At 66.8% G+C, this 56,153-nt stretch carries 51 protein-coding genes (2 of these 51 only partly in view); 28 read left to right on the forward strand and 23 right to left on the reverse strand.

Going from position 1 to position 56,153, the window contains the following annotated elements:
* The 4 genes in view from NYR58_RS04480 to NYR58_RS04495 are tightly spaced (at most 11 nt apart) and all read left to right on the forward strand, a layout consistent with a single transcriptional unit that may run on beyond the window.
* A protein-coding gene (locus NYR58_RS04480) for a metal ABC transporter solute-binding protein, Zn/Mn family (protein WP_261519279.1) crosses the window boundary here: on the forward strand, positions 1–547 show its 3' portion. It extends 428 nt beyond the left edge of the window; the window shows 547 of its 975 coding nt (coding positions 429–975); its start codon lies beyond the left edge, outside the window; the stop codon is at positions 545–547.
* Between the two features lie 11 nt (positions 548–558).
* The gene (locus NYR58_RS04485; protein WP_261519280.1) at positions 559–1,374 is read left to right on the forward strand and encodes a metal ABC transporter ATP-binding protein; all 816 of its coding nucleotides are present in this window, start codon (positions 559–561) and stop codon (positions 1,372–1,374) included.
* Positions 1,375–1,377: 3 nt separating this feature from the next.
* On the forward strand, positions 1,378–2,589 hold the full coding sequence (locus tag NYR58_RS04490; protein ID WP_261519281.1) for a metal ABC transporter permease: 1,212 nt from the start codon (positions 1,378–1,380) through the stop codon (positions 2,587–2,589).
* A gap of 11 nt (positions 2,590–2,600) precedes the next feature.
* Entirely contained in the window at positions 2,601–3,527 is a 927-nt protein-coding gene (locus NYR58_RS04495) for a metal ABC transporter permease (protein WP_261519282.1), read from the forward strand.
* Between the two features lie 27 nt (positions 3,528–3,554).
* On the opposite strand, the gene NYR58_RS04500 is transcribed toward NYR58_RS04495, so the two are convergent.
* Positions 3,555–5,705 (reverse strand): heavy metal translocating P-type ATPase, encoded by a 2,151-nt coding sequence (locus tag NYR58_RS04500; protein WP_261519283.1) that lies wholly within the window; start codon positions 5,703–5,705, stop codon positions 3,555–3,557.
* Between the two features lie 68 nt (positions 5,706–5,773).
* Between NYR58_RS04500 and NYR58_RS04505 the strand changes: the two genes are divergently transcribed.
* Together NYR58_RS04505 and NYR58_RS04510 are read left to right on the forward strand one after the other, a co-directional pair.
* Positions 5,774–6,202, forward strand: a complete 429-nt coding sequence (locus NYR58_RS04505; protein ID WP_261519284.1) for a MerR family transcriptional regulator — start codon at positions 5,774–5,776, stop codon at positions 6,200–6,202.
* A gap of 547 nt (positions 6,203–6,749) precedes the next feature.
* Positions 6,750–7,652 (forward strand): LysR family transcriptional regulator, encoded by a 903-nt coding sequence (locus tag NYR58_RS04510; RefSeq protein WP_261519285.1) that lies wholly within the window; start codon positions 6,750–6,752, stop codon positions 7,650–7,652.
* A gap of 9 nt (positions 7,653–7,661) precedes the next feature.
* On the opposite strand, the gene NYR58_RS04515 is transcribed toward NYR58_RS04510, so the two are convergent.
* Both NYR58_RS04515 and NYR58_RS04520 read right to left on the reverse strand, forming a co-directional pair.
* Entirely contained in the window at positions 7,662–8,681 is a 1,020-nt protein-coding gene (locus NYR58_RS04515) for a LacI family DNA-binding transcriptional regulator (protein WP_261519444.1), read from the reverse strand.
* Positions 8,682–8,816: 135 nt separating this feature from the next.
* Positions 8,817–9,287, reverse strand: a complete 471-nt coding sequence (locus tag NYR58_RS04520; RefSeq protein ID WP_261519286.1) for a MarR family winged helix-turn-helix transcriptional regulator — start codon at positions 9,285–9,287, stop codon at positions 8,817–8,819.
* Between the two features lie 194 nt (positions 9,288–9,481).
* On the opposite strand from NYR58_RS04520, the gene NYR58_RS04525 reads away from it, so the two are divergent.
* The 3 genes from NYR58_RS04525 to NYR58_RS04535 all read left to right on the forward strand — a co-directional run bounded on the left by NYR58_RS04525 (position 9,482) and on the right by NYR58_RS04535 (position 12,329).
* Positions 9,482–10,243 (forward strand): creatininase family protein, encoded by a 762-nt coding sequence (locus tag NYR58_RS04525; RefSeq protein ID WP_261519287.1) that lies wholly within the window; start codon positions 9,482–9,484, stop codon positions 10,241–10,243.
* A 71-nt stretch (positions 10,244–10,314) separates the two neighbouring features.
* Entirely contained in the window at positions 10,315–11,355 is a 1,041-nt protein-coding gene (locus NYR58_RS04530) for a CobW family GTP-binding protein (RefSeq protein WP_261519288.1), read from the forward strand.
* Positions 11,356–11,360: 5 nt separating this feature from the next.
* The gene (locus NYR58_RS04535) at positions 11,361–12,329 is read left to right on the forward strand and encodes a WD40 repeat domain-containing protein (RefSeq protein WP_261519289.1); all 969 of its coding nucleotides are present in this window, start codon (positions 11,361–11,363) and stop codon (positions 12,327–12,329) included.
* A 23-nt stretch (positions 12,330–12,352) separates the two neighbouring features.
* Here NYR58_RS04535 and NYR58_RS04540 read toward each other — a convergent pair whose 3' ends face one another.
* From NYR58_RS04540 to NYR58_RS04550, 3 genes are read right to left on the reverse strand one after another with little or no spacing between them, the layout of a single operon-like run.
* Complete coding sequence (locus NYR58_RS04540) at positions 12,353–13,621, reverse strand: glycerate kinase type-2 family protein (protein ID WP_261519290.1); 1,269 nt, start codon at positions 13,619–13,621, stop codon at positions 12,353–12,355.
* Positions 13,622–13,634: 13 nt separating this feature from the next.
* On the reverse strand, positions 13,635–14,936 hold the full coding sequence (gene guaD / locus NYR58_RS04545) for a guanine deaminase (protein WP_261519291.1): 1,302 nt from the start codon (positions 14,934–14,936) through the stop codon (positions 13,635–13,637).
* Positions 14,933–16,159, reverse strand: coding sequence for a urate hydroxylase PuuD (locus NYR58_RS04550; RefSeq protein ID WP_261519292.1), 1,227 nt, complete (start codon positions 16,157–16,159; stop codon positions 14,933–14,935). The genes guaD and NYR58_RS04550 overlap by 4 nt, the downstream gene beginning before the upstream one ends.
* 169 nt (positions 16,160–16,328) lie before the next feature.
* Here NYR58_RS04550 and NYR58_RS04555 point away from each other — a divergent pair, with 169 nt between their 5' ends.
* Entirely contained in the window at positions 16,329–17,249 is a 921-nt protein-coding gene (locus tag NYR58_RS04555) for a LysR family transcriptional regulator (RefSeq protein ID WP_261519293.1), read from the forward strand.
* 131 nt (positions 17,250–17,380) lie between these two features.
* Here NYR58_RS04555 and xdhC read toward each other — a convergent pair whose 3' ends face one another.
* Genes xdhC through uraH form a run of 4 tightly spaced genes read right to left on the reverse strand, consistent with a single transcriptional unit; the run spans position 17,381 to position 22,437 of the window.
* Positions 17,381–18,211 (reverse strand): xanthine dehydrogenase accessory protein XdhC, encoded by an 831-nt coding sequence (xdhC, locus tag NYR58_RS04560; protein ID WP_378074558.1) that lies wholly within the window; start codon positions 18,209–18,211, stop codon positions 17,381–17,383.
* 32 nt (positions 18,212–18,243) lie between these two features.
* On the reverse strand, positions 18,244–20,595 hold the full coding sequence (gene xdhB, locus NYR58_RS04565) for a xanthine dehydrogenase molybdopterin binding subunit (protein ID WP_261519295.1): 2,352 nt from the start codon (positions 20,593–20,595) through the stop codon (positions 18,244–18,246).
* Positions 20,596–20,599: 4 nt separating this feature from the next.
* Positions 20,600–22,072, reverse strand: coding sequence for a xanthine dehydrogenase small subunit (gene xdhA, locus NYR58_RS04570; RefSeq protein ID WP_261519296.1), 1,473 nt, complete (start codon positions 22,070–22,072; stop codon positions 20,600–20,602).
* Positions 22,072–22,437 carry a hydroxyisourate hydrolase gene (uraH, locus tag NYR58_RS04575; RefSeq protein WP_261519297.1) on the reverse strand — a complete coding sequence of 122 codons (366 nt, stop codon included), beginning with the start codon at positions 22,435–22,437 and terminating at the stop codon, positions 22,072–22,074. Before uraH ends, xdhA begins: the two co-directional genes overlap by 1 nt.
* A gap of 198 nt (positions 22,438–22,635) precedes the next feature.
* Here uraH and puuE point away from each other — a divergent pair, with 198 nt between their 5' ends.
* Genes puuE through NYR58_RS04595 form a run of 4 tightly spaced genes read left to right on the forward strand, consistent with a single transcriptional unit; the run spans position 22,636 to position 25,980 of the window.
* Positions 22,636–24,048, forward strand: a complete 1,413-nt coding sequence (gene puuE / locus NYR58_RS04580; RefSeq protein ID WP_261519445.1) for an allantoinase PuuE — start codon at positions 22,636–22,638, stop codon at positions 24,046–24,048.
* Positions 24,048–24,884, forward strand: a complete 837-nt coding sequence (locus NYR58_RS04585; RefSeq protein ID WP_261519298.1) for a bifunctional allantoicase/(S)-ureidoglycine aminohydrolase — start codon at positions 24,048–24,050, stop codon at positions 24,882–24,884. The genes puuE and NYR58_RS04585 overlap by 1 nt, the downstream gene beginning before the upstream one ends.
* On the forward strand, positions 24,881–25,384 hold the full coding sequence (locus tag NYR58_RS04590) for an ureidoglycolate lyase (RefSeq protein WP_261519299.1): 504 nt from the start codon (positions 24,881–24,883) through the stop codon (positions 25,382–25,384). Before NYR58_RS04585 ends, NYR58_RS04590 begins: the two co-directional genes overlap by 4 nt.
* The gene (locus NYR58_RS04595) at positions 25,381–25,980 is read left to right on the forward strand and encodes a nucleoside deaminase (RefSeq protein ID WP_261519300.1); all 600 of its coding nucleotides are present in this window, start codon (positions 25,381–25,383) and stop codon (positions 25,978–25,980) included. The genes NYR58_RS04590 and NYR58_RS04595 overlap by 4 nt, the downstream gene beginning before the upstream one ends.
* A gap of 20 nt (positions 25,981–26,000) precedes the next feature.
* Here the strand turns inward: NYR58_RS04595 and NYR58_RS04600 are convergent, their stop codons facing one another.
* Genes NYR58_RS04600 through NYR58_RS04620 form a run of 5 tightly spaced genes read right to left on the reverse strand, consistent with a single transcriptional unit; the run spans position 26,001 to position 29,447 of the window.
* Positions 26,001–26,273 carry a type II toxin-antitoxin system YafQ family toxin gene (locus tag NYR58_RS04600; protein WP_261519301.1) on the reverse strand — a complete coding sequence of 91 codons (273 nt, stop codon included), beginning with the start codon at positions 26,271–26,273 and terminating at the stop codon, positions 26,001–26,003.
* A gap of 1 nt (position 26,274) precedes the next feature.
* The gene (locus tag NYR58_RS04605; RefSeq protein WP_378074557.1) at positions 26,275–26,532 is read right to left on the reverse strand and encodes a type II toxin-antitoxin system RelB/DinJ family antitoxin; all 258 of its coding nucleotides are present in this window, start codon (positions 26,530–26,532) and stop codon (positions 26,275–26,277) included.
* Between the two features lie 59 nt (positions 26,533–26,591).
* Positions 26,592–27,797, reverse strand: coding sequence for a 3-oxoadipyl-CoA thiolase (gene pcaF / locus NYR58_RS04610; RefSeq protein ID WP_261519303.1), 1,206 nt, complete (start codon positions 27,795–27,797; stop codon positions 26,592–26,594).
* A complete protein-coding gene (locus tag NYR58_RS04615; RefSeq protein ID WP_261519304.1) occupies positions 27,790–28,593 on the reverse strand; it encodes a CoA-transferase subunit beta in 804 nt (267 codons plus the stop codon). Before NYR58_RS04615 ends, pcaF begins: the two co-directional genes overlap by 8 nt.
* Entirely contained in the window at positions 28,590–29,447 is an 858-nt protein-coding gene (locus NYR58_RS04620) for a CoA transferase subunit A (protein ID WP_261519305.1), read from the reverse strand. Before NYR58_RS04620 ends, NYR58_RS04615 begins: the two co-directional genes overlap by 4 nt.
* Positions 29,448–29,503: 56 nt before the next feature.
* On the opposite strand from NYR58_RS04620, the gene NYR58_RS04625 reads away from it, so the two are divergent.
* Positions 29,504–30,301, forward strand: coding sequence for an IclR family transcriptional regulator domain-containing protein (locus tag NYR58_RS04625; protein ID WP_261519306.1), 798 nt, complete (start codon positions 29,504–29,506; stop codon positions 30,299–30,301).
* A gap of 14 nt (positions 30,302–30,315) precedes the next feature.
* Here the strand turns inward: NYR58_RS04625 and NYR58_RS04630 are convergent, their stop codons facing one another.
* The 3 genes from NYR58_RS04630 to xylB all read right to left on the reverse strand — a co-directional run bounded on the left by NYR58_RS04630 (position 30,316) and on the right by xylB (position 33,544).
* On the reverse strand, positions 30,316–30,546 hold the full coding sequence (locus NYR58_RS04630; RefSeq protein WP_261519307.1) for a hypothetical protein: 231 nt from the start codon (positions 30,544–30,546) through the stop codon (positions 30,316–30,318).
* A gap of 236 nt (positions 30,547–30,782) precedes the next feature.
* Complete coding sequence (xylA, locus tag NYR58_RS04635) at positions 30,783–32,093, reverse strand: xylose isomerase (protein WP_261519308.1); 1,311 nt, start codon at positions 32,091–32,093, stop codon at positions 30,783–30,785.
* Entirely contained in the window at positions 32,090–33,544 is a 1,455-nt protein-coding gene (gene xylB, locus NYR58_RS04640) for a xylulokinase (RefSeq protein ID WP_261519309.1), read from the reverse strand. The genes xylA and xylB overlap by 4 nt, the downstream gene beginning before the upstream one ends.
* A 209-nt stretch (positions 33,545–33,753) precedes the next feature.
* On the opposite strand from xylB, the gene NYR58_RS04645 reads away from it, so the two are divergent.
* Together NYR58_RS04645 and NYR58_RS04650 are read left to right on the forward strand one after the other, a co-directional pair.
* Positions 33,754–34,731: a 2-hydroxyacid dehydrogenase gene (locus NYR58_RS04645; RefSeq protein WP_261519310.1), complete on the forward strand. Its 978-nt coding sequence runs from the start codon at positions 33,754–33,756 to the stop codon at positions 34,729–34,731.
* Between the two features lie 77 nt (positions 34,732–34,808).
* Positions 34,809–35,198 carry a hypothetical protein gene (locus tag NYR58_RS04650; protein WP_261519311.1) on the forward strand — a complete coding sequence of 130 codons (390 nt, stop codon included), beginning with the start codon at positions 34,809–34,811 and terminating at the stop codon, positions 35,196–35,198.
* 4 nt (positions 35,199–35,202) lie between these two features.
* Here the strand turns inward: NYR58_RS04650 and NYR58_RS04655 are convergent, their stop codons facing one another.
* Positions 35,203–35,973: a gamma-glutamyl-gamma-aminobutyrate hydrolase family protein gene (locus tag NYR58_RS04655; protein WP_261519312.1), complete on the reverse strand. Its 771-nt coding sequence runs from the start codon at positions 35,971–35,973 to the stop codon at positions 35,203–35,205.
* A 214-nt stretch (positions 35,974–36,187) separates the two neighbouring features.
* Here NYR58_RS04655 and NYR58_RS04660 point away from each other — a divergent pair, with 214 nt between their 5' ends.
* A complete protein-coding gene (locus tag NYR58_RS04660) occupies positions 36,188–37,294 on the forward strand; it encodes a TRAP transporter substrate-binding protein (protein WP_261519313.1) in 1,107 nt (368 codons plus the stop codon).
* Positions 37,295–37,376: 82 nt separating this feature from the next.
* On the opposite strand, the gene NYR58_RS04665 is transcribed toward NYR58_RS04660, so the two are convergent.
* Together NYR58_RS04665 and NYR58_RS04670 are read right to left on the reverse strand one after the other, a co-directional pair.
* A complete protein-coding gene (locus NYR58_RS04665; RefSeq protein ID WP_261519314.1) occupies positions 37,377–39,170 on the reverse strand; it encodes a TRAP transporter large permease in 1,794 nt (597 codons plus the stop codon).
* The gene (locus tag NYR58_RS04670; RefSeq protein WP_261519315.1) at positions 39,163–39,780 is read right to left on the reverse strand and encodes a TRAP transporter small permease subunit; all 618 of its coding nucleotides are present in this window, start codon (positions 39,778–39,780) and stop codon (positions 39,163–39,165) included. The genes NYR58_RS04665 and NYR58_RS04670 overlap by 8 nt, the downstream gene beginning before the upstream one ends.
* A 538-nt stretch (positions 39,781–40,318) precedes the next feature.
* On the opposite strand from NYR58_RS04670, the gene NYR58_RS04675 reads away from it, so the two are divergent.
* The 7 genes from NYR58_RS04675 (at position 40,319) to NYR58_RS04705 (ending at position 50,772) form a co-directional block, all read left to right on the forward strand.
* Positions 40,319–43,795 (forward strand): indolepyruvate ferredoxin oxidoreductase family protein, encoded by a 3,477-nt coding sequence (locus NYR58_RS04675; RefSeq protein ID WP_261519316.1) that lies wholly within the window; start codon positions 40,319–40,321, stop codon positions 43,793–43,795.
* A 195-nt stretch (positions 43,796–43,990) separates the two neighbouring features.
* Positions 43,991–46,303 carry a putative bifunctional diguanylate cyclase/phosphodiesterase gene (locus NYR58_RS04680; protein WP_261519317.1) on the forward strand — a complete coding sequence of 771 codons (2,313 nt, stop codon included), beginning with the start codon at positions 43,991–43,993 and terminating at the stop codon, positions 46,301–46,303.
* Between the two features lie 222 nt (positions 46,304–46,525).
* The gene (locus tag NYR58_RS04685) at positions 46,526–47,221 is read left to right on the forward strand and encodes an N-acyl amino acid synthase FeeM domain-containing protein (RefSeq protein WP_261519318.1); all 696 of its coding nucleotides are present in this window, start codon (positions 46,526–46,528) and stop codon (positions 47,219–47,221) included.
* Between the two features lie 192 nt (positions 47,222–47,413).
* Positions 47,414–47,641 carry an aa3-type cytochrome c oxidase subunit IV gene (locus NYR58_RS04690; RefSeq protein ID WP_261519319.1) on the forward strand — a complete coding sequence of 76 codons (228 nt, stop codon included), beginning with the start codon at positions 47,414–47,416 and terminating at the stop codon, positions 47,639–47,641.
* A gap of 62 nt (positions 47,642–47,703) precedes the next feature.
* On the forward strand, positions 47,704–48,957 hold the full coding sequence (locus tag NYR58_RS04695) for a Re/Si-specific NAD(P)(+) transhydrogenase subunit alpha (protein WP_261519320.1): 1,254 nt from the start codon (positions 47,704–47,706) through the stop codon (positions 48,955–48,957).
* Positions 48,957–49,373 carry an NAD(P) transhydrogenase subunit alpha gene (locus NYR58_RS04700; protein WP_261519321.1) on the forward strand — a complete coding sequence of 139 codons (417 nt, stop codon included), beginning with the start codon at positions 48,957–48,959 and terminating at the stop codon, positions 49,371–49,373. The genes NYR58_RS04695 and NYR58_RS04700 overlap by 1 nt, the downstream gene beginning before the upstream one ends.
* 1 nt (position 49,374) lies before the next feature.
* Positions 49,375–50,772, forward strand: coding sequence for an NAD(P)(+) transhydrogenase (Re/Si-specific) subunit beta (locus NYR58_RS04705; protein WP_261519322.1), 1,398 nt, complete (start codon positions 49,375–49,377; stop codon positions 50,770–50,772).
* 57 nt (positions 50,773–50,829) lie between these two features.
* On the opposite strand, the gene NYR58_RS04710 is transcribed toward NYR58_RS04705, so the two are convergent.
* A complete protein-coding gene (locus NYR58_RS04710; RefSeq protein WP_261519323.1) occupies positions 50,830–51,684 on the reverse strand; it encodes a tetratricopeptide repeat protein in 855 nt (284 codons plus the stop codon).
* A 114-nt stretch (positions 51,685–51,798) separates the two neighbouring features.
* Positions 51,799–52,026, reverse strand: a complete 228-nt coding sequence (rpsU, locus tag NYR58_RS04715) for a 30S ribosomal protein S21 (protein ID WP_261519324.1) — start codon at positions 52,024–52,026, stop codon at positions 51,799–51,801.
* 266 nt (positions 52,027–52,292) lie between these two features.
* Between rpsU and NYR58_RS04720 the strand changes: the two genes are divergently transcribed.
* The 3 genes in view from NYR58_RS04720 to NYR58_RS04730 are tightly spaced (at most 9 nt apart) and all read left to right on the forward strand, a layout consistent with a single transcriptional unit that may run on beyond the window.
* Complete coding sequence (locus NYR58_RS04720) at positions 52,293–53,546, forward strand: sarcosine oxidase subunit beta (RefSeq protein ID WP_261519325.1); 1,254 nt, start codon at positions 52,293–52,295, stop codon at positions 53,544–53,546.
* A gap of 9 nt (positions 53,547–53,555) precedes the next feature.
* Positions 53,556–53,849, forward strand: a complete 294-nt coding sequence (locus tag NYR58_RS04725; protein WP_261519326.1) for a sarcosine oxidase subunit delta — start codon at positions 53,556–53,558, stop codon at positions 53,847–53,849.
* Positions 53,849–56,153, forward strand: partial view of a sarcosine oxidase subunit alpha gene (locus tag NYR58_RS04730; RefSeq protein WP_261519327.1) — the 5' portion only. It continues 692 nt past the right edge of the window; 2,305 of the gene's 2,997 nt are visible here — the first part of the coding sequence; its start codon is at positions 53,849–53,851; its stop codon lies off the right edge, out of view. Before NYR58_RS04725 ends, NYR58_RS04730 begins: the two co-directional genes overlap by 1 nt.

Genomic DNA, 56,153 nt, shown 5'->3' on the forward strand with positions numbered 1-56,153 from the left:
CGGTGTCGTGGAGAGAGTGCGCGATGCCCTGATCGAGGCAAGGCCGGAGGGCGAGCGGGCCTTCCGCGCCAATGCCGGGAAGCACCTGGAGGAAATCGCCGGTCTTTCGGCCTATGCGAAGCAGGTTCTTGCCACCGTGCCGCAGGAAAGCCGTGTGCTGGTGACGGCGCACGACGCGTTCAACTATTTCGGCCGTGCCTATGGGTACGAGGTGCTCGGCATCCAGGGCATTTCCACGGAGAGCGAGGCCGGTCTCAACCGCGTTGCCGAGCTGGTCGACCTTCTGGTGCAGCGCAGGATCGGTGCCGTCTTCGTGGAGTCTTCCGTGTCGGACCGCAACATGCGCGCCCTTGTCGAGGGTGCGGCGGCCAAGGGCCAGGAAGTGGAGATCGGCGGCCAGCTCTTCTCCGATGCGATGGGCCCCAACGGCTCCTATGAGGGCACCTATGTCGGCATGATCGACCACAATGTGACGACCATCGCCCGGGCGCTCGGCGGCCAAGCGCCGGAGCGCGGCATGCAGGGCCGCCTGGCGGCGGGAAGCTGAGGAGCGGCAGCATGAGCAACCCGGCCCTTGAACTGGCCAGCGAGGCGGGCGAACAGCTTGCCCGCCCCGTTCCCGCCGACAGCCCCCTGGCCATTCGCGGGCTCACCGTCTCCTATGGGGAGAAGCCGGCGGTCTTCTCTGTCGACGCGACGGTGCCGGCCCGGTCGATGACCGCCATCATCGGCCCCAACGGTGCCGGCAAGTCCACCCTGCTCAAGGCGGCGCTCGGCATCGTGCCTCGGCTTTCCGGTCGCGTGCTGGCGTTCGGCGTGCCGCTGGCGCAGGTCATGCACCGCATCGCCTATGTGCCGCAGCGTGCCTCGGTGGACTGGGATTTTCCCACCCGTGTCATCGACGTGGTGCTGATGGGGCTCTATCGCGAGCTCGGGCTTCTGGGCCTGGTGCGCCGCCATCATCGCGAGCGGGCGCTTGCCTGTCTGGAGCGTGTCGGCATGGCCGAGTTCGCCGGACGTCAGATCGGTGCCCTCTCCGGTGGCCAGCAGCAGCGTGTCTTCCTAGCCCGTGCATTGGCGCAGGATGCCGATCTGTATCTGCTGGATGAGCCCTTCGCCGGCGTCGATGCAGCCACGGAAAGGGCCATCATCGACGTGCTCAAGGCGCTCAAGGCGGAGAAGCGCGCCGTCGTGTGCGTGCATCACGACCTCGCCACGGTGACGGACTATTTCGACCACGTGCTGCTCATCAATGTGCGCCGAATAGCCGAGGGGCCGGTGGCCAGCACCTTCACCGCCGAAAACCTGCAGAAGACCTATGGCGGCCGTCTGGCCACCGCCCATATCGACCAGCTCAAGCTGCCGGCTGCCTGAGCCATGTTCGCCCTCTTTCTCGACGCCCTGCTTCTCCAGGCCGGCTATAATGCCGCGCTGGTGGCGCTCGGGGCGGCGCTGCTCGGCATGGCGGCGGGCGCCGGCGGCACCTTTCTCTTCCTGCGCAAGCGTGCGCTGGTGAGCGACGCCGTGGCGCATGCGACGCTGCCGGGGGTGGGAATCGCCTTCATCCTCATGGTCGCTCTCGGCGGCGACGGGCGCAATCTGCCTGGCCTGCTGCTGGGCTCCGCCGTTTCCGCCGGCCTCGGCCTTCTGGCCGTACAGTGGATTGCCGGGCGCACCCGGCTCGCCGAGGATGTGGCCATCGGCGCGGTGCTCTCCGTGTTCTTCGGCTTCGGCATCGTGCTGCTCACCATCATCCAGACCATGACGCGCGGCTACCAGGCGGGGTTGGAAAGCTTTCTTCTGGGCTCGACGGCGGGAATGCTGTTTCAGGACGCCGTGGTCATCGCGGTGGGTGGAGCGCTTGCCGCCGCCTTTGTCGTGGTGTTCCGCCGGCCGATGACGCTGGTTGCCTTCGATCCCGAGTTTTCCGCCTCCTCCGGCATCGACGTGCGGCGCATGGATCTCGCGATGATGGGGCTGGTGATGGCCGTCACCGTCATCGGGCTGAAGATCGTCGGCCTCATCCTCATTGTGGCCATGCTGATCATCCCTCCCGTCACCGCCCGCTTCTGGACGGAACGCTCGGAGCGCGTGATCCTGATCGCCGGGCTCGTCGGCGGTCTTTCCGGCTATCTGGGGGCGGCGCTGTCGGCCTCGGCGCCAAACCTGCCCACGGGCCCCATCATCGTGCTCGTCGGCTTCGCCTTCTTCCTGGTTTCGCTTCTGCTGGCGCCGGGCCGTGGCGTGCTGGCTGCCGTCATCCGCCGCCGCCAGTTCCAGTTGCGTGTGCACCGGCGCCAGGGGCTTCTGGCGCTTGCCCACGGGGAGGCGATCTTCGATCCGCTCACGCTGGCGGTGCTGCGCCGGGAGGGCCTTATCCGCCAGGACGGGGTAGCGACCGAGAAGGGCAGGGCGCATGCCGCCAAGACCTTGCGCGACGAGAGGCGCTGGGCGCTCGCCCGCCGGCTCTATCAGGACGAGGCCGTCGCCGGTCGCTATGACGGCCTGACGCCCATCGAAACGGTGCTCACGCGCGACGAGATCGCCGAGCTCGACCGGCGGCTCGGGCCGCCGGCGCCGGCCATATGAGGGAATCTCCCATGGGTGCGGAATTCGTCCAGCTCAGCCTCACGCCGCTCCTCATCGGCGTCCTTGCGGCCATTGCCTGCGCATTGCCCGGCAATTTCCTCATTCTCAGGCGCCAGGCGCTGATCGGCGATGCCATCAGCCATGTCGTGCTGCCGGGCATCGTGGTTGCCTTTCTCGTCACCGGGGTCACTGCCACGTGGCCCATGCTTCTGGGGGCGGCGGGGGCGGCGGTGGTCGCCGTCATCCTCATCGAGGCCATCAAGCGGCTGGGCCGCATCGAGCCCGGGGCGGCGATGGGCGTGGCCTTCACCTCGCTCTTTGCCGCGGGCGTGCTGCTTCTGGAGCAGAGCGATACGAGCGGCGTCCACCTCGACGTGCAGCACGCCCTCTACGGCAATCTGGAAAGCCTCATCTGGTTCCAGGCCGAGGGTTGGCATTCGCTTGCCGACCCCGTGGCGCTTGCCGCGCTTCCTCCCGAGCTGGTGCGCATGGCCGTCACCGCGGCGGCGATTGCGCTTCTCACCGCGTTCTTCTGGCGGCCGCTCAAGCTGTCCACTTTCGACGAAGGGTTCGCCGGCGCCGTCGGCATTCCCACGGCGGCCGTCAGCCTCGGTCTCGTCATTGCCGCGGCGGTGGCGGCGGTGGCGGCGTTCGACGCCGTCGGCTCCATCATCGTCATCGCCATGTTCATCTGCCCGCCGGCGGCCGCCCGTCTGATGACCAACCGGCTGGAGGTGCAGGTTCTGTGGAGCGTTGCCTTTGCCGCGCTTTCGGCCATCCTCGGCTATGTGCTGGCCGGCTACGGCCCGCTGTGGCTGGGCGCCGACAACGCCGTGAGCGCAGCCGGCATGATCGCCACCGTCTCCGGCCTCATCCTGGCGCTTGCCTGCCTGTTCGCCCCGCATCGCGCTCGCATCGGGGCGCCGAAGGGCGTTTGAGGCCGGGTGGGAAATCCTTCCGGCGGCTCAGCTCTGCCCCTTCCAGGCGAGCAGCCGCATGGCATTTGCCGTCACCAGCACCGTTGCACCGGTGTCGGCCAGAATGGCCGGCCACAGCCCGGTAATGCCGAGCACGGTGGTGGCGAAGAAGGCGAGCTTCAGCCCGATGGCGATGGCGATGTTCTGGTGGATGTTGGCCATCGTCCGCCGCGACAGGGCGATCATCGCCCACACATCGTCCAACCGTCCGTGCAGAATGGCCGCGTCCGCCGTCTCCAGCGCCACGTCGGTGCCGCCGCCCATGGCGATGCCGACGTTGGCGGCCGCAAGGGCTGGCGCATCGTTGATGCCGTCGCCCACCTTGCCCACCTTCAGGCCGCGGTCCTTCAGCGCACCGACGATGCGGCTCTTGTCCTGCGGCATCAGCTCCGCGTGCACCTCGACACCCAGCTCGCCGCCGATGGCGGCGGCCGTGCGCCGGTTGTCGCCCGTCAGCATCAGCGTGCGAATGCCGGCGGCGCGCAGGCGGGCGAGGGCGGCGCGCGCGTCCCTGCGCGGCTCGTCGCGCATGGCGATGGCGCCCGCCGCCCTGCCGTCCACGAGCAGCACGGAGACGGTTTTCCCCGCCTCGTTCAGCGCCGCGATCCTGCGGCCGTGCTCGCCGCCCAGCGCCTGCCGCTCGCCGGCTGCGCGCGCGGAGCCGAAGAACACCGTCCTGCCCTCCACCGTGCCGGCGACACCCCGCCCGCCCTCGGCGGCGGCATCGGTGGCCTGCGGGATGGAAATCCCCTCGCTTGCCGCCCGTTCCAGCACCGCAAGCGCCAGCGGGTGACTGGCATTCTGTTCAAGCGCCGCAGCCAGGCGCAGCACCTCCTGCGGTTCCGCTGCAAAGCCCAGCACATCGGTGACGCGCGGCCGGCCCTCCGTCAGCGTGCCCGTCTTGTCGAAGGCGATGGCCTGAAGCCGGCCGACCTCCTCCAGCACCGCGCCGCCCTTCATCAGCAGCCCGCGCCGCGCACCGGCCGAAAGGGCCGCGGCGATGGCCGCCGGCGTCGAGATCACCAGCGCGCAAGGGCAGCCGATGATGAGGATCGCCAGCCCCTTGTAGACCCATTCGAGCCATGCCGCGCCCGTCGCCAGCGGCGGCACGACGGCCACCAGAAGCGCCAGAAGCACGACAGCCGGCGTGTAGTGACGGGAGAAGCGGTCGATGAAGCGTTCCGTCGGCGCCTTCTTCTCCTGCGCCTCTTCCACCAGCCGGATGATGCGGGCAATGGTGTTGTCCTCGGCGGCGGCTTCCACGCGCAGGCGCAGAACGCCCTCGCCATTGATCGTGCCGGCGAACACCGTGTCGCCCGCGGTCTTGTCGGCTGGCAGGCTTTCGCCCGTCACCGGCGCCTCGTCCACGGCGCTCGAGCCGGAAACAACCGTGCCGTCGGCGGCAATGCGGTCGCCGGGGCGCACCACGATCACGTCGCCGATGGCCAGCCGCTCGGCCGGCACTTCCTGCACGCTTCCATCCTCCCGTTCCAGCCGGGCCGTCTTCGGCATGATGTCGCCCAGGGCGCGGATGCTGGCGCGCGCCCGGCCTGCAGCCACACCTTCGAGCAGCTCGCCGACGAGGAACAGCAGGATGACGACCGCCGCCTCCTCCGCAGCACCGATGATGACGGCGCCGGCGGCCGCGATGCTCATCAGCGTTTCGATGGTGAACGGCGCGCCGGCGCGAGCCGCGGCAAGCGCGCGCCGGGCAATCGGCACCAGACCGACCAGCATGGCAAGCGAGTAAAACCAGCCATCGCCGGCGGGGAAGATGCGCGCCGCCAGAAAGGCGGCCGCCAGCGCAAGTGCGCACAGCGCGGTCAACCGCGCGCGCGGCTCCTGCCACCATGGGAGCCGGGTCTCCGTTTCGAGGGTGCGTCTCGCGGCCTTCCGCCCTGCCCCGCTTTCGCACTCCATCGGCAGCAGGCGGTAGCCGAGCCGCTCCACCTGGTCTTCAAGCGCTGGACGCACGGCCGGCGCATCGGCATGTTCGACCGTCATCGTGCCGCTGGCGGCGGAGACGATCACCTCGCGCACGCCGTCGATGCGGCGCACGGCCGTGTCGATCTTGCGCGCGCATCCGGCGCAGTCCATGCCCTCCACCCGATAGCGGCTGGTGCTCGAAACGTTCTTCATCCTGCGCATCCTTGATCGCTCATGCGCCGAGACCTACTTCCTGTAGCGGCTATAGGAGCAAGGGAAAAATGACCGTCGAGGCCATCTCAATCGGCGAGGCCGCCCGTCGCAGCGGCGTCAAGGTGCCCACCATCCGATTCTACGAGCGAATCGGTCTTTTGCCCGCCCCGCCGCGCAGCCAGGGCAATCGGCGCCAGTTCGACGAGAAGGATCTTCACCGCCTGAGCTTCATCCGCCACGCGCGCGAGCTGGGTTTCGGAATGGAGGACATCCGCGAGCTTCTCGCCCTGACGGAAGAGCCGCAACGCTCCTGTCACGAGGCCGACAGCATCGCCGTGCGCCATCTGCGCGAAATCGAGGGCCGCATCGCCAAGCTTCAGGCGCTGAGCGGGGAACTGAGGCGCATGGTGCAGGAATGCGGCCATGGCAAGGTGTGCGAGTGCCGGGTCATCCAGGTGCTCGCCGACCACGGAGAATGTCGCAGCGAGGTGCATTGAGGCGGCGGGAATTGTGCGCCTGCTGTCACACGGAATACGTGTACCGATTGTATCGGTAGCTGTTCCTCATCATGCCGTTTATGGGCCGGGACATGGCTCCACGAACCGCTTGAGAAAAGAAATCCTGAATATCTACAATAAGTTGAGCGTATTGTTAGGTGTCTGGAAAATAGTACCGCAAGCGGTGCACGTTTAGATTGTAATTGTACAACCGTTGCGCTAGTTTGCTTCGTATTCGTTGTGCCCGCAAGGGGGGTGTCCCGAATGTAAGCCAGCGCCGGGTCATGGAAGGTCGTTCCATCGGGCAGCATCGTCGCAGCGATGGGGTCCACCGGCGCGCCCCGAATGGGCGGCACGGCGAGAGGCACCGACAGCCGGATTGCACACCTTCGGGCGTTCCTTGTCCGGGGGAGGGCACCCTGCGTGCCGTGCGCAAGGCACAGGAAGGAGGGAAAGGCGTGGAACAGGACATCGACACAGCGAGCAGATGGACGACGGGCGAGACGATCGCAAATCCCTTCAATCGAACCGCAGCCGGGAGGGCGCGATGAACGGACACAGGCAGGACGGGCTGTCCTTTGCGACGCTCAGGGCCGCCGAGGCGGTGATCGACACGAAGAGCCTGACGGGAGCGGCCCTGAAGCTGGGCATCAGCCAGCCTGCCATCAGCATGCATCTGGGGCGCCTCGAACGGGCCATCGGCACCTCGCTCATCAAGCGGGTGGGCAACCGGATCATCGTCAAGGAGGAGATTTCGCGGCTCATCCGCCAGATGCTGGAGCTGGAACGTCGGCTGAAGACGGTCGGCTACGAGCGCAGCCTGTCCCGGCTGAAGCTCGGCGTGTGCACCTATTGCGCGCCCCTCCTGGCGGAGCGTGGAAGGGTGCTCGGCAGGATGCGGGATGCGCTGACATTGCGGGTTGCCGATTCGCGGCGGCTTGAGGAAATGTATGAGGAAGGCGAGGTCGATGCCGTTTTCCGCGCTCTCTATCCGCTTGAGGTGGCGCCGGAGCTGACGGCCGAGCTTTCCTTCGAATGGGTGGGCACTGCGCATCTCGCGGATTTTGCCGGCGGAAGGCAGGGTCTGCCGCTCGTCCTTCCCGCGCCGCACTCGCCGCTTGGCGCGCTGGCGCGCGACTGGCTGCGGGAGCATGAGATCGTCTACGATGTCATCGGCGAGGTCGACGATATCATGACGGCCGTCGGCATGGTGGCGGGCGGTCTGGCCGTCTCTCCCCTGCCGCCCTATCTGCGGGACAGCCCGCCGGTCGATCTGGATGGCTGTGTGGGGCTGCTGCCTGGCCGGCTGCAGGCGCGCTACGGCATGTTCTTCGACGAGCGGCGTTTCAGCCTGCGCACGGCGCTCGACATTTTCGAGCTCGTGCGGGAGGCGCTGGGAGAGGTGCCGCCGCCCATTGTCGTGGCGCGACAGCGCGTGGCGAATCGATAGGGCGGGTGCCTACCGCTCCACCGGCCGCGTGGTCGACTGGCGCACGTGCAGTTCCGGCTTGATGAGCTCCTGACAGGGGTTCACCTCGGCGCCGTTCAGCCGGTCGAGCAGCACCCGGGCGGCGCGCCGGCCCACTTCGCGCTGGCCGTTCCACACGGTGGTCAGCGCCGGCGTGGCGATGGCGGCTTCCTCCAGGTCGTCATAGCCCGTCACGGAGATGTCGACACCGGGCGCCAGCCCGGCGCGGGCAATGCCGTTCATCAGGCCGATGGCGACCAGGTCGTTCCAGCACACCGCCGCCGTGGGCTTGTCCTTCAGCGCCAGGAAAGCGCCGGTCACCTCGAAGCCCGCCTGCTTGGTGCGCGGGCCGGGGAAACGCCATTCCGGCTTGACCTCCAACCCCGCCTTCTGCATGGCCTCCACATAGCCGCGATAGCGCTCGCGGCCGGTGGATGTGTGGTCGGTGCCGCCGATCATGGCAATGCGCGTGTGGCCGAGCGAGATCAGGTGGTTTGTGGCAAGCCCGATGCCATAGGCATCATCGCCGCGGAAGGTGGGCACCCGCGCGCCGTCCACGGAGCGGGCGATCAGCACCGCCGGCAGGCCATTCTCCTCGGCCAGCATGATGTCCTCCGGCGGCGTGCCGATGGCCGGCGACATGATGACGCCGTCTGCGCCGAGCTGCAGCAGCGTGTCGATGAAGGTGCGCTGCTTTTCGAGCTGGTCGTAGTGGTTCGACAGGAGGAAGGTCTGGCGCGAGCGGTCGAGCTCGCTCTCGATGGAGCGCAGGATCTCCGCGAAGAACGGGTTCATGATGTCGTGCACGACCACGCCGACGATGCCCGAGCGCGAGGTTCTCAGGCTCGCTGCGCGCCGGTTGTAGATATAGCCGATGGCGCGCGCGTGTTCCTTGATGCGCTGGCGCGTCGCGTCGGCTACCAGCGGACTGTCTCTCAGCGCCAGCGACACGGTGGCCGTCGAAACGCCCAGAGCCTCGGCAATGGTCGAGAGCTTGATCTTCTGCGCCAGCGTTTTCCTCCCGGCCCTCGGGAGAGCTTTCCCCGTCACGGCCCCTTAAACTGTTTAAGGGCCGCTTATCCCAACGCGGGCACACAGGTCAAAGCTTTTTTGCCGGCGGGGCTGAAGGGGTTGCCGCAGGCCCTCTCAGGCTCCTTCCTCCATCTCCTCGTCTTCCAGCGGCCGGCCGTTTTTCGACAGGTTGGCCTCGACACGGGCGAGCAGCCTGGAGAGTGCCTTCTGCTCCTTCTTGTCGAGGCTCTTGAGAGCCTGTTTCTCGGTCTTGCGCACCGACCGTTCGATGGCACGGATTGCCTGTTCGCCGGTTTCGGTCAGATAGACGTGGGCGCGCCTGGCGTCCTCTTCGGAGGCGCGCTTTTCCAGAAAGCCCTGGGCGGCCAGCCTGTTGATGGTCTTGGTGATGGTCGGCGGGCGCACGCCCAGCTTCTCCGCAAGCTGGCTCGGCGTCTGGCCGTTTTCCCGGCTCAGCGCCAGCATGATCTTGTCCTGTCCGGCGTAAAGGCCCTGATCGAGAAGCCGCTCGGCCAGCGCCGTGCGCGAAAGGCGCGCCGCCGCCTGCAGCCTGCCGATGATCGAACCTTTCGATGATTTCGCCATATTGCTCTTTCCTACACCCCAAAAAAGCCGGCGGTGTTCTCCTCCCGCCGGCCCCCTTTACCCTCGCATAAAAGATAGTCCGGCAAACGACCTTGGCAACAGGGGCCTGTCTTGTGGCGCCCGTGGCGGCACGCTAGGCTTGCCTGCATTGCCGGGTCGTTTCCGGGCTAATGCCAAACCGGCGTATCATTCTTATGACAGGGAGATGCGCTCTGCCCGAAGGTGAGAGAATCGCCGTCCTGCCGCTGGGCGCGACCGAGCAGCACGGACCCCATCTGCCGCCGCAGACCGACTGGATCATCGCCGAGGCGGTGGCCGCGCGGGCCAAGGCGCGCGCCGCGCTTCTGCCGCTCGACGTGCTGCCGGTGGAGAAGGTGGGCTATTCCATCGAGCATGGAGACGATCCGCGCACGCGCTCCCTCAGCTTCGACGAGGCGGTCAGGCGATGGGTGGGCATCGGCGCGCGCCTCGCAACGGCAGGAACGCGCAAACTCGTCATGCTCAATGCCCATGGGGGCAATTCGCCGCTGATGACCGTTGTCGCCACCGAGCTTCGCGTGCGCCATGCCATGCTGGCCGTGGCGACGAGCTGGACACGCTTCGGCTTTCCGCCCGATCTGGTGAGCGAGGAGGAGCGGGCGCTGGGCATCCATGGCGGCTTTGTCGAGACCTCCGTGATGCTGGCGCTCAGGCCCGATCTGGTCGCCATGGACAAGGCGCGCAGCTTTCCCTCCGCGCAGGCCCGCTTCCGGCGGGAGTTCACCCATCTGCGTGCCTATGGTCCGCATGCCTTCGGCTGGATGATGCGGGACCTCTCGCCGCATGGCGCAGTCGGTGACGCGGCGGCGGCCAGCGCGGCGGCGGGTGAGCGCCTGCTCGACCACGCAGTCGAGGGCCTGGTGCATCTGCTGGAGGATGTGAACCGTTTCGACCTGGTGCTTTTCGATGCTCGATAGAGGCGTGCAAGGCGGCCGCGAAGCGCCTATATGGGACTGGAACCAACAGGACGCTTGAAACGGGAACACCCATGTCTGAACAGCAGAGCCAAATCCCCGTCACGGTTCTCACCGGCTATCTGGGCTCCGGCAAGACCACGCTGCTGAACCGGATCCTCTCCGAGGATCACGGCAAGCGCTACGCGGTCATCGTCAACGAGTTCGGCGAGATCGGCATCGACAACGATCTCATCGTGGAATCCGACGAGGAAATCTACGAGATGAACAACGGCTGCGTGTGCTGTACCGTGCGCGGCGATCTGGTGCGGGTGGTGGAGGGGCTGACGCGCCGGCCCGGCCGCTTCGATGCCATCATTGTCGAAACCACGGGATTGGCCGACCCCGCCCCGGTGGCGCAGACCTTCTTCATGGACGAGGATGTGCGCGCCAAGACACGGCTCGACGCCGTCGTGGCGCTGGTCGATGCCAAGCACCTGCCGCTCAGGCTGAAGGATTCCAACGAGGCGCAGGACCAGATCGCCTTTGCGGATGTGGTGGTTCTCAACAAGACCGATCTGGTCACGCCGCAGGAGCTGGCGGAGGTGGAAGCCACGATCCGCGCCATCAACCCGTCGGCGCGCATCCACAGGACGGAGCGCGCCAGGGTGGCGCTGTCGGAGGTGCTCGACCGCGGCGCCTTCGATCTGCAGCGGGCGCTCGACAACGACCCGCACTTCCTCGACCACGATCACCCGGACCATGTCTGCGGGCCGGATTGCGATCACGATCATGAGCACGACCATCATCATCACCATCACGCCCCTTCGGCCATCCATGATATCGGCGTGACCTCCGTCTCGCTGCGCGGGGGCGAGATGGACCCCAGGAAATTCTTTCCCTGGATCGAGAAGATCACGCAGATGGACGGACCCAACATCCTGCGGCTCAAGGGAATCATCGCTTTCCGCGACGATCCCGACCGCTACGTTGTCCAGGGAGTGCACATGATCGTGGAGGGCGACCATCAGCGCCCGTGGAAGGAGGGCGAGAAGCGCGAAAGCCGGCTTGTGTTCATCGGCCGTGAGCTGGATGCGGAGCGCCTGCGTCGCACCTTCGAGGCCTGCCAGGCCTGACGCCCATGCCGACCGTGGCCCCGCTGGATCTGGATGCCCATTGCCTGGCCTGTGCCTGGCTCGACGACATTCCCCATTTCGCGCTGGCCGACGGCATGGTCCACCGGCTCGATCATGGCCACAAATGGGTGAAGGCGCATGACGGGCTCCTGTGCGCCGCGGCCGATGGCGCTCGCCTGGTGACGGGCGGCGAGGACGGCAGGGTGATGGCGGTGACGTCCGACGGCCATGCCCGGTGTCTGGCCGAGCTCGGCCGCAAATGGATCGGCAGCGTCGCGACCGGGCCACAGGGCGCGGTGGCTTTCGCGAGCGGCCGCCTCGCGCATGTGCGCCTTGCCGACGGGAACACGCGCACATTCCAGCATCCCCGCTCGGTGGAAGGGCTTGCCTTCGCGCCGAAGGGCATGCGGCTGGCCGTGGCGCGATACAACGGCGCGACGCTGCATTTTGCCGCAGCCGAGGGCAGGCCGACGGAGCTCGAATGGGCCGGCGCCCACACTGGTGTCACCTTCTCGCCCGATGGCCGCTTCCTCGTCACCACCATGCAGGAAAACGCGCTGCACGGCTGGAAACTCGCCGACGGCAAGCACATGCGCATGGCCGGCTATCCGGCCAAGGTGAAGAGCTTTTCCTGGAGTGCGAAGGGCCGGTGGCTCGCCACGTCCGGCGCGCCGGCAGCCATCGTCTGGCCGTTCCACGCCAAGGATGGGCCGATGGGCAAGACGCCGCTGGAACTCGGCACGCGCGGCGACACCATGGTCACGCAGGTGTGCTGCCATCCCACCGAGGAGATTGCGGCCATCGGCTATGGCGACGGCATGATCCTTGCAGCACGCTTCGCCGATGGGAAGGAGGTGCTGTTGCGCCGCGCCGGCAAGGGCGCTGTCACCGCCATGCGCTGGGACGGCGAGGGCCGCAGGCTGGCCTTCGGCTGCGAGACGGGCGAGTGCGGCGTGGTGGACATTTCCGCCTGAGCTCGCCCGGCCGGCCCCGGCGGTCAGCGAACGAGAACCGCCCGCAGGTCGTTGACATTCGTTCCCGTCGGTCCGGGTGCGAAGAGGTCGCCCAGAGCGTCGAAGGCGCCCCAGGCGTCGTGGCGGGCAAGCAGCGCCTTGGCATCGTGGCCGGCGGCGCGCAGCCGGGCAACGGTGGTGTGGTCGGCAAAGGCGCCGGCATTGTCCTGCGAGCCGTCGATGCCGTCCGTGTCGGCGGCGAAGGCGGCAATGCCCTCCACACCCGCGATGGCGATGGCAAGCGAGAGCAGAAACTCCGTGTTGCGTCCGCCGCGTCCGCCCTTGCCCGTCAGCGTCACCGTCGTCTCGCCGCCGGAGAGCATCACCACGGGCTTGGCAAAGGGCCGGTCGCGCCACGCCACCTCGCGGGCGATCGCAGCGTGCACCTTGCCCACCTCGCGCGCTTCGCCCTCGATGGCGTCGGACAGGATGACCGGCGTGACGCCGTGCGCCTGGGCAGTGGCTGCTGCGGCCTCCAGCGAGCGGGCCGCGGAGGCGACGATGTGCACGCCGTTGCGCGCAAAACGCGGATCGTCGGGTTTCGGCGCCTCTGCCTGCGGCGCATGAAGATGGCGCAGCGCCGCCGCGGGCAGCTCTAGGCGATAGGCTTCCACCACCGCCAGCGCATCCTGCCGGCATGCCGCGTCGGGCACCGTGGGACCGGAGGAGACGAGGGCGGGATCGTCCCCCGGAATGTCGGAAACGATCAGAGAGACCACGCGCGCCGGGTGCGCGCGCGCCGCCAGCCTTCCGCCCTTGATCGTGGAAAGGTGCTTGCGCACCGTGTTCATGGCGGAGATCGGAGCGCCGGAGGCAAGCAGCGCCTGGTTGACCGCAATCTCGTCTTCGAGCGTCATGCCGGCCGGCGGAGCCGGAAGAAGCGCCGAGCCGCCGCCGCAGATGAGCGCGATCACGAGATCGTCTTCCGTCAGTCCCTCCACGAGTTCGAGAAGCCGCCGCGCGCCGTGCAGCCCCGCGGCATCGGGCACCGGGTGGGCGGCCTCGATCACCTCGATCCGCCTCGTCGGCGCGCCATAGCCATAGCGCGTGACCACGGCGCCCTCCAGCGGGCCGTCCCAGGCGGCCTCCAGGGCCTGCGCCATCTGGGCCGCCCCCTTGCCGGCGCCGACCACCACCGTGCGGCCCTTCGGTCGGGCGGGCAGGAAGGCGGGAATCACCTCTCGGGGATCGGCGGCGGCCACGGCGGCGCGAAAAAGATCCTCGAAAAGGTGTCTCGTCTCTGTCGCGTCCACCGTCGTTCCTCGCTCACAAACCCCGTTTCATCGGCTGGCCGGCCACGTAGGTCTCCACTACGGCACGGTCGTCGCCAAGGGTTTGCAGCACAAAGAGCTCTTCGGCAAGGGTATTTGCCCTTTCCATGCGCAGGCGCATCGCCGGGGTCGCCCGCGCGTCGAGCACCACGAGATCGGCGTCGCTGCCGGGTTCAAGCGTGCCGATGCGTTCGAGCGACAGCGCCTCGGCGTTGCCGCGCGTGATCTGCCAGAAGGCGGCGAGCGGGTTCAGCTTCTCGCCGTTAAGGGCAATCACCTTGTAGCCCTCGTCCATGGTGCGCAGCATCGAGTAGTTGGTTCCCCCGCCAATGTCGGTGGCCGTGGCGATGCGCAGGGGTTTGTTCCGCCGGCGGTAGCGCTGATAGTCGAAAAGGCCGGAGCCCAGAAACAGGTTGGAGGTCGGGCAGAAGACGGCCACCGAGCCGGAGTCCGACAGCGCGTCGGCCTCGCGATCGGACAGGTGAATGCAGTGGCCGAACAGGCTCTTGGGCCCCGTCAGGCCGTAGCGCTCATAGATGGCGGTGTAGTCGGCGCAGTCGGGAAAGAGCTCCTTCGCAAGGGCGATTTCCGCACGGTTTTCGGAAAGATGCGTCTGCACATGCAGGTCCGGGTGCTCGCTGGCCAGCGCCTGCGCCATTTCCATCTGTTGCGGCGTGGAGGTGATGGCGAAGCGCGGCGTGATGGCATAGTGCAGCCGGCCACGGCCCCGCCAGCGGGCGATCAGCGCCTTGGCGTCGTCATAGCTTTGCTGCGCGGTGTCGGTGAGCCCCCGCGGTGCGTTGCGGTCCATCATCACCTTGCCGGCGATCATGCACATCTTCCGCCGCTCGGCTTCCGCAAAGAACGCATCGACCGATTGCGGATGCACCGTGCAGTAGACGGCGGCCGTGGTGGTGCCATGGCGCACCATCTCGTCGAGAAAGGCGCCGGCGATGCGCGCGGCATGGGCAGGATCGGCGAAACGCATCTCCTCCGGGAAGGTGTAGGTGTTGAGCCAGTCGAGCAGCTCGGTGCCGAAGCTTGCGATTACCTGCATCTGCGGAAAATGGGCATGCGCGTCCACGAAACCCGGCATCAGCAGGTGCGGGCGGTGGTCCACCGTGTGCGCGTCCTTGGCCGCCGCCGCGAGGGATGTGTGGGGGCCGGCGGCGGCAATGACGCCGTTTTCCACCAGCACCGCGCCATCCTCCTCATAGGCATGGGCGGTGTGGTCGTCGGGGCCTTGCGGCTCCCGGTGAAAGGTGAGCAGTCGGCCGCGGATCAGAGTTCTGCTCATGGGTTTCCTCGCTGTGCCTGCCTGAACCAGGCGACGAGCAGGCGGCGCTCCTCCTGTGTCATGCCGGAGACATTGCCCGGCGGCATGGCATGGCTCATGCCCGCCTGTAGATAGATTTCGCGGGCATGGGCGGCAATCTCCGCGTCGGTGTCGAGGCGTACGTTCTTCGGCGGCGCATGGATGCCCTCATAGCCGGGTTCGGCGGCATGACACATGGCGCAGCGCCCCATCACCGTGTCGCGCACGGCCGGAAAATGCGCAGAGGCGATGAACCGTTCCGCCGCGGCCGAGACGGCGGGTTGACCCGTCAGCACCGCCGGCGCCGTGGACAGCCACATGATGATGACGAAGAGAACCGCCGAAAGTCCCCAGGTCCAGTGCGGTTGGCCCCTTCGCGCGTGCACGGTGTTGAAATAATGGCGGATGAGGACGCCGATGATGAAGATGAGCGCCGCGATCACCCAGTTGAACCGCGTGCCGAAGGCCAGCGGATAGTGATTCGACAGCATCAGGAAGATCACCGGCAGCGTCAGGTAATTGTTGTGCAGCGAGCGCTGCTTCGCCTGCGCGCCGAGCCTCGGGTCCGGTGTGCGGCCCGCCTTCAGATCCGCCACCACGATCTTCTGGTTGGGAATGATGACCAGGAAGACATTGGCCGTCATGATGGTGGCGGTGAACGCACCCAGGTGCAGAAAGGCGGCTCGCCCGGTGAAAAGCTGCGTGTAGCCCCAGCTCATCGCCACCAGAACGGCATAGAGGACCAGCATCAGGGCCGTGTCGTTCTTCCCCAGCGGCGACTTGCACAGCGCGTCATAGACCAGCCAGCCGAGGCCGATGGAGGCAAGCGAGATCAGAATGGCAACGGGCGCCGAGACGTCGAGCACGTTGCGGTCGATGAGATAGAGATCCGCGCCCGCATAGTAGACGATGGCGAGAAGCGCGAAGCCCGACAGCCATGTGGAATAGGACTCCCACTTGAACCAGGTCAGGTGCTCGGGCAGCGCCGCCGGCGCCACGAGATATTTCTGGATGTGGTAGAAGCCGCCGCCGTGCACCTGCCATTCCTCGCCATGCACGCCGTCGGGCAGGCCCGGCCGCCTGACCAGGCCGAGGTCAAGGGCGATGAAGTAGAAGGACGAGCCGATCCAGGCGATGGCCGTCACCACATGCAGCCAGCGCACGGCAAAGGAAAGCCAGTCCCACATCACGGCGAAATCGCTCATTTCCGTTCCCCGGTTCGGCCGAAGGCCGTCTTTGTTCCCAATGGCCGCCGGCGACGGCCGGACGCCCGGCCATGGTATTACGGCCTGCGCCACAAACCGAAGGGGCGCTTGCCACGATGACTTTCAAAATTTTCTGGAAAATCGCGCCCCGTTGGGCTTGAAAGTTCCCATGGCCTATCTCGACAATATCTCGGTCTTCGTGCGGGTGGTGGAGCTTGGCAGCCTTTCGGCGGCGGGGCGCGACATGCGCATTTCGGCTGCCGTGGCCTCCAATCGCGTCAAGGAGCTGGAAAAACATCTCGGCGTGCGGCTTCTGAACCGCACGACGCGGCAGCTCACGCCCACCGAGCATGGCCGCGCCTTCTATGAAGGCGCGAAGAAGGTGCTGGAGGCGGTGGAGGAGGCAGAGGCCTCTGTCGCGGCCCTTTCCGGCCAGCCGCGCGGCACGATCCGCGTCACCGCGCCTCTCGGCATCGGCAAGCGGCTCATTGCCAGCGGCATTCCCGCCTTCCGTGAGCTCTATCCGCATATCCAGGTGCGGCTCAGGCTTTCCGATCACGAGGTCGATCTCATGCGCGAAGGCATCGACGTCGCCTTCAAGCTGGGGCTTCTGGAGGATTCCAGCCTGCGCATGCGCGGCATCATGGATTGCGAGCGGGTGCTGGCGGCCGCGCCCGGCTATCTGGAACGGCGCGGCGAGCCCACAAGGCCCGAACAGCTCGTCGAAGACGGGCATGATTGCCTGATGCTGCGCTTCCCCGGCGTGCGCGAATATTTCTGGACGCTTCAGACGCCCGAGGGGCCGCGAAAGTTCGAGGTCCGCGGTCCCTTTGACACCGACGACGGCGACGTCATCACCGGCTGGGCGCTGGCCGGCCACGGCATCATCAACAAGCCGCGCTTCGAGATCGAGCCCTTCCTGCGCGACGGCCGGCTCAAGGTCATCCTGCCGGACACGCCACCGGTGCCGGTAAAGCTCGCCGCCGTCTACCCGCACAAGAAATTCCAGGATCTGAAGGTCCGCCTGCTCCTCGACTTCATGGCCGCCCGCTGCCAGCACCTCATCGGCGAGATACTGGCGGGCAGGTGACGATCAGGGCGCCTTCGTGCGCGCCGGGCCGTGCGGCGCCTGCCGCATTTCCAACAGGTGCCGGTATCCCGCAAAGCCCTCGGTTCCCTGTTTATCCGATCCTTTCTCGTCTGCCGGGGCAAATGCCGGCATCAGGTGCCGCTTTTGCCCAGATGGCGCATCACCTGCGCTGCCGTCATCACCGCGATGACGGCGGGGCGCTTGTCGCGCAGTTCTTCCCCGCCGATGGGGATGATGAGGCGGGCGAGGTGGCGCTCGTCGCCGCCATGCCGCATGTACCAGCGTCTGAAGGTCTCCTTCTTCGTCTTCGAGCCGATCATGCCGACATAGGCCGCGTCCTCGCGCGCCAGCGCTTCGGCGGCAACCAGAAAATCAAGCGCGTGATCGTGGGTCAGCACCACGAAGGCGGCGCGCGGCGGCGCGGCGCGAACCACTTCCTCGGGCACCGCCGTCAGGTGCGGCTCCACCCCCTCCGGCACCTGCGCCAGCGCCTCGGCGCGGGTCTCCACGATGGCGGTGCGAACGGGCAGCATCGCCAGAACGCCCGCGAGCGCGCGGCCCACATGCCCCCCGCCGAACAGATAGACATGCGGGCGCGCGGCGTCCACCCGTGCGGCGCGCCTCAGCAGCGCATCGCGTTCCTCGCGGCCGGTCATGCGGATGTCGAGCGCCACGTGGCCACCGCAGCATTGGCCGATCTCCGGGCCGAGGGGGATGTCCAGCGTGCCGGTTGCGATGTTCTGCGCGATCAGTTCGCGCGCCTTGGCGATGGCCAGAAATTCGAGCTGTCCGCCGCCGATGGTCCCTAAGATAGCCTCGGGCGAGACCAGCATCCAGGCGCCTTTCTCGCGGGGGGTGGAACCCTTCGCCTCGCGCACCTCGACCAGCGCCGCTACGGGGCTGGCGTCGAGGAAGGCGGCCAGGCTTCCGGCAAGCGGGGTGGTCGCGGCGGGTGCCATCATGCCTCAAAGATAGTCGCGTCGTGCGGAACGTTCTATGCCTTTCCTGCCGCTTCCCGCTTCAGCCGTTCCACCGCCATCAGCACGCGCTCCGGCGTCGCCGGCGCGTCGAGGCGCGGGCAGATGGTGTGGCCGGCGACGCTCGCCACCGCATCCGACAGAGCGTGCAGCACCGAAATGGCCAGCATGAAGGGCGGCTCGCCCACCGCCTTGGAGCGGTGGATCGTCGGCTCGGCATTCTCTGCCCAGTCGGCCAGCGTCACGTTGAAGACCTTCGGTCGGTCGGAGGCGAGCGGGATCTTGTAGGTGGACGGGGCGTGCGTCATCAGCCGGCCCTTCTCGTCCCACACCAGTTCCTCCGTGGTCAGCCAGCCCATTCCCTGGACGAAACCGCCCTCGATCTGGCCGAGGTCGATGGCCGGGTTCAGGGACCGGCCCGTCTCGTGCACGATGTCCACCCTCTCCACCACATATTCGCCCGTCAGCGTGTCGATGGAGACCTCCGTGCACGCCGCGCCATAGGCAAAATAGTAGAAGGGTCGCCCGCGGCCCGCCTCGCGGTCCCAATGGATTTTCGGCGTCTTGTAGAAGCCCGCTGCCGAAAGCTGCACGCGCGCCATGTAAGCCTCGCGGACAAGCTCGGGAAACGGGATCTCCTGATTGCCGACGCGCACGCGGCCGGGCAGAAATGCGATCTGCTCCCTGGGCACGCCGTGGCGTTCGGCGGCGAAGTCGATCAGCCGGTTCTTGATCTGGCGGGCGGCGTCCTGTGCGGCCATGCCGTTGAGGTCCGAGCCGGAGGAGGCGGCGGTTGCCGAGGTGTTGGGCACCTTGCCGGTGGTCGTCGCGGTGATCTTCACCTGATCGAGGTCGATCTGGAATTCCTCGGCCACCACCTGGGCGACCTTTATATAGAGCCCCTGGCCCATCTCGGTGCCGCCATGGTTGAGATGCACCGAGCCGTCCGTATAGACATGCACCAGCGCGCCGGCCTGGTTGAAATGGGTGGCGGTGAAGGAGATGCCAAACTTCACCGGGGTCAGGGCAATGCCGCGCTTGACGATGGCGCTCTTCTCGTTGAACGCGGCGATCGCCTGCCGGCGGGCGGCATAGCCGGCGCTCTCCTCGGCCTGTGCGACGATGCGGGCAAGCAGATTGTCCTCCACCTCCTGGTGGTAGGGTGTGACGTTGCGCCCCGCGCCGCCATAGAAGTTGCGCTTGCGGATTTCCAGAGGGTCCTTGCCCAGCGCAAAGGCCACCTCGTCGATGATGCGCTCCGCGCCCAACATGCCTTGCGGTCCGCCGAAACCGCGGAAGGCGGTGTTGGAGACCGTGTTGGTATAGAGCGGCTGGGAGACCGCGCGGACAGCCGGATAATAGTAGGCGTTGTCGCAATGAAACAGCGCGCGATCCGTCACGGGGCCCGAAAGATCGGCCGAAAAGCCGCAGCGCGCCGCGTAGGTGAGATCGACGCCGAGAATGTTGCCCTCATCGTCGAAGCCCACCTCGTAGTCGATGAGGAAATCATGGCGCTTGCCGGTGGCGGTCATGTCGTCATCGCGGTCCGGGCGCAGCTTCACCGGCCTGCCGGTGCGTCTGGCGGCAATCGCCGCCACCACGGCGAAGAGATTCGCCTGCGTCTCCTTGCCGCCAAAGCCGCCGCCCATGCGCCGCACCTCGATGGTGACGGCATTTGCGGGCACGCCCAGCGCATGGGCCACCATGTGCTGCACCTCGCTCGGATGCTGCGTGGAGGAGTGGACGGTCACGTCCCCATCCTCGCCCGGCACGGCAAGTGCGATCTGGCCTTCCAGGTAGAAATGGTCCTGCCCGCCGGCGCGCATGCTGCCTTTCAGGCGATGCGGCGCCGCCGCAATCGCGCGTGTCGCATCGCCGCGCGAAAGCTGCAGCGGCCTGGCGACGAGGCGCGCAGCCCCGGCCCTGGCCTCGGCGATGTCGATGATGGCAGGTTCTTCGGCGTATTCGATCTTCGCCAGCCGGCAGGCGCGCCGCGCTGCCTCGCGTGTCTGTGCGACCACGGCGAAGAGAGGCTGGCCGAAAAACTCCACCCGCTTCTCGGGAAATATGGGCTCGTCGTGGAGGCCGGCGGGGCTGATGTCGTTGACGCCCGGCACGTCCTTCGCAGTCAGAACGGCCACCACTCCGGGGGCTTCCTCCACCTGCTTCAGGTCCATGGCGCGCATGGTGCCGCACGCCACCGTCGAAAGACCCAGATAGGCGTGCAGCGTGCCGGCGGGCTCGGCCATGTCGTCGATATAGATGGCCTCGCCCGTCACGTGCTTGTGGGCCGAGTCGTGGCGGTGGGCGGCGCCTGCGCCGCCTGCGATCCTCGATCTTGCGATGTCGCGTGCTTCGTGTGTCGTCATCGGTTCAGGCTGCCTCGTGGCGCGTCACCTGCAGCGGGCCGCCGCCGCTCGTCTCCAGGAAGAAGCGCTTCAGCAGATTTTTCGCGGCCAGCATCCGGTATTCGGCGGAGGCGCGCATGTCGCTGATCGGGGTGAAGTCGCGTTCATAGGCCGAAAGCGCCTCCTCCACTGTCGCCGGCGTCCATGGCTTGCCGACGAGCGCCTCTTCCACGGCGCGGGCCCGCTTCGGGGTGGCTGCCATGCCGCCATAGGCAATGCGCGCCATGGCAACGGTGCCGTCGTCGGCTATGCGCAGGTGAAAGGCGCCCAGCACGGCGGTGATGTCCTCGTCGCGCCGCTTGGAGACCTTCCAGGCGGCGAAGCGGGCATCGGCGGAGGGCAGGGGCACATGCACCGCCTCGACGAACTCGCCGGGCCGTCGGTCCTGCTTGCCGTAGTCGATGAAGAAATCCTCCAGCGGGATGGTGCGCCGGGTCTCGCCGTGGCGCAGGGTCAGGCGCGCGCCGAGGGCGATCAGGGGTGGCGGCGTGTCGCCGATGGGGGAACCGTTGGCGATGTTGCCGCCAATGGTGCCCTGGTTGCGCACCTGCTCGCCGCCGATGCGCTCGAACAGCGGCCCGAGGGCAGGGATGCGGGCTGCAAGATGCGGCATGGCCTGGGTGTAGCTGACGCCCGCGCCGATGGTCAGAACGCCGTCCTCCTCCCTCACGGTGCGAAGCTGCGAAAGCCCGCCGATGAAGACGACGGGCGCGATGTCGCGCATGAACTTGGTCACCCACAGGCCCACATCCGTGGCGCCGGCGACGAGGGTGGCGTGGGGCTCGGCCCCCAACACCTCTGCCAGATCGTCCACGTTGGCTGGAATGACGAGGCGCGCACGCCCTTCGCCGATCTCCACGCGCGCCCCGTCGCGCATCGCCGTCAATTCGGCGGTCACGGCCTCGCGCTCGGCGGCCAGCGGATCGTCGCGCAGATCGCCATAGGCGGAAATGGCGCGGGCGGCGCGCACGATCGACTCATACCCCGTGCAGCGGCACAGGTTGCCCTGCAACGCCTTCTCGATCTCGGTCGTGGAGGGATGGGGCGTGCGCATGGCAAGCGCGTAGAGCGACATCACGAAACCCGGCGTGCAGAAGCCGCACTGCGAGCCGTGATGGTCCACCAGCGCCTGCTGCACAGGATGAAGGGTGCCGTCCGCCCGTTTCAGGTGCTCCACCGTCACGACGTGGCAGCCGTCGAGGGAGGCGAGAAAACGGATGCACGCATTGACGCCTTCATAGACAAGCCCCGTCTCGTCAAGGCGGCCCACCAGCACCGTGCAGGCCCCGCAGTCGCCCTCGGCGCAGCCCTCCTTGGTGCCCGTCAGCCGGCATTCGAGGCGCAGGAAGTCGAGCAGCGTGCACTCGGGCTGGACGTTGGCGAGCGCGATGCGGCGCCCGTTCAGGAGGAAGCGGATTTCCCTGCGCACCCGCGCCATCAGCTCCCCCGATAGGTCGAGTAGCCGTAGGGCGAGACGAGAAGGGGCACATGATAATGCGCCCGCTCCGAAACGCCGAAGCGGATCGGCACCCGGTCGAGAAACGCCCGCGCGGGCAGCTTTTCACCCCTGGCGCGCAGATAGTTGCCCACCTCGAAGATCATTTCATATTCGCCGGGCTCGAACGTCTTGCCTTCCAGAAGAGGGGCATCGCAGCGTCCGTTGGCGTTGGTCTTCACGGTCTTGAGGAGGGTGCGGCTGTCGCCTTCCAGCCGGTAGAGGGCGATCTCCATGCCTGCCGCGGGGCGCCCGGCGGCGGTGTCGAGCACGTGGGTGGTCAGGCGACCCGTGCCTTGCTCGCTCATTCTTTCTCCCTCTGGTTTTTCTTCTTGGTGCGGCCGATTGTGCGGCAATTCACGCGCTTGCATAAGGGGGGTGCGCGCGAAAGAGCCCAAAAAGACTTTCAAATTTTTCAGGGGAATGCGCCCGTCCCCCTTCGACTGTATCCTTGGGACGCCGATGATCCGAGAGGAACGCCGAAAGTGAGGCGCTATTTCAGAGACATGCGCGGCTATGGCGCCAATCCGCCGGACCCCAAATGGCCGGGCGGGGCGCGCGTGTGCGTGCAGTTCGTCGTCAATTACGAGGAGGGCGGCGAGAACTGCATTCTCCACGGCGACGCTGCGTCCGAGGCGTTCCTGTCGGAGATCGTGGGAGCCGCTCCCTGGCCGGGCATGCGCCACTGGAACATGGAGTCGATCTACGAATACGGTGCGCGCGCCGGTTTCTGGCGGCTTCACCGCATCTTTACAGGGGCCGGGGTGCCGGTCACCGTGTTCGGCGTTGCAAGTGCGCTGGCCCGCGGCCCCGAGCAGGTGGCGGCGATGAAGGAGGCGGGCTGGGAGATCGCCAGTCACGGGCTGAAATGGATCGACTATCGCGCCCATTCCGAGGAAGAGGAGCGGCGTGACCTGAAGGAGGCGATCCGCCTCCACGCGGAAGTGGTGGGCGAGCGCCCGCGCGGGCTCTATGTCGGGCGCACGTCGGTCAACTCCGTGAAGCTGGCGGCCCAGGAGGGCGGCTTCGAGTGGATTTCCGATACCTATGACGACGATCTGCCCTACTGGCTCGACCATGACGGTCAGGGCGGCGCCATCGCCCCGCAACTTGTCATCCCCTATACGCTGGACGCCAACGACATGCGCTTTGCCACCGCGCAGGGCTTCAATGCGGGCGACCAGTTCTTCACCTATCTGAAGGATGCCTTCGACACGCTTTACGCGGAAGGCGAGGCCGGGCGGCCGGCCATGATGAGCGTCGGCCTGCATTGCCGGCTTGTCGGCCGTCCGGGGCGGGCCGCAGCGCTGAGGCGTTTCATCGACCATGTGCAGGCGCACGAGAAGGTGTGGCTGGCACGCCGCATGGACATCGCCCGTCACTGGATGGAACATCACCCCTACCGGGCGCCGGGCTTGCGGCCCAGCCGCATGGGCGAGGTGGAGTTCGTCGAGCGCTTCGGCGGCGTCTTCGAGCACTCGCCCTGGATTGCCGAGCGTGCCTTCCGGCTCGAACTCGGCCCCGCGCACGACAGCGCGGCCGGCCTGCACAATGCGCTGGCGCGCATCTTCCGCGCCGCCGGCGAGGAGGAGCGCCTGCGTGTTCTCAAGGCCCATCCGGATCTCGCCGGCAAGCTCGCGGCGGCAAGGCGGCTGACCCCGGAGTCGGCGCGGGAACAAGCGTCTGCGGGGCTTGATGCGCTGACGGACGAGGAGCGGGCGCGCTTCAGCGATCTCAACACGCGCTACATGCAGAAGTTCGGTTTTCCCTTCATCATCGCCGTGAAGGACCACACGAAGGAGCAGATTCTGCGCGCTTTCGAGACCCGCATCGAAAACGGCAGAGAACAGGAATTCGCCACCGCCTGCCGGCAGGTGGAGCGCATCGCCTATCTGCGGCTCAAGGAGATGCTGCCCTGATGAGCACCAATGCACCCTATTATGCACCGAAGGGAGGACTGCCGGGGCAGGATGCGCTGATCACCGGCCGCGCCGTCTTTACCGAGGCCTATGCCGTGATCCCGAAGGGGGTGATGCGCGATATCGTGACGAGCCGTCTTCCCTTCTGGCAGGACACGCGGGCGTGGATTCTCGCCCGCCCCCTTTCCGGTTTCGCGGAGACCTTCTCGCAGTACATCATGGAGGTGGCTCCGGGCGGCGGCAGCGACCGTCCGGAACCGGACCCGGAGGCGCAGGGCGTCCTCTTCGTGGTCGAGGGAGCGTTGACGGTGCATCTCGACGGGCGGGCGCGCCGGCTGCTGCCCGGTGGCTACGCCTATCTGCCGCCGGCAAGCGGCTGGCGGGTGCGCAACGAAGGCACCGCGGCGGCGCGTTTCCACTGGATTCGCAAGGCCTATGAGGCCGTTGAAGGCATTCCCGCGCCCGAGGCCTTCTTCACCAACGAGCAGGACGTCGCCCCGGTGCCGATGCCGGACACCGAAGGCCGGTGGGCCACCACCCGGTTCGTGGACCCGGACGACATCCGCCACGACATGCACGTGACCATCGTCACCTTCGAGCCCGGCGCCGTCATTCCGTTTGCCGAGACGCATGTCATGGAGCACGGCCTCTATGTGCTGGAAGGCAAGGCGGTCTATCGGCTCAACCGCGACTGGGTCGAGGTCGAGGCGGGAGACTTCATGTGGCTGCGGGCGTTCTGCCCGCAGGCCTGCTATGCGGGCGGGCCCGGCCGCTTCCGCTACCTGCTCTACAAGGACGTGAACCGGCACGCACGGCTGCGGATCGGGGCGCGATGAAGACCGTCACCGCCGAGCCCCTGACGAAACACGCCTTCCGCCCCTTTGGCGATGTGATCGAGACCGAGGGGGCCGAGAGCTTGCTCATCAATGGCGGCATGTGCCGCCGCTTCAACGATCTGGCAAGGGTGGAAGCCGTGGGGGAGGGTGCGCGCGTGCTCGTCAACATCTTTCGCGCCCGGCCCTATCCCCTGCCGTTGAAACTGGCCATCGTGGAGCGTCACCCGCTGGGCAGCCAGGCGTTCGTGCCGCTTCAGCCCCGGCCCTTTCTGGCGATCGTCTGTCCGGATGAGGCCGGCCGGCCGGGCACGCCGCGGGCCTTCCTCGCGCAGCCGGGCCAGGGGGTGAACTATGCCCGCAATACATGGCACGCGGTGCTCACGCCCATCGGCGGGGAGGTGCAGGATTTCCTGGTCATCGACCGCGGCGGTGAAGGCAGCAATCTGGAAGAATTCTTCTTTGCCGATCCCTTTGAAGTCCGCCTGCCGGAGGCACCATGATCTCCCATGATGCCGCTTTCCTCCGCCGCCTGTTCGATGTCATCGAACAGGACATCGTGCCCAGGACGAAGGCCGGGGTAACCGCCGGCAACAAGCTCTTCGGTGCTGCCATTCTCAGGAAGGATGACCTTTCCCTGGTGCTGGCGGAGACCAACAACGAACGCGAAAACCCGCTCTGGCACGGGGAGATGCACGCGCTCAAACGCTTCTACGAACTGCCGAGACGGGAAAGACCGGCCACAAGGGACTGCCTCTTCCTTTCCACCCACGAGCCTTGTTCGCTGTGCCTGTCTGCCATTACCTGGTGCGGCTTCGATAATTTTTATTATCTTTTTAGCCATGAGGACTCGCGCGACGCCTTCGCCATCCCGCACGATCTGAGGATCCTCAAGGAGGTCTTCCGGCTCGACCCAGGCGGCTACAATCGTCGGAACGCGTTCTGGACCGCCCATTCCATCCGCGAGCTCGCCGGCGCCCTGCCGGGGCCTGAGCGGCGACAGGCAGAGGCGCAGATTGCGCGGCTTTCGACCCTCTATGAGGGGCTTTCGGAAATCTACCAGGCCGGCAAGGCCGAAAACGACATTCCGCTCAACTGACACACCCGCAGCGGAGCGGGCTATTCCTTGAACAGGTCGGCATGGGTGCCGGTGCGGGCAAGCTGCAACTCGTTTCCGACCACACGGTAGATCAACAGCCAGTCCCCTTCGATGTGTGCGTCGCGGAAGCCCTGCCACCTGCCTCTCAGAGGGTGATCCCGATAGGCGGCGGGCAGCGGCTTCTGCTCGATAAGCAGCCGCAGAAGGATCCGCAACTTGCCCAGATCCTTGCCCCGCTTCTCCGCCAATTTGACGTCGCGCTTGAATTGGGTGGACCGAACCGCAACCAGCACGTCAGATGCCCAGATCCTTGAACAGGTCCTCCGCGCTTTCGAACCTCTTGCCCTTGCCGGCGTCCAACTCCTTCATTGCCCTGACGGTCACGGCATTCGGCACCTTCACCGGAAAGGGCACCGCCTTGTCGCGGGCGACCCGCACAAGGGCCATGCGGATGTAGTCCGAGACGGAAAGGCCCATCTCGGCGAGGGCGGCGGCGGCCTCCCTCTTGGTTTCGGCGTCGATGCGGGCGCGCACAACGGTATCGGTGGCCATGTCCATTCTCCTTTGTGGTTCAAATGTAGCCACAAAAGGCTACAGCCGCAAGGGTGTCATCAGGCCTTTTCCAGTGCCAGCGCGATGCCCTGGCCCACGCCGATGCACATGGTGGCAAGGGCCAGCCGCGCCCCGCGCCCCGCAAGCTCCAGCGCCGCCGTGCCGGCGAGGCGCGCGCCGGACATGCCGAGCGGATGGCCGAGCGCGATGGCGCCGCCATTCGGGTTCACATGCGCGGCATCCTCGCCAAGCCCCAGCTCGCGCAGCACGGCGATCGCCTGCGAGGCGAAGGCCTCGTTGAGTTCCACCACGTCGAAGTCGGCGGGCTGCAGCTCCAGGCGGGCACACAGCTTCCTGGTGGCGGGCACCGGGCCCATGCCCATGATGCGCGGGGGTACGCCGGCCGTCGCCGCGCCCAGGATGCGGGCAATGGGGGTGAGGCCGTGCTTCCTGGCCGCCGCTTCCGAGGCCACGATGAGGGCGGCCGCGCCATCGTTCACGCCGGATGCATTTCCGGCCGTCACCGTTCCTCCCTCGCGGAACGGCGTGGGCAGCTTCGCCAGCGCCTCCACGCTGGTGCCCGGTCGCGGGTGCTCGTCCTTCTCCACGACGGCGGGCTCGCCCTTGCGCCGGGAAATCGTAACGGGCACGATCTCCCTGGCCAGGCGTCCGTTCTCCTGCGCGGCCACCGCCCTTGCCTGGCTGCGCGCCGCGAAGGCGTCCTGGTCGGCGCGGCTGATGCGGTAGTCCTCGGCCACGTTCTCGCCGGTCTCGGGCATGGAGTCCACGCCGTATTGCGCCTTCATCAGCGGGTTGACGAAGCGCCAGCCGATGGTGGTGTCGTGGATCTCGGCATTGCGCGAGAAGGCGGTTTCCGCCTTCGGCAACACGAAGGGCGCCCGGCTCATCGATTCCACGCCGCCGGCGATCATCAGCTCCGCCTCGCCGGCCTTGATGGCGCGGGCGGCCGTGGCCACCGCGTCGAGGCCGGAGCCGCACAGCCGGTTGATCGTCGTGCCCGGCACCTCGACCGGCAGGCCGGCCAGCAGAAGCGCCATGCGCGCCACGTTGCGGTTGTCTTCGCCCGCCTGGTTGGCGCAGCCATAGATCACGTCGTCCACCGCGCCCCAGTCCACACCCTTGTTGCGCGTCATCAGCGCCTTCAGGGGCAGGGCGGCGAGGTCGTCGGCACGTACGGAAGAAAGCGCCCCGCCGAAACGGCCGATCGGCGTGCGGATATAGTCGCAGATATAGGCTTCAGCCATCCTTCGATCCTCTTCTTGCGGCCGGGGCCGCACCCCTGTGTGCGGCCTCGCTGCGGGCCTTCAGCGCACGCAACGTGGCGAGTTCCGGTTCGGTGGGCGGCGGGGTCTCTTCCAGGCGGTCGGAGAAGGCCACGCGCCAGCCGCACGTCTCCTGCACCTTGTCGCGCGTGACGCCCGGATGCAACGAGACGACGGTGAACTCCCTGGTCACGGGGTCGGGCTTCCAGATCGCCAGATCGGTGATGAGCAGCGTCGGCCCTTTCGTTCCGATGCCGAGCTGCTGCCTGTGGTCGCCGCCTTCGCCATGGCCGAAGGAGGTGAAGAAGTCGATCTTCTCCACCATGCCGCGCTTCGACTGGGCCATGGTGACGTAGACCTCGTGGCAGGAGGTGGCGATCTCGGGTGCACCGCCGCCGCCGGGAAGCCTTACCTTCGGCCTGTGGTAGTCGCCGATCACCGTGGTGTTGATGTTGCCGAAGCGGTCGATCTGGGCCGCGCCCAGAAAACCCACGGTGATGCGGCCGCCCTGCAGCCAGTAGCGGAACATCTCCGGCACGGAAACGGTGGTAAGCGCCGTTTCGCACAGCTCGCCATCGCCAATGGACAGCGGCAGCACATCGGGCGCGGTGCCGATGGTACCGGATTCGTAGATCAGGGTGATGCCCGGTGCGTGGGTGAGGCGCGCGACATTGCAGGCGGCCGATGGCGCCCCGATGCCGACGAAGCAGACATCCCGGCTGGTGAGTGCCCGCGCGGCGGCGATCGTCATCATCTCGTTGGGCGTGAAATCGCTCATCGTCCCACCCGCAGCCTTTCGACGCGCCGGGCAAAGTCCTGCGGCGCGGCTCTCATCACGTTCTCCTCCATCCAGTCGCGGAAGCGGTCCCGGTCGGCGGCCACCGCGTCCCACTCCAGATAGGCGGCGTTATCGCGGGCATAGTAGCCATGGGCATAGGAAGGGTGCGCGCCGCCAGGCACCACGCAGATGGCCGTCACGGTCCAGTGTGGCAGCACGCAAAGATTGGGGTGGAGACCGGAGAAGTCCTCCACCACCTCCTCCACCGTCACCACGGCGCGGCGGGCGGCCAGCACCGCCTCCTTCTGGACGCCGACAATGCCTTCCACCAGGACATTGCCTTGCCGGTCCGCCTTCTGCGCATGGATGAAGGCGACATCGGGCCGAAGGGCGGGCACGGCGGCCAGCAGCTCGCCCGTGAAGGGGCAGGTGACGGTTCTGATGTTGGGGTTCACCGCCGCAAGCCCGGCGCCGCGGTAGCCGCGAAAGACGGCGCAGGGCAGGCCCGCCGCACCCGCCTCGTAGGCATTGGCCATCGCGGCATGCGAGTGCTCCTCGATCTCGATGGGATGCGGCCAGCCGTTCTCCACCGCGTCGCGCAGGCGCCTGAGCAGCCCGACACCCGGATTTCCGGCGTAGGAGAAGACGAGCTTGCGGGCAAGCCCCATGCCGATCATCTGGTCGTAGACGATGTCCGGTGTCATGCGCACGAGGGTCAGCTCCCGCCGGCCCTGCCGGATCGCCTCGTGCGCGGCCGCCGTGGGGATGAGATGCGTGAAGCCCTCGAAGGCGGCGACGTCCCCGTCCTTGAGGTTCTCCCGCATGGCCTCCTCTAGCGGCAGGAAGCGCGCCATCGCTCTCTCCAAAGTTCGTATTGCGAACATAAGTTTTATATGCGATACAGAAATAGATGGATGATGCAGACAAGTCAATGCGGGAAGGCGGGGCCTCCGCGCGCGATTTCGTCGGGTCGCTGGCCAAGGGGCTCGGCGTGATCGAGGTTCTTGCCGGCGCCCCGGCCGGTTTGCGGCTTACGCAGGTGGCGGAAGCCACGGGGCTGACGCGCGCCGGTGCCCGCCGGCTGCTGCTTACGCTCGTGGCAGAGGGCTATGTGCGGCAGGAGGGGCGCAATTTCCTGCTTTCGGCCAGGCTTCTGTCGCTTGTCCGCACCTGGCTCGGCGGCTCGTCGATTTGGGCCCATGCGCAGCCCGTCATGCGCGCGGTCTCGCAGGCGCTGGGGGAGTCCTGCTCGGCGGCGGTGTTGGAGGGGGAGGATGTGGTCTATGTCGCGCGCGTGGCGGGGCGGCGCATCATGTCCGTCTCGCTCGGGCCGGGGGCGCGGCTGCCGGCCTATTGCACGTCGATGGGCCGGGTGCTCCTGTCAGACCTGGATGAGGCCGAACTCGCCCGTTTTCTGGACAAGGCGGCGATCCGCGCCAACACGCCCAAGACGGTGACGGACCGGCAGGCGCTGGCGGCCCGCGTGGCCATGGTCCGGCGGCAGGGTTATGCCATCGTCGACGAGGAACTGGAGCTGGGTCTGCGGTCGATCGCCGTGCCGGTGCGCGCGCCTGGCGGGCGCATTGCCGCCGCCCTCAACGTTTCCACGCAGTCGGCGCGGTTCACCTGCGAGGAGATGCGGCAGATCGTTCTGCCGTGCCTTCTCGATGCGGCCCGGAAAATCGAGGATTTTCTCGCCCTGCAATAGGCGCGCATGCCGGCTCATGCCGCTGTCCGCGAATCCCTGGACGTCTGCTCCCCTTCAAGCTTTTCCCGCATCCTGCGGGCCAACCGCGCCTGAAGGCGGGCGTTAAGCAGCTTCTCCCAGCTCTCGTCGGCGTCGTTGGCGGCGGCTGCGTGCGGCATCCTCAGAAGCGTGTCGACGAAGGATTCGGTTTCGCTGCGCGAAAGAAGCGCGTCGATTTCCGCTTCGATTCTCTTGTCAAAAGTCATCCTGTCGCCTCCAACCGGGAGAGCTGGCGTCCTCGAATCTGCAGCCCGGAATCTGCGCGATAATCCTGTCGGGATGAAGGCGGTCCAATGAAGTTTTGACGACAGTTGTATAGAAAAATATGTCAGCCCCGGTGCCCGTGGCGGCAAAAAATACGCCCGCGCCTTCGGAAGGCGCGGGCGGAGGGCAAAATTTTCTCTCGGCCGGCGAGACGACCTGCCGAGACGCGCCCGTGTCGCTAGACGTAGCGGTTGACGACGTTCTCCAGCTTTTCCTGCTGGCCGGAGCGCGGCTGCGGGTCTATTCCCTCTCTCGCCACGCGCGCGGCGATCTCCTCCAGCGTGCGCTCGCCCCTCAGCATGGCCTGCGCCTCGGCGTCCTTCCAGCCGGCATAGCGTGCCTCCAGGGGGGCGGACAGGGCCTTGTCCTCGATCATGCGCGCTGCCGCCTTCAGCCCGCGCGCGCACACGTCCATGCCGCCCACATGCGCGGCGATCAGGTCCTCCGGGTCGAGCGACTGGCGGCGCAGCTTGGCGTCGAAATTGGTGCCGCCGGTGGTGAAGCCGCCGGCCTGCAGCACATGGTAATAGGCCAGCGCCACCTCGGGCACGTTGTTGGGGAACTGGTCGGTGTCCCAGCCCGACTGATAGTCGTTGCGGTTCATGTCGATGGAGCCGAGGATGCCCAGCGTGGCGGCCAGCGCCAGCTCGTGCTCGAAGGAGTGCCCCGCGAGGATGGCATGGCCCTGCTCGATGTTCATCTTCACCTCGCCTTCGAGCCCGTAGCGCTTGAGAAAGCCGTAGACCGTGGCGACGTCGTAGTCGTACTGGTGCTTGGTTGGCTCCTGTGGCTTCGGCTCGACGAGGATGGTGCCCTTGAAGCCGATCTTGTGCTTGTAGTCCACGACCATGCAGAGGAAGCGGCCAAGCTGATCCAGCTCGCGGCCCATGTCGGTGTTGAGCAGAGTCTCATAGCCCTCGCGGCCGCCCCAGAGCACATAGTTCTGGCCGTCCAGGCGCTTGGTGACGTCCATGCACGCCTTCACCGTTGCCGCGGCATAGGCGAACACGTCGGGGTCCGGGTTGGTGGCGGCCCCCGCCATGTAGCGGCGGTTGGAGAACAGGTTCGCCGTGCCCCACAGCAGCTTCGGTCCCCCGTCCTCCATCTTCCGGGCAATGTAGTCGGCCATCTCGTCGAGGCGGGCGACGCTTTCGGCATAGCTCGCCCCTTCGGGCCGCACGTCGTGATCATGGAAGGTGAAGAAGGGCACGCCCAGGATCTTGAACATCTCGAAGGCCACATCCGCCTTCAGCTTCGCCTTCTCCATCGTCTCGCCGAACCACGGCCGCTCGAAGGTCTGGCCGCCGAAGGGATCGTTGCCCGGCCAGACGAAATTGTGCCAGTAGCACACGGCGAAGCGCAGGTGGTCCTCCAGGCGCTTTCCCAGCACCATCTCGTCGGGGTTGTAGTGGCGGAAGGCAAGCGGGTTGTCGCTGTCCGGCCCTTCATAGGCGACGGGCTTGATGTCGCCGAAAAATCCAGTGCTCATGTCGTGGCTCCTCGTATGGCAGGGTAGAGTTCGCGATAGCGGCGGTAGGCCGCCTCATAGGCCGGGGTCAGTGTCTCCTCCGGCTCCACCGTGGCGGCGATCCTCGGCGGTGTGCAGACGGCCAGCGGATCGGCACCGCGCGCGGCCACAAGGCCCAGCCGGGCGGCGCCGAAGGCGGCGCCGAAATCGCCCTCCGCCGGCACGTCGACGGGAAGTCCCAGCGCCGTTGCGATGGCCTTCAGCCAGTAGGACGAACGCGAGCCACCGCCGATGGCGGTGACGCGGGAAAGCGTCGTGCCCGCCCGGCGCAGCGCTTCCAGGCTGTCGCGAAAGGCGAAGGCCACGCCCTCCACCACCGCCTGGGTCAGCGCGGCCCGGTCGCTCTGGTGGGCAAGCCCGGTCAGGCTGCCGCGGATGGCGGCATCGTTATGCGGTGTGCGCTCGCCGGAAAGATAGGGCAGGAAGGTCACGCCCGTCGGCGCGCGCAGCGTTTCGCCCAGCTCCCCGGTCAGCGCCGCCGGGCTGGCGCCGGTGATCCGGGACAGCCAGTTGAGCGAATCGGTGGCCGAAAGGATGACGCCCATCTGGTGCCAGGTGCCGGGAAGAGCATGGCAGAAGGTGTGCACCGCGCTCTCCGGGTTGGGCAGATAGGCGCCGTTTGCGGCAAACAGCACGCCGGACGTGCCGAGCGAGACGAAGGCCGCCCCCGGCTTCACCGTGCCTGCGCCGCAGGCGGACGCCGCGTTGTCCCCGGCGCCTCCCGCGACCACGACATCCCGGCCCATGCCCCAGCGGTCGGCCAGTTCGCCGCGCAGCGTGCCGGCCGGCTCTGTGCCTTCCACCAGGCGCGGCATGTGGTCCTCGCCAAGTTCGGTTGCCGCCAGAAGCTGCGGCGACCAGCAGCGCTTCTCCACGTCCAGCCAGGCCGTGCCCGCCGCGTCCGACATTTCCGAGACATGCTCGCCCGTCAGCCACAGGCGCAGATAGTCCTTGGGAAGGAGCACCCGTGCCGTACGCGCAAAGATGTCCGGCTCGTGCCGCCTCACCCAGGCGAGCTTGGGCGCGGTAAAGCCGGGAAAGACAATGTTGCCGGTGATCTGCCGAAAGCGCGGATCGGCGTCGAGCGCCGCGGCTTCCTCGTGGCTGCGGGTGTCGTTCCACAGAATGCAGGGCCGCAGCGACGTGTCGGCCGCGTCCAGCAGAGTCGCGCCGTGCATCTGGCCGGACAGGCCGATGCCCCTGACGGCCGCAAGTGCCTTGCCGTGCGAACGCTTGAGCGTCGCCAGCGCCTCCTGCGTGGCACGGATCCAGTCCGCCGGATCCTGCTCGGACCATCCCGCATGGGGGCGCGAAACCGTCAGCGCCCCGGTGGCCGACGCCACCACCGTCTGCGCCTCGTCGATGACGAGCGCCTTCACCCCGGAGGTGCCGAGGTCGATGCCGAGATACATGCGTTTCCTCCCCGCTGCCGCCGGCAATCTCGCCCGTTCGTGGGCGCCGGCACCGCAACGATCAATTTTTTCGAGCTCCGAAACAAATATGCACATCCGCCGCTGCAAGGCAATCGTGCAGACTGGTGGCGGGCATGGCACGGCACCTTCTTCACAAGCGCCGTGCCAGCGCCTACCGTGCAACCTGCAAAGGCAAGGAGGCAAGCCTGATGAGCGAGAAGCGCGCGCAAACCACGATCCTGGTGCCGGGAAAGCTGCCCTCCCGAGCGCTGGAGCGCATCGAGGAGCAGTTCCATCTGGTCAGGATCGACAGGGCGGATACGGCGCTTCTCACCGACGAGATGAAGCAGTCGGTGGAGGGAATCGCTGCCGCCACGGTCATCGACGCGGCGTTCATCGACGCCTTGCCCAAGCTGCGAATCATCGCCAATTTCGGCGTCGGCTACGATTCCGTCGATGCCGCCCATGCCGGCAGCAGGGGGGTGATGGTCACCAACACGCCGGACGTGCTGACCGAGGAGGTGGCGGATACGGCGCTGGGGCTGCTCATCAACACGGTGCGGGAGTTGCCGAAGGCCGAGGCGTGGTTGCGCGCCGGGCGCTGGCGCAGCGACGGCGCCTATCCGCTGACGCGCGCCACGCTGCGCGGGCGCAGCGTCGGCATCTTCGGGCTGGGGCGCATCGGCCGGGCGATTGCGCGGCGCGTGGAGGCGTTCGGCCTTCCGGTCAGCTATCACAACCGCCGCCCGGTGGAAGGCGTCGACTACGAGTATCACCCGACGCTGCTGTCGCTGGCCTCGGCCGTGGACACGCTCATCTCGGTGGCGCCTGGCGGCGCGGCGACGCACAAGGCGGTGAATGCCGAGGTGCTTGCAGCGCTCGGCCCCAACGGTGTGTTCGTCAATGTCGGGCGCGGCAGCACGGTGGACGAACCGGCCCTCATCGAGGCGTTGCGCGCCGGCACCATCCTGGCCGCCGGCCTCGACGTCTTCGCCGACGAGCCGAACGTGCCGGAAGCGCTGATTGCCTGCGAGAATGCCTGCCTGCTGCCGCATGTCGGCTCGGCCTCTTTGCACACGCGCCAGGCCATGGCCGATCTGGTGGTCGACAATCTCGTCGCCTGGTTCACCAGGGGTCGGGCGCTCACTCCCGTTGCGGAGACGGCGCATCTGGTGGCCGGCCGCTGAGGCTGCGCGCCGAAAGATTGGCTTAACCCTTGCCGGAGAGAATGGCCGGGCCCTTCAACGGCACAGGGGGAAAGCCCATGAAACCGGCCCTTGCCGCCTTCGCTGCCACGGCGCTCGCCGCGCTTGCCCTGCCGGCCTTCGACTCGCAAGAAAATGCCGAGCCGGCCCTTGCGACCGCCGGGTCGGTGCCTGCGCACTATCGCCTGGATGTCGCCGGTCGCCGGTCGGGATGCACCCTGGCACGGCGCGGGGCGGATGTCAGCGGCCGCGCAGAGGTCGCGCTCGAGGGGGACTGCCGCGGTCCCGCCCTGTCGCTCGGCACAGCGCGCTACTGGCGCGAGCAGGAGGGCACGGTTCTTCTGGAGGCGGCGGATGGCCGGATCGTGGCGGAGTTCTTCGCCGCCGACGGCGTGGCCTATGAGTCGCTGCGCCCGGCCCGGCCGCTCATGGCCCTTGTCGTCCAGTAGGCGCCTATGCGGCGGCGCTGGCGCCCGCGCGGGCGCTGCGATGGGCACGAACCGCCGCGCCGAAGGCCTCGAAGATCTGCCGCGAGGGCGCGTCGCTCGCCGCCCAGTATTCGGGATGCCACTGAACGCCGACGGCAAAGGCCGGCGCCCCCGCCACGCAGACCGCCTCAATGGTGCCGTCGGGCGCTGTCGCCTCCACCCGCAGGTTCGGGGCAAGCTGGGCGATCCCCTGGCGGTGCACCGAGTTCACGCGAATTTCTCGCTCCGCGAAGAGGCGGGCCAGGCAGCCGCCCGGCGCGATGTTCACACCGTGACGGATGGCGAAGCGCTCATCCTGGTTCTCGCTTTCCGGCGAACGGTGGTCGAGCGCGCCTTCCTGCTCCTGGATCTCGCCAGCCAGCGTGCCGCCCAGCGCCACGTTGAGCTCCTGAATGCCGCGGCAGATGGCCAGAAGCGGCACCCCCTTCTCGATCGCCCTGCGGATGAGGGGCAGCGTGGTGTCGTCGCGCCGCTCGTCATAGGGGCCGTGTTTCTCGTCCGCCTCGGCCCCGTAGCGGGAGGGGTGGACGTTCGATTTCGCCCCCGTCAGCATCACCCCGTCGACCGAGGAAAGCAGCGAATCGAGGTCGAGGCGCCCGCCGAAGCAGGGCACGAGGACGGGCAGCACGCCGGCGGCCGATATGGCCGCTTCCAGATAGGGCTCGGGCGTTGCGTGCCAGGTGTAGCGCTCGAACGTCTTTACATCCGTGGAAACGGCAACGAGGGGTTGATCCATGGCTTCCTTTCCGCCTGTCGGGCGCTCCGGCCGGCCCGGCGCGCTGCCCGACATTTAGCCCCTTGCGCGATCCTTTCCAACTGCCTGCCACGTTCTGGACTTGTCTTGCGCGGCGTGGCACTGCTACCCATCGATTCGCGGGGAACCTGCCAGCGTGCATGGCCGCGCGACATCGAACCGACCTTACGATCCATATAATGGGAGGATAAGATCCATGGACCGTCGTTCATTCATCAAGAAGGCCGGCCTTGCCGGCGTCGGCGCCGCAGGGTCCGCGGCGCTCGCCGCGCCGGCGATTGCCCAGTCGCAGCCCAAGATCACCTGGCGCTGCACCTCGTCCTTCCCCAAGTCGCTGGACACCATCTACGGCGCGGCGGAGACGATGGCGCAGTTCGTCAGCGAGGCCACGGACGGCAATTTCCAGATCCAGGTCTTCGCTGCGGGCGAGATCGTTCCGGGCCTGCAGGCGGCTGATGCCGCCTCGGCGGGAACGGTGGAGCTCTGCCACACCGCTTCCTACTATTACTGGGGCAAGGACCCCACCTATGCGCTGGGCACGGCCATCCCGTTCGGCCTCAACTACCGCCAGCAGAACGCCTGGTTCTACTATGGCGGCGGCAACGAGCTGATGAACGAGTTCTATGCCACCCAGAACCTCTACGGGCTGATCTGCGGAAACACGGGCGCCCAGATGGGCGGCTGGTTCCGCAAGGAGATCAACACCGTGGCCGACCTGAACGGCCTGAAGATGCGCATCGGCGGCATGGGCGGCAAGATCATCGAGAAGCTCGGTGTGGTGCCGCAGCAGATCGCCGGCGGCGACATCTACCCGGCGCTGGAGAAGGGCACCATCGACGCCACGGAGTGGGTGGGGCCCTATGACGACCTGAAGCTCGGCTTCAACAAGGTGGCCCAGTACTACTACTATCCCGGCTGGTGGGAAGGCGGCCCGGTGCTGAACACGCTGGTCAATCTGGAGAAGTGGGACGGCCTGCCCGAGAGCTACAAGGCGGTTCTTGACGCGGCCTGCCGGGCGGCCAATGCCGACATGATGGCGAGCTACGACTACAAGAACCCCGCCGCCCTGCGCCAGCTCGTCGCCGAGGGTGCCCAGCTCCGCCCCTTCAGCCAGGAGATCCTCGAAGCCTGCTATGCGGCGGCGATGGAGACCTACGAAGAGATCAACGCGCAGAACCCCACCTTCAAGAAGGTTTACGAGAGCCAGCAGGCTTTCAAGAAGGATGCCTATCTGTGGGCGCAGCTCACCGAATACACCTTCGACACCTTCATGATGCGCCTGCAGCGCGCCGGCAAGCTGTAAGGCGCCTGCCAGCAGCTATCGCGGGAAGAAAAGGGCCCCGGAGCGTCGCGCTCCGGGGCCTTCCTTTTGTCGCCGCTCCCTGTCAGTCGAAGCTTGGCGGCTGGCTCAGATCGTCGCCCGGCAGGGCAGGTGGTGCGGCGTCTCCGCCCTGTTCCGGTGCGCCGAGCGGCGGCAGGCCCTCCATGCCCGGCAGTTGCAGGCCACCGCCTTGCGCATCGTCGCCGGGTGTGCCGAACGGCGAGCCTTCCAGGCCCCCGCCCTCTCCGAAGCCCGGTATGGTGATCTCGATCTGACTGGGATCGACGACGCTCTCCTTCTTGTAGTGGGTAACGAGCCCGGGAAAGGCGATCACCAGCAGGATCATCAGGAACTGGATGACGATGAAGGGAAGGGCCCCGCGATAGATCTCCAGCGTGCGCACGGCGGGCAGCATGCGGCCGGACACGGTGTCTTTCCACTCCTTCATCGGCGCAACGGAGCGCAGATAGAACAGCGAGAAGCCGAAGGGCGGTGTCAGGAAGCTGGTCTGCAGGTTGATGCCCAGAATGATGCCGAACCAGATGAGGTCGATGCCCAGCGTCTCGGCGGCTGGCGCCAGAAGCGGCACCATGATGAAGGCGATCTCGAAGAAATCCAGAAAGCAGCCGAGAATGAAGACGAGGATCGTCACGGTGATCAGGAAACCCGTCTCGCCGCCCGGCAGGCTCAACAGCAGCTCCTCGATCCATACATTGCCGTTGATGCCATAGAAGGTCAGGCCGAAGACGCGCGCCCCGATGAGAATGAACATGACGAAGGCGGAGAGCTTGGTCGTCGCGTCCAGCGCCTGTTTGAGCACGCTCAGGGTGAGCCGGCGCTTGGCAAACGCCAGGATCAGCGCTCCCGTCGCGCCCATGGCGCCGCCCTCGGTCGGCGTGGCGATGCCGAGGAAGATGGTGCCCAGAACCAGGAAGATGAGGGCAAGCGGCGGGATCAGCACGATCACCACCTGCTCGGCCAGGCGCGACAGGATGCCGAGCTTGAGGTGGCGGTTGGCGAGGCTGAAGACCAGCGCGGCGATCGTTGCCGTGGTTGCCGACCAGACGACGCGCACCTCTTCGCGCATCTCCGTGAAGAGCAGGTGATAGGCAGCGAAATACAGCCCCACGGCCGCCGCCAGGACACCCACCAGAGACCACACGCCGCCGCCCAGCGTGCGGGTTTCGGGCGGCAGGGCGGGCGCCCATTGCGGGCGCACCAGCGTCACGGCGAAGACGAACAGACAGTAGACGCCGACGATGATCAGTGCCGGCAGGAGCGCGCCCACATACATGTCGCCCACCGAGCGGCCGAGCTGGTCGGCCATCACGATGAGCACCAGCGATGGCGGCACGATCTGCGCCAGCGTGCCCGAGGCGGCGATGGCGCCGGTGGCGAAGCCGCTGTTGTAGTTGTAGCGCATCATGATGGGCAGCGAGATCAGCCCCATGGCGATCACCGAGGCGGCCACGACACCCGTCGTGGCGGCCAGCAGCGCCCCCACCACCACCACCGCATAGGCGATGCCGCCGCGCACCGGACCGAAAAGCTGGCCGATCGTCTCCAGCAGGTCCTCGGCCATGCGCGAGCGTTCGAGAATGAGCCCCATGAAGGTGAAGAACGGCACGGCAAGCAGCGTGTCGTTGTACATGATGCCGTAAATGCGCTCGGGATGGGACTGGAGCAGCGGCCAGAACAGGCGGATCTCGCTGGAGATGGTGGAAAGCTCCACCCCGATGACGAAGAAGAACAGCCCGCCCGCCGCCAGCGTGAAGGCGACCGGATAGCCGATGAGCAGCATCGCCATCACGCAGGTGAACATGATGGGGGCGAGATTGTGCGCGATCAGGTCAACCACGGCCGATCCCCTCCTTGTCCTCCATCTCGATGGCGGCTTCCACCGTCGGATGCGCATAGTGCTGCGGATTGGGCTCGTCGATGAGGCCGCGGATCACCGCGTAGCGCTTGATGATCTCCGAAAGGGCCTGGGCCGTGAGAAGCACGAAGCCCGCAAGCACCATGAATTTGGCCGGCCAGATGATGAGGCCGCCGGCATTGGTGGACACCTCGCCGCTCAGGAAGGAGCGCAGGAACCAAGGCCAGGACAGATAGACCAGCAGCACGACGAAGGGCAGAAGGAAGAAGATGTGGCAGAACAGGTCGATCCAGTCGCGCACCCGCTTCGACAGCCTGCCCGAGATGATGTCGATGCGGATATGTTCGTTCTTCAGCAGCGTATAGGCCGAAGCCAGCATGAACACGGTGCCGTAGAGATACCACTGCAGCTCCAACAAGGCGTTGGAAGCGCGCGGAATCGGCAGGTAGTCCGGCAGCCCCTCGCCAAGGAAGCGCACGATGGCGTTGTAGGCCGAGACCAGCACCGCCACCAGAATGAGCCAGGAAACCTGTCTGCCTATGAATTGATTGATGCGATCGACGACGCGGGACAGCCCCAGCAGCCCTTGCATTCACTCCTCCAGCAGTTCCCCAAGGCCCTTTGCGGGCCTTTTTTGGCCGACACACTGCAATGCGCGGATTGAAATGTCGACCTCAAAAGGCGGCAGCTTGTCCACAGCCGGCGCGCAGCTAGCAGTTTCCCCGTGCGAAGGGAAGCGCGGGCGGGGAGAAATACACCGTCTTTTCACAGCCTTGCGCGACAATGTCGCATGGGAATCGCCGGTCCGGCACGTCTCGCGCGGGGCGAGGGGCGCTTCGTTTTCGCTGGAAACAATCCTGCGTAAAACGCATCGAAAGCGCTATTTTCTGTCGCTTGCGAATGGTATCCGGTTGCAGCCTTGCTCTTTCTCAGCGGACGTTGGAAATCATTTGACGCCATGACCTTCCGGGACAACACTAACGCATGACTCCGAAGAGCCTGCCAGCAATTCGGACGCAGCCGGGCCGGGACGGTCCCGAAGCGCTCACCCCTTGCGCGGCGGGGCGCGGGTGCCGCGATGGGAGGCAGATTCCCGGCCGTACAGCGCCGCGTCGGGGAGGTAGACGTTCATGACGCTTCACGAGGTTTCGCTCAGCGATAAATACGACCTCGGCAAGGAGCGCATATTCGTTTCCGGTGCCCAGGCCATCGTGCGCATGCTGATGATGCAGCGCGAGCGCGACCGGCGCGCCGGCCTTGATACGGCCGGCTTCGTCTCCGGGTATCGCGGCTCGCCGGTCGGCGGGCTCGACCTGCAGCTTTGGAAGGCGCAGGCGGAGCTGCAGAAATCCGGCATCGTCTTCCAGCCCGGCCTCAACGAGGAGCTGGCCGCCACGGCCTGCTGGGGCTCGCAGCAGGCAGAGCTTCTGGGCGAGGGCAGGTATGATGGCGTTTTCGCGCTGTGGTACGGCAAGGGGCCGGGCGTCGACCGCTCCAGCGACGTCTTCCGCCATGCCAATCTCGCCGGCTCCTCCCGCCATGGCGGCGTGCTGGCGCTGATGGGGGACGATCATGCCGCCGAGTCATCCACGGTGGCGCATGCCAGCGAGTTCGCCTTCGTCGACGTGATGATGCCCATCCTCAATCCCGCGGGCGTGCAGGAGCTCATCGACTACGGGCTCTACGGCTATGCCCTGTCGCGCTTCGCCGGCACCTGGACGGCGATCAAATGCGTCAAGGACAACATCGAATCGACGGCATCCGTCGATGCCTCGCTCGACCGGCTGTCGATCACGCTGCCCGAGATCGACCTGCCGCCCGGTGGGCTCAACATCCGCCACGAGGTCAATCAGCTCGGCCAGGAAGAGCGCCTGCACGAATACAAGCGCGCGGCCGCCTCCGCCTTCGTGCGCGAGAACGGGCTCAACCGCATCGTCTTTTCCGGCGGCCGCCGGCCGAAGCTCGGCATCATCACCGTCGGCACCAGCTATCTGGACGTGCGCCAGGCGCTCGCCGATCTCGGCATCGACGAGGCACGCGCCAACACGCTGGGCGTAAGGCTGTTCAAGGTGGCCTGTCCCTGGCCGCTCGACCTGGAGCACATCAAGGACTTCGCGCGCGGCCTCGAAATGGTGATCGTCGTCGAGGAGAAGCGCTCGCTGATCGAGGTGCAGGTGCGCGAGGACCTCTACGGCACCTCCATGCAGCCGACGGTGATCGGCAAGAAGGACGAGCGCGGCGCGCGGCTGTTTCCGGCCATGGGGGCGCTCGACCCAAACCACATTGCCATCACCATCGGCGAGCGCATCCTGAGGGTCATCGGCCCGTCGGAGGAAATCTCCGCCCGTGTCGCCCGGCTGCGGCAGTTCCAGGCCATGCTGGCCGACACGAAGGACGTGGCCGTGCGCATGCCCTATTTCTGCTCCGGCTGCCCGCACAACACCTCGACCCGGCTTCCCGAGGGCTCCATCGCCGGTGGCGGCATCGGCTGCCATTTCATGGCGCTGTGGATGGACCGGGGTACCGTGGGCTACACCGCCATGGGCGGGGAGGGCGCACAGTGGATCGGCCAGGCGCCGTTCTCCACGCGCCAGCACTTCTTCCAGAATCTCGGCGACGGCACCTACAACCACTCCGGCTCTCTGGCGCTGCGGGCCGCGCTGGCCGCCGGCGTCAACATCACCTACAAGATCCTCTACAACGATGCCGTGGCCATGACCGGCGGCCAGCCCCACGAGGGCGGGCTGACCATGCCGATGATTGCCGAGCAGGTGCGCGCCGAGGGCGTCGAGCGCATCGCCGTCGTCAGCGACGAGCCCGAGAAATACAGGGGCAGGGTGCGCTTCCCCGAGGGCACCACGGTGCACCACCGCGACGACCTCGACGCCTTGCAGCGGGAGCTGCGCGAGGTGAAGGGCGTGTCCGTTCTCATCTACGATCAGACCTGTGCAGCCGAGAAGCGGCGGCGGCGCAAGCGCGGCACCTATCCCGACCCGGACAAGCGCGTCATCATCAACGAGCTGGTCTGCGAGGGGTGCGGCGACTGCGGCGTGAAGTCCAACTGCGTGTCCGTGCAGCCGGTGGAGACGGAGTTCGGCCGCAAGCGGCGCATCGACCAGTCGAGCTGCAACAAGGATTTCTCCTGCGTCAACGGCTTCTGCCCCTCCTTCGTCACCGTGCATGGGGCGCGGCCGAAGAAGCTCAAGGGCGTTGCCCAGGCCGGCGACCCGCTGGAGGGCGTGCCCGAGCCTGCGCTCTTCCCGCTGGACGGGACGGGCTGGGCGGCCATTGTCGACGGCATCGGCGGCACGGGGGTCGTCACCATCGGCGCCATCCTCGGCATGGCGGCGCATCTGGAAGGCAAGGGTGCCGGCATCATCGACATGGCGGGCCTCGCCCAGAAGGGCGGGGCGGTCTACTCGCATCTGCGCATTGCGCGCTCGCCCGCCGAGATCAATTCCATCCATGTGCCGGCCGGCAAGGCCGACCTGGTTCTCGGCTGCGATCTCGTCGTCTCCGGCGCCCGCAAGGTCCTGTCCACCGTGCGCGAGGGGCACACGCTGTTTCTCGCCAACACGGCGGAGGTGATGCCGGGCGACTTCGCCCGCTCGGCCGATTTCTCGCTGCCCACGGAGCGGCTGAAACAGGCGATCCGCAAGGCGGCGGGGGAGGAGCGCGCGCATTTCTTCGACGCCACGCGTGCGGCCACGGTGCTGTTCGGCAATTCGATCGGCGCCAACATGTTCATGCTCGGCATGGCCTGTCAGCTCGGCGGTCTGCCGGTCTCGGCAGAGGCCATCGAGAAGGCCATCGCGCTCAACGGCCAGGCCGTTTCCATGAATGTGGCCGCCTTCCGCTGGGGCCGCCGCGCGGCCCACGATCCTGCCCATGTCGCTGGGCTGGTCGCGCGTGCCGCGCCGGCCGCCGCCGCGGCGCCCGCCCGCACGCTCGACGAAATCATCGAGCGCCGCGTGGCCTTCCTCACGGACTATCAGGATGCCGCCTATGCGGAGCGCTACCGCGCTCGCATCGCGCGCCTGCGCAAGGCAGAGGCGGCGGCGTCCCCCGGCTCGACCGCCGTGACGGAGGCGGCGGCACGCAACCTCTTCAAGCTGATGGCCGTCAAGGACGAATACGAGGTGGCGCGCCTTTACTCGGATGGCAGCTTCCAGCGCCAGCTTGCCGCCGAGTTCGAGAGTTACGACCGTCTGGAGTTCCACCTTGCCCCGCCGATCTTCGCCCGCCGCGACGCACAGGGCCACCTGAAGAAGGCGCGCTACGGGCCGTGGGTGCAGAAGGTCTTTGCTCTGCTTGCCCGTCTCAGGCGCCTGCGTGGTACGGTTTTCGATCCCTTCGCGCGAACGGCGGAGCGGCGCATGGAGCGCACGCTTCTGGCGCAATACGAGGCCGATCTCGACCGCATCGAGGCGGCGCTCGCGCCGGAGCGCCTGGAGGCGGCCGCCGCCCTTGCCAGCGTTCCCGCCCTCATTCGCGGTTTCGGCCATGTGAAGGAGGCAAGCGTCGCCCGCGCCGCCGAGGAGCGCAGCCGCCTGCTCACGCGTCTGGAAAAGACCGACCCCGATCCTCTTCTGGCCGCTGCGGAGTGAGGGCGGGCAAATCCCCGATCAATAGATTTCGCCATTGCCGGCGCTGCGCACCCGATTTATTTTCCGATGCGCCGCACAGCACTGCGCCCGCCGTGCTCATCGGCCGGTATCACTCGTATAAACACCCTGTTTTGACAAGATAATTCTTTCTTAAGGTGGGTCCTTCATAATTTTACTGCTCAGCTGGAAGTCTCCATGGTTAATCGCGCAGGCAGTGACATTCCCGAGGACGTCTATGTCCAATTCGTGAGGTCGTTGTTCGAGAGCAGGCATACGCTGCTTGTCGGGGCGATCTGTCACATGCTGGTGGCGCTGATGGCCTACCTGCACACCGACCAGCCCATCTATGGCGTGATTTCACTCCTCCTGCTTGCGGTGGGTGTTTGGCGTTTTGTCGGGCTTCAGCGACGCGTGGGCGAGCTGGACCGGCTGGACTTCGAAACTGCGCGCAGGTGGGAGTTCGACTACATCGTAAAGGGCGGAATGCAGGGGCTTCTGCTCGGCGGCTTCTGCTTCATCTCCATCTATGTCTATCCCGATTCCTTCGCGGAGCTTGGGTCGCTGGCCGTCAATCTCGCCTCCCTCGTCACCGTCGTCGGGCGCAATTACGGCTCGCAGCGCATGGTTCTGGTGTTTGCCGCCACGCTGGTCGGGCCCATCTCCGCCGGCCTGCTGCTGCGCGGTGACTTGCCGCATGTGGTCCTCGGACTGCTGATCACACCCTTTATCGTCATCATCACCGGCACCGCCGCCGAGGTGCGCAAGATCCTCTTTTCCGCGGTGCTGGACCGCAAGAGAGCGCGCCAGATCGCGAAGCGCTTCGACCGCGCGCTCAACACCATGTCGCACGGGCTGGTGATGTTCGGTCCCGAGGGGCGGGTCATCGTCAGCAACGCCCAGGCCGCCGAGATGCTGGGCTTCGGATCCTCCGAGCAGCTTCTCGGCAGAACCTTGAGGGCGCTGCTGCTGCGCGGCGTTGCGGGAAATCTGCTGAGCCACAAGGACTACCGCTACGCCGAGACGCACCTGACGAGGGCGCTGAGCGAGGGCCGTGGCAGGAAGGTTCTCCTGCGGCTCAAGGATGGCCGGCACTTCGAGTTCTCGGCGCGCGAGGGGAGGGAAGAACTCGGCGTGATCACCTTCGAGGAGGTCACCCAGCGCATCGAGGCAGAGGAAAGCGTGCGCTACATGGCGCGCTATGACAGCCTGACCAACCTGCCCAACCGCGCCTATTTCCACGAGATGGTCACGGAGCTCATGATGGGCGGGGACCCTGACCGGCTGTGCGGTCTGGCGGTGCTCGATCTGGACGACTTCAAGAGCGTCAACGATACCTTCGGCCATCCCGTGGGCGACGGATTGATCTATGCCGCTGCCGAGCGGCTGATCGAGTTCGTGAGCGACGATGTGCTGGTCGGGCGCTTCGGCGGCGACGAGTTCATGATCTTCTTCAACCATATCGAGGACGAGGACGATTTCGCCCGCCGGCTCGACGCGATATTCGCCAGGCTTCAGGGCGAGGTGGATGTCGCCGGGCTGGCCTTGAGGCTTCAGGCAAGCGGCGGCGGCGTCATCGTGCCTGTTCGCGAAAACGACATGGACACCATCACGGTGAAAGCCGATCTGGCTCTCTACAGCGCCAAGGAGCGTGGCAAGAACGGCTGGCGCCTGTTCGAGGCGGAGATGGATGTCGCCTTCCGCAACCGGCAGATCATGAAATCCTACCTGCGAAGCGCGGTCCAGGCCAAGACGTTGCGGGTGGTCTATCAGCCGATCGTCGATGTGCGTACCATGCGCATTTCCAGTTGCGAAGCCCTTTGCCGTTGGGACCACTCCGAGCTCGGCCCCGTCTCTCCGGCCGTGTTCATACCGCTTGCGGAGGAGATGGGGCTCATCTCCGAAATCAGCGCGCTGGTGCTCGATGCGGCCTGCCAGGAATGTGCGCGCTGGCCAGAGCACCTCGGCGTGTCCGTAAACCTTTCGGCAAAGGATTTCCTGGACGGCAGCATCGTCGACAAGGTGCGCAAGGCGCTGTCCACGTCCGGCCTTGCGCCCGAGCGCCTGGAAATCGAGGTCACCGAAACGGCGCTCTTCGACGACAAGAACTCCACGCGCGTCTACATCGAAGGGCTGAAGGACCTCGGCGTGAGAATCGCCCTCGACGATTTCGGCACGGGCTATTCGAGCCTCAGCTATCTTCACACGCTGCCGCTCGACCGCGTCAAGATCGACGGCAGCTTCCTGAAGGACGTCACCTACAACACGCGCTCCTACAAGCTTCTCAAGAGCATCGTCGACCTGTCCCGGAATCTCGGCCTTGCTGTCACGGTCGAGGGCGTGGAAACATTCGAGCAGCTCAAGCTTCTGAAAAGCTCGGTCAGGCCCGACAGGGTGCAGGGCTTCCTCTTCGGCGCGGCGCTTTCCTCCTCCGGCATCCAAACCATGTCGAACACGAGCTGGTCGCTCGAAGGTGGAAGCGATCGGCAGAGCCTCACCATTCAAAGTTGAGGGCTTCTCTAAGTATCAACCCAAGATTATCGAGCGCGAAACTTTATGTTAAGGTTAACGTATAGTAAATAATTTTTATTCGATTTTTATCTTTTTTGTAATAATCCCTCACTCTATTCTTTGCGGGGAACATTGTGGGGGTTGTTCATGTCTGGCGATCGGAACGTTTTGGCAGCAGGTCATCGACAAGCGGGTGGGGATCCCGATTCTCCTTTCAACAGGATGGTGTTGTCGGTCCTCGAGAACATCGAGTATCGCCTCTGCGAAAGCGGCGAGGATCTCGAAGCCATCTACCGGCTTCGCTACGATTCCTATCTCAACGCGGGAATGGTCGGCGAGGACGCCGCCCGAATGGTGACGGATCGCTACGACGAGCTGCCCAATTCCTACCGCTTCGGCGTCTTTTACGAAGGCAATCTGGTCAGCACGATCCGGCTGCACTACGTGAACTCTGCTTTTCCCGTCTCGCCCAGCAGCGAGGTGTTCGGCGACATTCTCGAACCCAGGATTGCGGCGGGGGAAACCTTTGTGGACCCGAGCCGCTTCGCTGCCGAGCGCGAATGGGCGCGGACACTGCGCGTGCTTCCCTACATCACGCTACGCCTTGCCGTGGTCGCCTGCAAGCACTTCAATCCCACCTTCTGCCTGACGGCGGTGAAGGAGGAGCACGGGGCCTTCTACCATCGCATCTTCCGTTCGACACCGGCAACGGACGCCCGCGACTATCCGGGGCTGACGGTGCCTGTGCTCCTGCTCGAGTCGCGGTGCTCGGAGAACATGGAAGACACGATCAGGCGCTTCCCGTTCTTTCGCTCCACGGCTTTCGAGCGCCGCTTGCTGTTCGAGCGCCCGAAGCGGGGCGAGCCGGCGCCGCTCACCATCCTGCCGACGGCGAAATATCTGAGAGACGCCGCCTGATTGGGCGATTGCGCGCCGGCGCGGGTCCGGTCCCTCTTCCGCTTCGTCCGGGGCCTCCGCGTCCGCCATTTGCACGTCCGGCGACCTGGCCTGCCAAGGCAATGGGCGTGAACTGCGTCCAAGGGGCCCATTGCCCTTGGGCTCCGTTTTCGCTATTCCCCTTGCCCAATCTTCTTCCCGAGGGATCTTGCCATGGCAGACAGACAGCCGGAAGGACCGGTCGAAATGGGTGCGGATATGGACTATGCGGAGCATGAGCGCACCTACAACCTCTTCTTGACCATCGCCAAATATGGCTGCCTTGTGGTGGCCGCGACGCTGATTGCGATGGCGTTCGGCTTCTTCACATCCGCGGGTTTCATCTCCAGCATCATCCTCTTCATCCTCGTCTGCGCGCTCGGCGCCTGGATCCTGCGCTAGCACAAGCTTGGGCGCGGCCGCCGGCCGCGTGGGAGGAGGGTGTCCAACACAAGGAACAAACGGTGGGACAGACGTTATTTGTGCCGCGGGAGGTTTTGGAAGGCGAGGGTCGGGTTGCGGCTTCGCCTGACACGGTGAAGCGGCTTTTGGGGCTTGGCTTCGAGGTGATCGTTGAGGCGGGTGCGGGCGCTGGCTCGCGGCTTGCGGACGCGGAGTTTGAGAAGGCGGGTGCGCGGCTTGGCAAGGCGGGGGATGCGGGCGGTGCGGATGTGATCCTGAAGGTGCGCCGGCCGACGCGGGAGGAGCTTGCGGGCTACCGCAAGGGTGCGCTGGTTCTTGCGATGATGGACCCGTTTGGCCACGAGGGGGAAGTGGCGGCGATGGCGCGCGCGGGGGTAGTGGGCTTTGCGATGGAGCTCATGCCACGCATCACGCGGGCCCAGTCGATGGACGTTCTTTCGAGCCAGGCGAACCTTGCGGGCTATCGTGCGGTGATCGACGCGGCGGCGGAGTATGATCGGGCGCTGCCGATGATGATGACGGCGGCGGGCACGGTTCCGGCGGCGAAGGTGTTCGTGATGGGGGCCGGGGTTGCGGGCCTGCAGGCGATCGCCACGGCGCGGCGGCTGGGAGCTGTGGTGACGGCGACGGACGTGCGGGCGGCGGCGGGCGAGCAGGTGGCCTCGCTGGGCGCGAAGTTCGTCATGACCGATGCGCTGAAGGACGCCTCGGGCGAGGGGGGCTATGCACGCGAGCTGACGGAGGAGGAGAAGCGCGCCCAGGCGGAGCTGATCGCCGGCCACATCGCCAAGCAGGATATCGTGATCACGACGGCGCTCATTCCCGGCCGTCCGGCGCCGCGGCTCGTGACGGCGCCGATGGTGGCCTCGATGCGGGCGGGCTCGGTGATTGTCGACCTTGCGGTGGAGCGTGGCGGCAATGTGGAGGGCGCGCAGGCGGGTTCCGTGGTGGTCACCGACAACGGGGTGAAGATCGTCGGGCATGTCAATGTGGCGGGGCGCGTGGCGGCGTCGGCGTCGCTGCTTTATGCGCGCAACCTGTTCGCCTTTCTGGAGACCCTGGTCGACAAGGAGAAGAAACAGCTTGCGGTCGACTGGGAGGACGAGCTGGTGAAGGCGACGCTGCTGACGCGCGACGGTGCGGTGGTCCATCCCCGGCTGGTGGAGGCGGCGGCGGCCGCGGAAGGGGCAGACGATGAGGCGCGTGCGGGCGGCCGGCGGCGGCGGGCGGCGCCGGCGGGCGCCAGGGGCGCGTCCAGGAAACCTGCGACGCGCAAATCCCGGGGAGAGAACTGATGGAGACAGGAACCGTCGAACAGGCGCTCGAGCGGCTCGAGCGCGCCATGGCCGGCCTGCGCGCCGCGCTGGAGGACACGCAGATGGCGGAGGCGGCGGGGGCGCTGGCGCACGGCGCGACGGGCGGCGCGATCGACCCGTTCGTGTTCCGCCTGGCGATCTTCGTTCTGGCGATCTTCGTGGGCTACTACGTTGTGTGGTCGGTGACGCCGGCGCTGCACACACCGCTGATGTCGGTGACCAACGCCATTTCCTCGGTGATCGTGGTGGGGGCGCTGCTGGCGGTTGGCATTTCGGCCTCGGGGCTTGCCACGGGCTTCGGGTTTGTCGCCCTGGTTCTGGCGGCGGTGAACATCTTCGGCGGCTTTCTGGTGACGAGCCGCATGCTGGCGATGTACAAGAAGAAGGACAAGTGACGTGAGCGCCAATCTTGCAGCCTTCCTCTACCTCGTCTCCGGCATTCTGTTCATCCTGGCGCTGAGGGGGCTTTCGCATCCCACCACGAGCCGCCAGGGCAACATCTTCGGCATGGTGGGCATGGGCATCGCCATTGTGACGACCCTGGCGGTGGCGCGGCCGTCGGCGGGCGGTCTGGGGCTGATCGTGCTGGGCCTGGCGCTCGGCGGCGCGGTGGGCGCGACGATCGCCCGGCGCATCCAGATGACGAAGATGCCGCAGCTCGTGGCAGCCTTTCACAGCCTTGTGGGGCTTGCCGCGGTGATGGTGGCGGCGGCGGCCCTTTATGCGCCGGAAAACTTCGGCATCGGCACGGTGGGCGCCATCCACGCCCAGGCGCTGGTCGAGATGTCGCTGGGGGTGGCGATCGGCGCCATCACCTTCACCGGCTCGGTGATCGCCTTTCTGAAGCTCGACGGGCGCATGTCGGGCAAGCCGATCCTGCTGCCGATGCGACATGCCGTCAATGCCGGCCTCGGCATCGCGCTGGTGGTGCTGGTGGTGATGCTGGTGGCGACGCAGAGCCACGCCGCCTTCTGGCTGATCGTCGCCCTGTCGCTGGTGCTCGGTGTGCTCATCATCGTGCCGATCGGCGGGGCGGACATGCCGGTGGTGGTGTCGATGCTCAATTCCTATTCGGGGTGGGCGGCGGCCGGCATCGGCTTCACGCTGGGCAATCTGGCGCTCATCGTCACCGGGGCGCTGGTGGGCTCGTCGGGTGCCATCCTGTCCTACATCATGTGCAAGGGCATGAACCGCTCCTTCCTGTCGGTCATTCTTGGCGGCTTCGGGGGCGAGAGCGCGGTGGCCGGCGACGACGGGGTGGAGCGCACGGTCAAGCAGGGCTCGGCGGAGGATGCGGCCTATCTGATGGCCAATGCGCAGAAGGTGATCATCGTGCCGGGCTACGGCATGGCGGTGGCCCAGGCGCAGCATGCGCTGCGCGAGATGGCCGACAAGCTGAAGGGAAAGGGTGTGGAGGTGAAATACGCCATCCACCCGGTGGCCGGCCGCATGCCGGGCCACATGAACGTGCTGCTGGCGGAAGCGCAGGTTCCCTATGACGAGGTGTTCGAGCTCGAAGACATCAACTCCGAGTTCTCGCAGGCCGACGTCGCCTATGTGATCGGCGCCAATGACGTGACCAACCCGGCGGCGCGCGACGACAAGTCCTCGCCCATCTACGGCATGCCCATCCTCGAGGTCGACAAGGCGCGCACCTGCCTGTTCGTCAAGCGCTCGCTCGGCTCCGGCTATGCCGGCATCGACAACACCCTGTTCTACAAGGACGGCACGATGATGCTCCTCGGCGACGCCAAGAAGATGACCGAGGACATCGTCAAGGCCCTCGACGAATAGCCCGCAACACAAGGCAGAGGCCCGCCACAGGCGGGCCTTCCAACTCCAAAACCCGCCCTATGCCGCACCACGCGTGCGTGCAAGTCCATCGCGGGCCGGGGTGTACTCGGGATCAAGCTGAAGGGCGCGGGAGTAGGAGCGGGCGGCGCGCTCGTTCTCGCCGCGCCGCTCATAGACGAGCGCCTGGTTGGCCCAGCTCTCGGCCAGCTCGTCGTCCAGGCGGATGGCGGTGTTGAAGTCGGAGAAGGCGTTCTCCTCGTCCCCCAGCGCCAGATAGGAAAGCCCCCGGCCGTTATAGCCATAGGGCTCGCGCGGGGCGAGCGAGATGGCCTTGGAGAAATCCTCGATGGCGAACTGATGCTGGCCGCTGGCCTGATAAAGCAGGCCGCGGCGGTGATAGGCGCGCGGATCGGTGGTGTCGAGCTGGATGGCGCGCTCGAAGTCGCGGAAGGCTTCGCCCGACTGGCCGGCCTGGCGGTAGAGCTCGCCGCGACCGATATAGGCCGTGTCGTAGCGCGGGTTGAGCGCGATCGCCTGGTTGTAGTCGGCCAGCGCCCTTTCCCGCTCGCCCATGTAGCGGTAGATCAGCGCCCGGTTGGCATAGGCCTGGTAGGAGCGCGGGTTGAGCGCGATCGCCTGGTCGAAATCCTTCAGCGCCTCGCGGTAGCGCCCGGCCCGGCCATAGGCGGCGCCACGCATGTTGTAGGCTTCGGGATCGTTGGGCGTGCGCTCGATGACGGCGCTCAGCGATGCGATGTTTTCCGCCGAGCCCTGCGCGGGGTCGATCCGGGTCAGGCTTTCCATGGCGTCGCCGGCCGACTGGCAGGCGGCGAGCGGCAGAAGTGCAGCCAGCGCCAGGGCCATCCTGCCACGCCTGAACGCCCCGGTGCCTGCGGTTCTCACATCAGCCATCCTTTTTCCGCCTCTTGGAAGCGCTTCCTCTTGGCAACAAAAAAGGCGGCGCCGAATCTCCGTCGCGCCACCTTGGTGATTCAAGCGGGCAAAAGGGACGAAATGTGGGCGCTCCTAGCGAGCCGCCCGTCCGCCACCGAGAATCCCCTCGCGCTGGGCGCGCTTGCGGGCCAGCTTGCGAGCCCGACGCACGGCCTCCGCCTTTTCGCGGGCGCGCTTTTCGGAAGGTTTCTCGTAGTGTCCGCGCATCTTCATCTCGCGGAAAATGCCTTCCCGCTGCATCTTCTTCTTCAGCGCGCGAAGCGCCTGGTCAACGTTGTTGTCGCGGACGAGTACCTGCACCTGGGGCTTTCCTGTCAAAGGTTGATCTTTTCCGGTATCGAGCACGGCACCGATACCGGCTCAACACCAAAGTCCCGCGGCAGACCTCCGCCGCAGGATGGGCGGGCTGATAGCAGAATATGCTGTGTTTGTCGAGGCCCATGTCGCGCGCCCCTCCGGCTCCAAAGCGGCAAGCGCCGTCGCAATCAGCGCAAGACGGCGGGGCCAGTTTCGCTAGGGGTAGGTCTCGTGCGTCGAAACAGGCCGGTTGCGAAAGGGGCAAGCGCATGCGCAAATATTCCGTCTTCGCCATTGCCCGCGAGGCGCTGCGCGGGCACACGGGTTGGCCGGAGCAGTGGGCCTCGCCCGAGCCGAAGAAGGAATACGACGTCATCATCGTCGGTGCGGGTGGCCACGGGCTGGCCACGGCTTACTACCTGGCCAAGGAGCACGGCATCACCAATGTCGCGGTGCTGGAGAAGGGGTGGCTCGGCGGCGGCAACACCGGCCGCAACACCACCATCATCCGCTCCAACTATCTCTATGACGAAAGCGCCGGCATCTACGATCATGCCGTCAAGTTGTGGGAGGGGCTCTCCCAGGAGCTCAACTACAACGTCATGTTCTCCCAGCGCGGCGTGATGATGCTCGCCCACAACGTGCACGACGTGCAGGTCTTCAAGCGGCACATCCATGCCAACCGGCTGAACGGCGTCGACAATGTCTGGCTGAGCCCGCAGGAGGCCAAGGAATATTGCCCGCCGCTCAACATCTCGCCGCAGGCGCGCTATCCCGTCATGGGCGCGGCGTTGCAGCGGCGCGGCGGTACGGCGCGCCACGATGCCGTGGCCTGGGGCTATGCGCGGGCGGCCTCGGCGCGCGGCGTCCACATCATCCAGAACTGCGCCGTCACCGCCATCCGCAGGGGGCCGGACGGCGCGGTCACGGGGGTGGAGACCACGCGCGGGCCGATCCGGGCGAGGAAGATCGGCGTGGTGGCGGCCGGCCATTCCTCCGTGCTGATGCAGATGGCCGGCGTGTCCGTGCCTCTGGAGTCTTTCCCCCTTCAGGCGCTGGTCTCCGAGCCGGTCAAGCCGGTCTTTCCCTGCGTGGTCATGTCCAACACGGTGCACGCCTACATCTCCCAGTCCGACAAGGGCGAGCTCGTCATTGGCGCCGGCACCGACCAGTACACCTCCTACGCGCAGGCCGGCAGCCTGCACATCGTTCAGCACACGCTGGATGCCATCTGCGAGATGTTTCCCATCTTCACGCGCATGAAGATGCTGCGCTCCTGGGGCGGCACCGTGGACGTGACGCCCGACCGCTCGCCCATCCTGGCCAAGACGCCGGTCAAGGGGCTCTATGTCAACTGCGGCTGGGGGACAGGCGGCTTCAAGGCCACGCCGGGCTCCGGCCATGTCTTCGCCCACACCATCGCCCGCGACGAGCCGCACCCGATCAACGCCCCCTTCACGCTCGAACGCTTCCGCACAGGCAGGCTCATCGACGAGGCGGCGGCCGCCGCCGTCGCGCACTGAGGGTTTCCCATGCTGCTCATCTATTGCCCCTATTGCGAGGAAGAACGGCCGGAGCTGGAGTTCCGCCATGCCGGCGAGGCGCATATCGCGCGGCCGGAGAACATTGCCGGGATTTCCGACGAGGCGTTCGAGCGCTATTTCTTCATCCGCTCGAACCCGAAGGGCATCGCCTATGAGCGGTGGCGCCACATCCACGGCTGTGCGCGCTTCTTCAATGCGGCGCGCGACACGGTGTCCGACCGATTCCTGGCAACCTACAGGACCGGCGAGCCGAAGCCGCGCCTGGAAGGGGAGGGGCAGTGATGGCCGGCGCCTTCCGCCTTCCCGCCGCCGGGCGCCTGGATGCGGGCCGGACCCTGCGTTTCACCTTCGATGGCGTGTCCCACACCGGCCTTGCCGGAGATACGCTCGCCTCTGCGCTGCTTGCCAACGGGGTGCATCTCGTCGGCCGCTCCTTCAAGTATCACCGTCCGCGCGGCATCCTGGCCGCCGGCGCCGAGGAACCCAATGCGCTCGTCGGCATCCATCGCGACGCCGCGCGCAGGACGCCCAATGTGCGCGCCACGGTGCAGGAGCTCTATGACGGCCTGAATGCTGTCTCGCAGAACCGCTGGCCGTCTCTTTCCTTCGACGTGGGGGCGCTCAACGATCTGGCGGCCCCCTTCTTCTCCGCCGGTTTCTACTACAAGACCTTCATGTGGCCGCGCGCGGCCTGGGAGCGGCTCTACGAGCCTGTCATCCGCCGTGCCGCGGGGTTGGGCGTGGCGCCGGATCAGCCGGACCCGGACAACTATTCCAACCGCTTCGCCCATTGCGACGTGCTGGTCGTTGGTGCAGGGCCGGCAGGCCTTGCCGCCGCCCTTGCGGCGGCGGAGGCGGGTGCGCGCGTCATCCTGGCGGACGAGCAGCCGCAGCCCGGGGGCAGCCTGCGCTTCGAGTCGGGCGCGGTGATCGATGGAAAGCCAGGCTGGGAGTGGGCGCAGGAGACGGTGGCGCGGCTTGCCGCAAAGGACAATGTGCGTATTCTCACCCGGACCACGGGCTTCGGCTACTACGCGCACAACATGGTGGCGCTGGCGGAGCGGCTGACGGATCACCTCGCCGCACCCGATGCGCAGGCCCCGCGCGAGCGGCTGTGGCAGGTGCGGGCCGGCCGGGTGGTGCTGGCCACCGGCGCCATCGAGCGACACATGGTCTTTCCCGGCAACGACAGGCCGGGCATCATGCTGGCGGCGGCCGGGCGGACCTATCTCAATCATTACGGCGTGGCCGTGGGCCGCAGGGTCGCCGTCTACACGGCCTGCGACTCGGCTTATGCGGCAGCGCTCGATCTCAAGAAGCAGGGCATCGCCGTGCCAGTCCTCGTCGATGCGCGCCAGGCACCGCAGGGCGGCCTCGTCGAACAGGCGAGGGAGGCGGGCATCGAGGTGCTGGCCGGCCATGCCGTCACCGGCACGCGCGGTCGGCTGCGGCTTTCCGCGATCGAGGTGGTGCCCGTCGCAGGCGGTCCGCAGCGCCGCGTGGAGGCGGATGCGCTTCTCACCTCCGCCGGCTGGACACCGGCGGTCCACCTGTTCTCGCAGTCGCGCGGCAAGCTTGCCTATGACGCCGGGACCGGGCGCTTCCTGCCCGGCACCCATGCGCAGAACGCCGTCTGCGTGGGCGCCTGCAACGGCACCACGGATCTGGGCATGGTGGTGGAGGAGGCGTTGCACGCCGGCGCCGAGGCCGCCGGCCAGACCGGCGCACAGGCGCGCGGCGCGACGGCAAGGCCGGAGGCCCGCTCGCCCGAGGGATGGTCGGCGGGCATTGCCGGTCCCGCTCCGGGCGCCGAGGCCGGCAAGGGGGGCAAGGCCTTCGTCGATTTCCAGAACGACGTCACCGCCAAGGACATCGCCCAGGCGGTGCGCGAGGGCATGCGTTCCATCGAGCACGTCAAGCGCTTCACCACCACCGGCATGGCCACGGACCAGGGCAAGACGTCCAATCTGCACGCGCTCGCCATCGCCGCGCGGATGCTGGACAAGCCGGTGCCCGAGGTGGGGCTGACCACCTTCCGCCCGCCCTATACGCCCGTCACCTTCGGGGCGCTGGTGGGCCATGGCCGCGGCGCGCTGTTCGAGCCCACTCGACGCACGCCGATCCACGCCTGGGCCGAGGCGCATGGCGCCGTCTTCGAGGATGTCGGCCAGTGGAAGCGCGCCTGGTATTTTCCGAAAGACGGCGAAGACATGCACGCGGCGGTGGCCCGCGAGTGCCGCACGGTGCGGCAGGCGGCAGGCATCTTCGACGCCTCCACGCTCGGCAAGATCGAGGTGGTGGGGCCCGATGCCGCCCGCTTCATGGAGCTCATGTACACCAACCCGTGGGCCAGGCTGGAGGTCGGGCGCTGCCGCTACGGCATCATGCTGCGCGAGGACGGCTTCATCTATGACGACGGCGTGGTGGGCCGGCTGGCGGAGGACCGCTTCCACGTCACCACCACCACCGGCGGTGCGCCGCGCGTTCTCCACCACATGGAGGACTATCTGCAGACCGAGTTCCCGCATCTCAAGGTCTGGCTCACCTCCACCACCGAGCAGTGGGCGGTCATCGCCGTACAGGGGC

The organism is Chelativorans intermedius (assembly GCF_025398255.1).
GTDB lineage: Bacteria > Pseudomonadota > Alphaproteobacteria > Rhizobiales > Rhizobiaceae > Chelativorans > Chelativorans intermedius.

Bases quoted from the DNA above. Each gene is read 5' to 3' on its own strand.
- NYR58_RS04550 (WP_261519292.1), bottom strand. From the start codon at position 16,159: ATGAGCGATTTCGCCGTGATGTGGGACTGGCTTTCCTTTGCCGTGCGC.
- NYR58_RS04660 (WP_261519313.1), top strand. From the start codon at position 36,188: ATGGACCGTCGTTCATTCATCAAGAAGGCCGGCCTTGCCGGCGTCGGC.
- uraH (WP_261519297.1), bottom strand. From the start codon at position 22,437: ATGAGCGAGCAAGGCACGGGTCGCCTGACCACCCACGTGCTCGACACC.
- NYR58_RS04645 (WP_261519310.1), top strand. From the start codon at position 33,754: ATGAGCGAGAAGCGCGCGCAAACCACGATCCTGGTGCCGGGAAAGCTG.
- NYR58_RS04595 (WP_261519300.1), top strand. From the start codon at position 25,381: ATGATCTCCCATGATGCCGCTTTCCTCCGCCGCCTGTTCGATGTCATC.
- NYR58_RS04650 (WP_261519311.1), top strand. From the start codon at position 34,809: ATGAAACCGGCCCTTGCCGCCTTCGCTGCCACGGCGCTCGCCGCGCTT.
- NYR58_RS04685 (WP_261519318.1), top strand. From the start codon at position 46,526: ATGGTGTTGTCGGTCCTCGAGAACATCGAGTATCGCCTCTGCGAAAGC.
- NYR58_RS04495 (WP_261519282.1), top strand. From the start codon at position 2,601: ATGGGTGCGGAATTCGTCCAGCTCAGCCTCACGCCGCTCCTCATCGGC.
- xdhA (WP_261519296.1), bottom strand. From the start codon at position 22,072: ATGGCGCGGGTGCGCAGGGAAATCCGCTTCCTCCTGAACGGGCGCCGC.
- puuE (WP_261519445.1), top strand. From the start codon at position 22,636: ATGCGCGGCTATGGCGCCAATCCGCCGGACCCCAAATGGCCGGGCGGG.
- NYR58_RS04710 (WP_261519323.1), bottom strand. From the start codon at position 51,684: ATGGCTGATGTGAGAACCGCAGGCACCGGGGCGTTCAGGCGTGGCAGG.
- NYR58_RS04505 (WP_261519284.1), top strand. From the start codon at position 5,774: ATGACCGTCGAGGCCATCTCAATCGGCGAGGCCGCCCGTCGCAGCGGC.
- NYR58_RS04525 (WP_261519287.1), top strand. From the start codon at position 9,482: ATGACAGGGAGATGCGCTCTGCCCGAAGGTGAGAGAATCGCCGTCCTG.
- xylA (WP_261519308.1), bottom strand. From the start codon at position 32,093: ATGAGCACTGGATTTTTCGGCGACATCAAGCCCGTCGCCTATGAAGGG.
- NYR58_RS04585 (WP_261519298.1), top strand. From the start codon at position 24,048: ATGAGCACCAATGCACCCTATTATGCACCGAAGGGAGGACTGCCGGGG.
- pcaF (WP_261519303.1), bottom strand. From the start codon at position 27,797: ATGGCTGAAGCCTATATCTGCGACTATATCCGCACGCCGATCGGCCGT.
- xdhB (WP_261519295.1), bottom strand. From the start codon at position 20,595: ATGACGACACACGAAGCACGCGACATCGCAAGATCGAGGATCGCAGGC.
- NYR58_RS04510 (WP_261519285.1), top strand. From the start codon at position 6,750: ATGAACGGACACAGGCAGGACGGGCTGTCCTTTGCGACGCTCAGGGCC.
- NYR58_RS04625 (WP_261519306.1), top strand. From the start codon at position 29,504: ATGGATGATGCAGACAAGTCAATGCGGGAAGGCGGGGCCTCCGCGCGC.
- NYR58_RS04590 (WP_261519299.1), top strand. From the start codon at position 24,881: ATGAAGACCGTCACCGCCGAGCCCCTGACGAAACACGCCTTCCGCCCC.
- NYR58_RS04530 (WP_261519288.1), top strand. From the start codon at position 10,315: ATGTCTGAACAGCAGAGCCAAATCCCCGTCACGGTTCTCACCGGCTAT.
- NYR58_RS04520 (WP_261519286.1), bottom strand. From the start codon at position 9,287: ATGGCGAAATCATCGAAAGGTTCGATCATCGGCAGGCTGCAGGCGGCG.
- NYR58_RS04555 (WP_261519293.1), top strand. From the start codon at position 16,329: ATGGCCTATCTCGACAATATCTCGGTCTTCGTGCGGGTGGTGGAGCTT.
- NYR58_RS04630 (WP_261519307.1), bottom strand. From the start codon at position 30,546: ATGACTTTTGACAAGAGAATCGAAGCGGAAATCGACGCGCTTCTTTCG.
- NYR58_RS04670 (WP_261519315.1), bottom strand. From the start codon at position 39,780: ATGCAAGGGCTGCTGGGGCTGTCCCGCGTCGTCGATCGCATCAATCAA.
- NYR58_RS04535 (WP_261519289.1), top strand. From the start codon at position 11,361: ATGCCGACCGTGGCCCCGCTGGATCTGGATGCCCATTGCCTGGCCTGT.
- NYR58_RS04605 (WP_378074557.1), bottom strand. From the start codon at position 26,532: ATGGCCACCGATACCGTTGTGCGCGCCCGCATCGACGCCGAAACCAAG.
- NYR58_RS04485 (WP_261519280.1), top strand. From the start codon at position 559: ATGAGCAACCCGGCCCTTGAACTGGCCAGCGAGGCGGGCGAACAGCTT.
- NYR58_RS04500 (WP_261519283.1), bottom strand. From the start codon at position 5,705: ATGAAGAACGTTTCGAGCACCAGCCGCTATCGGGTGGAGGGCATGGAC.
- NYR58_RS04620 (WP_261519305.1), bottom strand. From the start codon at position 29,447: ATGGCGCGCTTCCTGCCGCTAGAGGAGGCCATGCGGGAGAACCTCAAG.
- xdhC (WP_378074558.1), bottom strand. From the start codon at position 18,211: ATGATGGCACCCGCCGCGACCACCCCGCTTGCCGGAAGCCTGGCCGCC.
- NYR58_RS04615 (WP_261519304.1), bottom strand. From the start codon at position 28,593: ATGAGCGATTTCACGCCCAACGAGATGATGACGATCGCCGCCGCGCGG.
- NYR58_RS04690 (WP_261519319.1), top strand. From the start codon at position 47,414: ATGGCAGACAGACAGCCGGAAGGACCGGTCGAAATGGGTGCGGATATG.
- NYR58_RS04725 (WP_261519326.1), top strand. From the start codon at position 53,556: ATGCTGCTCATCTATTGCCCCTATTGCGAGGAAGAACGGCCGGAGCTG.
- guaD (WP_261519291.1), bottom strand. From the start codon at position 14,936: ATGAGCAGAACTCTGATCCGCGGCCGACTGCTCACCTTTCACCGGGAG.
- xylB (WP_261519309.1), bottom strand. From the start codon at position 33,544: ATGTATCTCGGCATCGACCTCGGCACCTCCGGGGTGAAGGCGCTCGTC.
- NYR58_RS04490 (WP_261519281.1), top strand. From the start codon at position 1,378: ATGTTCGCCCTCTTTCTCGACGCCCTGCTTCTCCAGGCCGGCTATAAT.
- NYR58_RS04655 (WP_261519312.1), bottom strand. From the start codon at position 35,973: ATGGATCAACCCCTCGTTGCCGTTTCCACGGATGTAAAGACGTTCGAG.
- NYR58_RS04720 (WP_261519325.1), top strand. From the start codon at position 52,293: ATGCGCAAATATTCCGTCTTCGCCATTGCCCGCGAGGCGCTGCGCGGG.
- NYR58_RS04680 (WP_261519317.1), top strand. From the start codon at position 43,991: ATGGTTAATCGCGCAGGCAGTGACATTCCCGAGGACGTCTATGTCCAA.
- NYR58_RS04675 (WP_261519316.1), top strand. From the start codon at position 40,319: ATGACGCTTCACGAGGTTTCGCTCAGCGATAAATACGACCTCGGCAAG.
- NYR58_RS04700 (WP_261519321.1), top strand. From the start codon at position 48,957: ATGGAGACAGGAACCGTCGAACAGGCGCTCGAGCGGCTCGAGCGCGCC.